Origin of the sequence: Burkholderia sp. LMU1-1-1.1, assembly GCF_040675865.1 — a bacterium.
Classification (GTDB): domain Bacteria; phylum Pseudomonadota; class Gammaproteobacteria; order Burkholderiales; family Burkholderiaceae_D; genus Rugamonas.
Map to the genome: position 1 here is coordinate 56,995 of NZ_JBEGHG010000067.1, position 56,639 is coordinate 113,633.

Annotated in this window: 51 protein-coding genes and 1 tRNA gene (2 of these 52 only partly in view); 24 read left to right on the forward strand and 28 right to left on the reverse strand. The window is 65.1% G+C overall.

All coding sequences use genetic code 11. The annotated features are described in order from the left end of the window. On the reverse strand, positions 1–634 hold the start of the coding sequence (locus MRBLMU1_RS27950) for a putative bifunctional diguanylate cyclase/phosphodiesterase (RefSeq protein ID WP_363508857.1). The gene continues 1,634 nt to the left of window position 1, outside the view; only the first 634 of its 2,268 coding nucleotides appear in the window; the start codon lies at positions 632–634; its stop codon lies off the left edge, out of view. A 289-nt stretch (positions 635–923) separates the two neighbouring features. Between MRBLMU1_RS27950 and aroC the strand changes: the two genes are divergently transcribed. Further along, positions 924–2,021, forward strand: a complete 1,098-nt coding sequence (aroC, locus tag MRBLMU1_RS27955) for a chorismate synthase (protein ID WP_363508860.1) — start codon at positions 924–926, stop codon at positions 2,019–2,021. A gap of 3 nt (positions 2,022–2,024) precedes the next feature. Then, complete coding sequence (locus MRBLMU1_RS27960) at positions 2,025–3,179, forward strand: MFS transporter (protein WP_363508863.1); 1,155 nt, start codon at positions 2,025–2,027, stop codon at positions 3,177–3,179. A gap of 24 nt (positions 3,180–3,203) precedes the next feature. Here MRBLMU1_RS27960 and MRBLMU1_RS27965 read toward each other — a convergent pair whose 3' ends face one another. Together MRBLMU1_RS27965 and MRBLMU1_RS27970 are read right to left on the reverse strand one after the other, a co-directional pair. Next, a complete protein-coding gene (locus MRBLMU1_RS27965) occupies positions 3,204–4,700 on the reverse strand; it encodes an HDOD domain-containing protein (protein ID WP_363508866.1) in 1,497 nt (498 codons plus the stop codon). Then, positions 4,697–6,445, reverse strand: coding sequence for a putative bifunctional diguanylate cyclase/phosphodiesterase (locus MRBLMU1_RS27970; RefSeq protein ID WP_363508869.1), 1,749 nt, complete (start codon positions 6,443–6,445; stop codon positions 4,697–4,699). Before MRBLMU1_RS27970 ends, MRBLMU1_RS27965 begins: the two co-directional genes overlap by 4 nt. A gap of 312 nt (positions 6,446–6,757) precedes the next feature. On the opposite strand from MRBLMU1_RS27970, the gene MRBLMU1_RS27975 reads away from it, so the two are divergent. The 4 genes from MRBLMU1_RS27975 to MRBLMU1_RS27990 all read left to right on the forward strand — a co-directional run bounded on the left by MRBLMU1_RS27975 (position 6,758) and on the right by MRBLMU1_RS27990 (position 10,023). Next, positions 6,758–8,461: an isovaleryl-CoA dehydrogenase gene (locus MRBLMU1_RS27975; RefSeq protein WP_363508872.1), complete on the forward strand. Its 1,704-nt coding sequence runs from the start codon at positions 6,758–6,760 to the stop codon at positions 8,459–8,461. A gap of 48 nt (positions 8,462–8,509) precedes the next feature. Further along, positions 8,510–9,160 (forward strand): uracil phosphoribosyltransferase, encoded by a 651-nt coding sequence (gene upp / locus MRBLMU1_RS27980; protein WP_363508875.1) that lies wholly within the window; start codon positions 8,510–8,512, stop codon positions 9,158–9,160. A 7-nt stretch (positions 9,161–9,167) separates the two neighbouring features. After that, positions 9,168–9,530: an Hpt domain-containing protein gene (locus MRBLMU1_RS27985; protein WP_363508878.1), complete on the forward strand. Its 363-nt coding sequence runs from the start codon at positions 9,168–9,170 to the stop codon at positions 9,528–9,530. Between the two features lie 289 nt (positions 9,531–9,819). Continuing rightward, on the forward strand, positions 9,820–10,023 hold the full coding sequence (locus tag MRBLMU1_RS27990; RefSeq protein WP_008448165.1) for a cold-shock protein: 204 nt from the start codon (positions 9,820–9,822) through the stop codon (positions 10,021–10,023). 86 nt (positions 10,024–10,109) lie between these two features. Here MRBLMU1_RS27990 and MRBLMU1_RS27995 read toward each other — a convergent pair whose 3' ends face one another. Continuing rightward, the gene (locus tag MRBLMU1_RS27995; protein ID WP_363508883.1) at positions 10,110–11,024 is read right to left on the reverse strand and encodes a LysR family transcriptional regulator; all 915 of its coding nucleotides are present in this window, start codon (positions 11,022–11,024) and stop codon (positions 10,110–10,112) included. A gap of 203 nt (positions 11,025–11,227) precedes the next feature. On the opposite strand from MRBLMU1_RS27995, the gene aceB reads away from it, so the two are divergent. Then, positions 11,228–12,826, forward strand: a complete 1,599-nt coding sequence (aceB, locus tag MRBLMU1_RS28000) for a malate synthase A (RefSeq protein WP_363508886.1) — start codon at positions 11,228–11,230, stop codon at positions 12,824–12,826. Between the two features lie 54 nt (positions 12,827–12,880). On the opposite strand, the gene gloB is transcribed toward aceB, so the two are convergent. Further along, positions 12,881–13,687: a hydroxyacylglutathione hydrolase gene (gene gloB / locus MRBLMU1_RS28005; RefSeq protein WP_363508889.1), complete on the reverse strand. Its 807-nt coding sequence runs from the start codon at positions 13,685–13,687 to the stop codon at positions 12,881–12,883. Positions 13,688–13,707: 20 nt separating this feature from the next. Here gloB and MRBLMU1_RS28010 point away from each other — a divergent pair, with 20 nt between their 5' ends. From MRBLMU1_RS28010 to MRBLMU1_RS28045, 8 genes are all read left to right on the forward strand, one after another. After that, the gene (locus tag MRBLMU1_RS28010; RefSeq protein ID WP_363508892.1) at positions 13,708–14,517 is read left to right on the forward strand and encodes a class I SAM-dependent methyltransferase; all 810 of its coding nucleotides are present in this window, start codon (positions 13,708–13,710) and stop codon (positions 14,515–14,517) included. A 4-nt stretch (positions 14,518–14,521) separates the two neighbouring features. Next, a complete protein-coding gene (rnhA, locus tag MRBLMU1_RS28015) occupies positions 14,522–14,962 on the forward strand; it encodes a ribonuclease HI (protein WP_315218166.1) in 441 nt (146 codons plus the stop codon). Positions 14,963–15,026: 64 nt separating this feature from the next. Continuing rightward, entirely contained in the window at positions 15,027–15,737 is a 711-nt protein-coding gene (dnaQ, locus tag MRBLMU1_RS28020; protein ID WP_363508896.1) for a DNA polymerase III subunit epsilon, read from the forward strand. Positions 15,738–15,823: 86 nt separating this feature from the next. Then, positions 15,824–15,898: transfer RNA gene (locus MRBLMU1_RS28025), tRNA-Val, on the forward strand. A 294-nt stretch (positions 15,899–16,192) separates the two neighbouring features. Beyond that, on the forward strand, positions 16,193–16,576 hold the full coding sequence (locus MRBLMU1_RS28030) for a hypothetical protein (RefSeq protein ID WP_363508899.1): 384 nt from the start codon (positions 16,193–16,195) through the stop codon (positions 16,574–16,576). A gap of 92 nt (positions 16,577–16,668) precedes the next feature. After that, positions 16,669–17,958: a TolC family protein gene (locus tag MRBLMU1_RS28035; RefSeq protein ID WP_363508901.1), complete on the forward strand. Its 1,290-nt coding sequence runs from the start codon at positions 16,669–16,671 to the stop codon at positions 17,956–17,958. Positions 17,959–18,140: 182 nt separating this feature from the next. After that, positions 18,141–19,142 carry an efflux RND transporter periplasmic adaptor subunit gene (locus tag MRBLMU1_RS28040; protein ID WP_363508904.1) on the forward strand — a complete coding sequence of 334 codons (1,002 nt, stop codon included), beginning with the start codon at positions 18,141–18,143 and terminating at the stop codon, positions 19,140–19,142. Beyond that, the gene (locus tag MRBLMU1_RS28045) at positions 19,142–22,366 is read left to right on the forward strand and encodes a CusA/CzcA family heavy metal efflux RND transporter (RefSeq protein WP_363509607.1); all 3,225 of its coding nucleotides are present in this window, start codon (positions 19,142–19,144) and stop codon (positions 22,364–22,366) included. Before MRBLMU1_RS28040 ends, MRBLMU1_RS28045 begins: the two co-directional genes overlap by 1 nt. A 17-nt stretch (positions 22,367–22,383) precedes the next feature. On the opposite strand, the gene MRBLMU1_RS28050 is transcribed toward MRBLMU1_RS28045, so the two are convergent. After that, positions 22,384–22,548 carry a hypothetical protein gene (locus MRBLMU1_RS28050; RefSeq protein ID WP_363508906.1) on the reverse strand — a complete coding sequence of 55 codons (165 nt, stop codon included), beginning with the start codon at positions 22,546–22,548 and terminating at the stop codon, positions 22,384–22,386. Between MRBLMU1_RS28050 and MRBLMU1_RS28055 the strand changes: the two genes are divergently transcribed. From MRBLMU1_RS28055 to MRBLMU1_RS28065, 3 genes are all read left to right on the forward strand, one after another. Further along, entirely contained in the window at positions 22,547–22,819 is a 273-nt protein-coding gene (locus tag MRBLMU1_RS28055) for a hypothetical protein (RefSeq protein WP_363509609.1), read from the forward strand. The two genes, MRBLMU1_RS28050 and MRBLMU1_RS28055, sit on opposite strands and share 2 nt — an antisense overlap. Before the next feature lie 122 nt (positions 22,820–22,941). Then, positions 22,942–23,667: a HupE/UreJ family protein gene (locus MRBLMU1_RS28060; RefSeq protein ID WP_414646123.1), complete on the forward strand. Its 726-nt coding sequence runs from the start codon at positions 22,942–22,944 to the stop codon at positions 23,665–23,667. A gap of 27 nt (positions 23,668–23,694) precedes the next feature. Further along, a complete protein-coding gene (locus tag MRBLMU1_RS28065) occupies positions 23,695–24,282 on the forward strand; it encodes a transmembrane anchor protein (protein WP_363508909.1) in 588 nt (195 codons plus the stop codon). A gap of 300 nt (positions 24,283–24,582) precedes the next feature. Here the strand turns inward: MRBLMU1_RS28065 and qhpG are convergent, their stop codons facing one another. The 18 genes from qhpG to MRBLMU1_RS28155 form a co-directional block, all read right to left on the reverse strand. After that, positions 24,583–26,070 carry a flavin-dependent monooxygenase QhpG gene (gene qhpG / locus MRBLMU1_RS28070; RefSeq protein WP_363508911.1) on the reverse strand — a complete coding sequence of 496 codons (1,488 nt, stop codon included), beginning with the start codon at positions 26,068–26,070 and terminating at the stop codon, positions 24,583–24,585. A gap of 2 nt (positions 26,071–26,072) precedes the next feature. Continuing rightward, positions 26,073–27,473, reverse strand: a complete 1,401-nt coding sequence (locus tag MRBLMU1_RS28075; RefSeq protein ID WP_363508914.1) for a radical SAM/SPASM domain-containing protein — start codon at positions 27,471–27,473, stop codon at positions 26,073–26,075. Continuing rightward, the gene (locus tag MRBLMU1_RS28080; RefSeq protein ID WP_363508917.1) at positions 27,463–28,317 is read right to left on the reverse strand and encodes a hypothetical protein; all 855 of its coding nucleotides are present in this window, start codon (positions 28,315–28,317) and stop codon (positions 27,463–27,465) included. The genes MRBLMU1_RS28075 and MRBLMU1_RS28080 overlap by 11 nt, the downstream gene beginning before the upstream one ends. Continuing rightward, complete coding sequence (locus MRBLMU1_RS28085; RefSeq protein ID WP_363508920.1) at positions 28,314–29,723, reverse strand: hypothetical protein; 1,410 nt, start codon at positions 29,721–29,723, stop codon at positions 28,314–28,316. Before MRBLMU1_RS28085 ends, MRBLMU1_RS28080 begins: the two co-directional genes overlap by 4 nt. 9 nt (positions 29,724–29,732) lie before the next feature. Beyond that, positions 29,733–31,316 carry a ferritin-like domain-containing protein gene (locus tag MRBLMU1_RS28090; RefSeq protein ID WP_363508923.1) on the reverse strand — a complete coding sequence of 528 codons (1,584 nt, stop codon included), beginning with the start codon at positions 31,314–31,316 and terminating at the stop codon, positions 29,733–29,735. Between the two features lie 302 nt (positions 31,317–31,618). Beyond that, positions 31,619–33,721, reverse strand: coding sequence for a TonB-dependent receptor (locus tag MRBLMU1_RS28095; RefSeq protein WP_363508926.1), 2,103 nt, complete (start codon positions 33,719–33,721; stop codon positions 31,619–31,621). A 153-nt stretch (positions 33,722–33,874) separates the two neighbouring features. After that, a complete protein-coding gene (locus MRBLMU1_RS28100) occupies positions 33,875–34,711 on the reverse strand; it encodes a DUF4198 domain-containing protein (protein ID WP_363508929.1) in 837 nt (278 codons plus the stop codon). Positions 34,712–34,718: 7 nt separating this feature from the next. Next, positions 34,719–35,057 carry a hypothetical protein gene (locus MRBLMU1_RS28105; protein WP_363508932.1) on the reverse strand — a complete coding sequence of 113 codons (339 nt, stop codon included), beginning with the start codon at positions 35,055–35,057 and terminating at the stop codon, positions 34,719–34,721. Beyond that, positions 35,054–36,028 carry a metal ABC transporter solute-binding protein, Zn/Mn family gene (locus tag MRBLMU1_RS28110; protein WP_363508935.1) on the reverse strand — a complete coding sequence of 325 codons (975 nt, stop codon included), beginning with the start codon at positions 36,026–36,028 and terminating at the stop codon, positions 35,054–35,056. The genes MRBLMU1_RS28105 and MRBLMU1_RS28110 overlap by 4 nt, the downstream gene beginning before the upstream one ends. Before the next feature lie 35 nt (positions 36,029–36,063). Further along, positions 36,064–36,969, reverse strand: coding sequence for a metal ABC transporter permease (locus MRBLMU1_RS28115; protein WP_363508938.1), 906 nt, complete (start codon positions 36,967–36,969; stop codon positions 36,064–36,066). 10 nt (positions 36,970–36,979) lie between these two features. Further along, on the reverse strand, positions 36,980–37,657 hold the full coding sequence (locus tag MRBLMU1_RS28120; protein WP_363508941.1) for a metal ABC transporter ATP-binding protein: 678 nt from the start codon (positions 37,655–37,657) through the stop codon (positions 36,980–36,982). Positions 37,658–37,670: 13 nt separating this feature from the next. Beyond that, positions 37,671–38,600: a metal ABC transporter solute-binding protein, Zn/Mn family gene (locus MRBLMU1_RS28125; RefSeq protein ID WP_363508944.1), complete on the reverse strand. Its 930-nt coding sequence runs from the start codon at positions 38,598–38,600 to the stop codon at positions 37,671–37,673. After that, entirely contained in the window at positions 38,597–39,250 is a 654-nt protein-coding gene (locus MRBLMU1_RS28130) for a DUF6162 family protein (protein ID WP_363508947.1), read from the reverse strand. Before MRBLMU1_RS28130 ends, MRBLMU1_RS28125 begins: the two co-directional genes overlap by 4 nt. After that, positions 39,247–39,732, reverse strand: coding sequence for a DUF6644 family protein (locus MRBLMU1_RS28135; RefSeq protein WP_363508950.1), 486 nt, complete (start codon positions 39,730–39,732; stop codon positions 39,247–39,249). Before MRBLMU1_RS28135 ends, MRBLMU1_RS28130 begins: the two co-directional genes overlap by 4 nt. 35 nt (positions 39,733–39,767) lie before the next feature. Then, positions 39,768–40,256: a DUF6644 family protein gene (locus tag MRBLMU1_RS28140; RefSeq protein WP_363508953.1), complete on the reverse strand. Its 489-nt coding sequence runs from the start codon at positions 40,254–40,256 to the stop codon at positions 39,768–39,770. A gap of 74 nt (positions 40,257–40,330) precedes the next feature. Beyond that, entirely contained in the window at positions 40,331–41,836 is a 1,506-nt protein-coding gene (locus MRBLMU1_RS28145; protein WP_363508956.1) for an alpha/beta hydrolase domain-containing protein, read from the reverse strand. A gap of 75 nt (positions 41,837–41,911) precedes the next feature. Beyond that, a complete protein-coding gene (locus MRBLMU1_RS28150; protein ID WP_363508959.1) occupies positions 41,912–42,670 on the reverse strand; it encodes a hypothetical protein in 759 nt (252 codons plus the stop codon). Positions 42,671–42,752: 82 nt separating this feature from the next. Continuing rightward, complete coding sequence (locus MRBLMU1_RS28155; protein ID WP_363508961.1) at positions 42,753–43,148, reverse strand: DUF6152 family protein; 396 nt, start codon at positions 43,146–43,148, stop codon at positions 42,753–42,755. Between the two features lie 359 nt (positions 43,149–43,507). Here MRBLMU1_RS28155 and MRBLMU1_RS28160 point away from each other — a divergent pair, with 359 nt between their 5' ends. Next, on the forward strand, positions 43,508–44,812 hold the full coding sequence (locus MRBLMU1_RS28160; RefSeq protein WP_363508964.1) for a hypothetical protein: 1,305 nt from the start codon (positions 43,508–43,510) through the stop codon (positions 44,810–44,812). 81 nt (positions 44,813–44,893) lie between these two features. On the opposite strand, the gene MRBLMU1_RS28165 is transcribed toward MRBLMU1_RS28160, so the two are convergent. The 4 genes from MRBLMU1_RS28165 to MRBLMU1_RS28180 all read right to left on the reverse strand — a co-directional run bounded on the left by MRBLMU1_RS28165 (position 44,894) and on the right by MRBLMU1_RS28180 (position 48,678). Then, positions 44,894–45,529, reverse strand: coding sequence for a nitroreductase family protein (locus MRBLMU1_RS28165; protein ID WP_363508967.1), 636 nt, complete (start codon positions 45,527–45,529; stop codon positions 44,894–44,896). Positions 45,530–45,555: 26 nt separating this feature from the next. After that, positions 45,556–46,101: a cytochrome b gene (locus MRBLMU1_RS28170; protein ID WP_363508970.1), complete on the reverse strand. Its 546-nt coding sequence runs from the start codon at positions 46,099–46,101 to the stop codon at positions 45,556–45,558. A 72-nt stretch (positions 46,102–46,173) separates the two neighbouring features. After that, complete coding sequence (locus tag MRBLMU1_RS28175; RefSeq protein WP_363508973.1) at positions 46,174–47,544, reverse strand: aspartate aminotransferase family protein; 1,371 nt, start codon at positions 47,542–47,544, stop codon at positions 46,174–46,176. A gap of 162 nt (positions 47,545–47,706) precedes the next feature. Next, complete coding sequence (locus tag MRBLMU1_RS28180; protein ID WP_363508976.1) at positions 47,707–48,678, reverse strand: helix-turn-helix domain-containing protein; 972 nt, start codon at positions 48,676–48,678, stop codon at positions 47,707–47,709. Positions 48,679–48,992: 314 nt separating this feature from the next. Between MRBLMU1_RS28180 and MRBLMU1_RS28185 the strand changes: the two genes are divergently transcribed. The 5 genes from MRBLMU1_RS28185 to MRBLMU1_RS28205 form a co-directional block, all read left to right on the forward strand. Next, positions 48,993–51,356 carry an efflux RND transporter permease subunit gene (locus MRBLMU1_RS28185; RefSeq protein WP_363508979.1) on the forward strand — a complete coding sequence of 788 codons (2,364 nt, stop codon included), beginning with the start codon at positions 48,993–48,995 and terminating at the stop codon, positions 51,354–51,356. A gap of 10 nt (positions 51,357–51,366) precedes the next feature. Continuing rightward, a complete protein-coding gene (locus MRBLMU1_RS28190) occupies positions 51,367–52,332 on the forward strand; it encodes a WD40/YVTN/BNR-like repeat-containing protein (protein ID WP_363508981.1) in 966 nt (321 codons plus the stop codon). Further along, positions 52,329–53,963 carry a methyl-accepting chemotaxis protein gene (locus tag MRBLMU1_RS28195; protein ID WP_363508984.1) on the forward strand — a complete coding sequence of 545 codons (1,635 nt, stop codon included), beginning with the start codon at positions 52,329–52,331 and terminating at the stop codon, positions 53,961–53,963. Before MRBLMU1_RS28190 ends, MRBLMU1_RS28195 begins: the two co-directional genes overlap by 4 nt. Positions 53,964–54,134: 171 nt before the next feature. After that, positions 54,135–55,481 (forward strand): aspartate aminotransferase family protein, encoded by a 1,347-nt coding sequence (locus tag MRBLMU1_RS28200; RefSeq protein WP_363508987.1) that lies wholly within the window; start codon positions 54,135–54,137, stop codon positions 55,479–55,481. Between the two features lie 14 nt (positions 55,482–55,495). Then, positions 55,496–56,639, forward strand: the 5' portion of a protein-coding gene (locus MRBLMU1_RS28205) for an aldehyde dehydrogenase family protein (protein ID WP_363508990.1). 308 nt of this gene lie beyond the right edge of the window; 1,144 of the gene's 1,452 nt are visible here — the first part of the coding sequence; the start codon lies at positions 55,496–55,498; its stop codon lies off the right edge, out of view.

Sequence of the window (56,639 nt, forward strand, 5' to 3'; positions counted from 1 at the left end):
GCAGCGCGCCGATCTGCGCCAGCACGCCGGCCGCGAAGTTCTTCACGCCGTGCAAGGTCATCAGTTCGGTGCTGCCCTGGACGATCTGGTTGAGGCCGCGCCGGCTGTCGTTGATCTTGCGGATCTGCTCGTACGAGCGGATCGCCGAGGTTACCGTGGTGAACAGTTTGATGCGGGTGAGCTCGGACTTGGTCTTGTAATCGTTGATGTCGAAATCGCGGATGGCGTCGATCTCGGGCGCGTAGCCGGGCTGCCCGGTGCGCAGGATGATGCGCACGTCGGCCAGCTTGAGCGTCTCGCGGATGTAACGCACCAGGTGCAGGCCGGCGTCGTCCTGTTCCATCACGACGTCGAGCAGGATGACGGCGATTTCGCGCTCGTGCTCAAGCATCTCGCGTGCCTGGCTGGCCGAATACGCGTGCACGAATTCGAGCGGCCGGTGCTGCATGTCGAGGTTGCCGAGCGCGAAGGTGGTGGTCGAATGGACGTCCTCGTCATCGTCGATGATCATGACGCGCCATACGTTGCGCGCGCCCGAGGTGTCGGGAGCGGCCGGATGCTCTTCTAAGAATACCAGATCGTCTTGATCATCCTTGGCCGCTGACGGCTCAAGTGGCGTGATCGATGGGGGCATGTGTAGCTTCTCCAGGATTTCTCGGTGTTCTTGTAATCAAGTATATAGCGGATTGTCAAAAAGAACGCGGATTTCCCGAGCTTTGGACGTAACGTTGCATACCTATATGCAACTTGCGGCATAGTTGTCGGTTACTTGTCACAACTGGATAATATTTTGATATTTATCTCAACCGCCATTGTACCAAGCGATACTTGTTTATATGCAAATTATTATCCCGCTCGGCCGCTCGCGGCGGCCGGCTGGTAGAATGAGGAACTTTCCACCTTTTTCCGAAGATTATCTTCCTATGTCCGGCAATACATTTGGCAAATTGTTTTCTGTTACTACTTTTGGGGAGTCGCACGGCCCGGCGATCGGCTGCGTGATCGATGGTTGCCCACCGGGTTTGCCGTTGTCGGAAGCGGACATCCAGCCTGAACTGGACCGCCGCAAGCCGGGCACGTCGCGCCACGTCACCCAGCGCAAGGAGCCCGACACGGTGGAGATCCTGTCCGGCGTCTACCAGGGCGTGACGACCGGCACCCCGATCGCGCTGCTGATCCGCAACGAGGACCAGCGCAGCAAGGATTACGGCAATATCGTCGACAGTTTCCGTCCCGGCCACGCGGACTACACCTACTGGCATAAATACGGCGTGCGCGATCCGCGCGGCGGCGGCCGTTCGTCGGCGCGCCTGACCGCGCCGGTGGTGGGCGCGGCGGCCGTCGCCAAGAAGTGGTTGAAACAGCAATACGGCACCGAGTTCCTCGGTTGCATGAGCCAGCTGGGCGACATCCCGGTGCCGTTCCAGGACTGGTCGCACGTGCACGACAATCCGTTCTTCGCCGCCAGTGGCGACGCCGACCTGATCGCCCGCATGGAGGCGGCGATGGACGAGTTGCGCAAGGCCGGCGACTCGATCGGCGCGCGCATCGACGTCATCGCGCGCAACGTGCCGGTGGGCCTGGGCCAGCCGATCTACGACAAGCTCGACGCCGACATCGCCTACGCGATGATGGGCATTAACGCCGTCAAGGGCGTGGAGATCGGCGCCGGCTTCAAGTCGGTGGTCCAGAAGGGCACCGAGCACGGCGACTCGCTGACGCCGCAAGGCTTCATCGGCAACAACGCCGGCGGCGTACTGGGCGGCATTTCGACGGGCCAGGACATCACGGTGTCGATCGCCATCAAGCCTACCTCGTCCATTCGCTCGCCGCGCGACTCGATCGACAAGGACGGCAACCCGGTCGTGGTCGAAACGTTCGGCCGCCACGATCCTTGCGTCGGCATCCGCGCCACGCCGATCGCTGAGGCCATGCTGGCCCTGGTGCTGATCGACCACGCGTTGATGCACCGCGCCCAATGCGGCGACGTCAAGGTGTCCACCCCCGACATCACGCTGTAGACGGTGCCGGCACAGGCCCTCGGCTTCGCCTTATTCCTGTTCTGCTACTACGCGCACGCGGGCACCTGGAGCACCTACGCGACGTTGTATTTCGCCGACAAGGGCATGACGGTCGCCCAGATCGGCGTGCTGATGTCGATGATCCAGGTGCTGCGCATCGTCGGCCCCAACGTCTGGGGCTACGTCGCCGATCACTACGACCGCCGCGTGCTGGTGCTGCGGCTGGCCGGCTTCGCCGCGCTGGCGGCGTTCTCCGGCTTCCTGTTCGGCGCCACCTTCGCCCATTTCATGCTGGCGATGATCTTTTTGAATCTGTTCACCAGCGGCCAGGCGCCGATCTGCGAGGCGCTGATGCTGTCGGAGATGCGCGGCGATTTGACCTTCTACGGCCGCATACGGATGTGGGGTTCGATCGGCTTCATCGTCGCGGTGACCTTGGCCTCGTATGCGCTGGACCACTACGGCATCGCCACGCTGCCGTGGGTTGCGGCCGCGCTGCTGGTGCTCACCATCGCGGCGGCTTTCCGGCTGCGCGACGTGCCGCGCCGAACGCACAAGGAGGCGCCGCTGCCGCTGATGACGCTGTTGCGCCGGCCCGAGGTGCTGGCCTTCTTCGCGTCGACCGCGTTGATGGTGGCGGCGCATACGTCGCTCTACACGTTTTATTCGCTGTACCTTGAGCGGCACGGCTACAGCAAGACGGTGATCGGCGCCATGTGGTCGCTGGGCGTGACGGCCGAGGTGCTGCTGTTTTACTTCCAGTCGTCGTTGTTGAAGCGCTGGGGCGCGATGCGGATGATGTATCTGGCGCTGGGCGTGGCGGTGGCGCGTTTCGTGATGATCGGCGTCGGTTCGGATTTGCTTTGGCTGTTGATCGTGGCGCAGGTGCTGCACGCGGCGACGTTCGCGCTGCATCACTCGTCGTCGGTGATGACCTTGCAGCGCTGGTTCTCCGGGCCGTTACAGGCGCGCGGGCAGGCGCTGTACATGAGCATTTCGTACGGCGTCGGCGGCTCGCTGGGCGGGCTGTTTCTGGCGCAGTGGTGGCAGAGGGTGGGGCCGGAGTCGGTGTACTACGTGGCGTCAGTGCTGTCGCTGGCGTCCGGCGTGGCGGCCGTGATGTCGTTCAGGTGGCAGCGGCGGCGCGACGCCGTCTGACGCCGCTTTATTTATCGTCCGGGGTCATGCCCGGCTGCTGACGATTTCCTGCGCGTGGCGCCGCTCCACCGCGCGCACCACCAGCATGCGCATGTCGTTGAGCAGCGAGAACTCGGTCTGGCTCAGTTGGATCGGCGGGAAGGAGTCGTCCCAGTCGCCGTACAGGAAACCGGCCGGCTGGCCGTTGGCCGACAGCGGCAAGATCACGAAGCTGCGCGCCTCGGCCAGCGAACTTTTCCACCATAGCGGCAGCTTGGCGGCGAATTTGGCGTCGCGGGCGTTTTCGATGAAGATCACGCGGTCGCTATTGAGGGCGGCGTGGAACACATTCGGTTCGTAGGCGTCGTCGAACGTCAGCGCCGCCAGCAAATCCTTGGTGCCTTCGCCGAAGGAGATCTTGGCCGAATAGTGGCTCTCCTTGCGGTTGCGGACGAACGCCACCGCGCGCGAAAAATCCAGGCCCTTGTAGACGGTTTCGAGCGCGATCTGCACCATCTGGCCCGGGCTGGCCGTGTCGAGCATGTCGCGCATGTCGGCCAGGCCGCTGAGCAGGATCTTGTTGCCGGCCGCGCGCTGGCGCGTCTTGGCCAGCGCCCTGGCGCGCCGTTCGGCGGGGCGCGACAGCGGGGCGATGGTCAGGTCGTTCGCCGCCACCACCTTGGCTTGTTCGATGGCGTGCATCAGATTGGCCGGCTCCACGCCCAGCATCACCGAATAGCTCTCGGTCAGCTGCTTGACGATGGCCTCGCCGGCCGGGTCGTCGTGCCACAGCGATTCGGCGCACATGGCCGACATCGTCGACAACCCGGCGATCCAGTCGGACGCGCTCACTTCCGCGCCGTCCGCGGTCGGCGCCAGTTTGCGCATGCCCTTGACCAGGCTGGCCGGCAGTCCCCAGTGCAGGGCGGCGGCGTGGCCGATCTCCTCCATGCTGAGGCCCAGCATTTCCGGCGCGACGTCGTCGATGGAAACACCATCCTGGTCGGCCAGGCGTTGCAGCTCGTTCCAGCGCTCCGGCATGTAGAAGGCCATCATCATGCGGCCCAGCGTGTGCAGCATCGAGCACACCACGGCCGTCTCGCCATGCTGGCTTTCGGCCGTGTAGGCGATTTGCTGGGCGACGATCCCCGCCAGCACGGCCTTCTCCATTTCGACGTGGGCGATGGTGGTGTCGTTGGACGTGGCGGCCAGTTCCTCGATCAGCTTCAGGCCGAGCGCCAGATGGCCGATCGCCTCGGTGCCCAGCACCAGCACCGCCTTCGAGACGGTGCTGACGTGCTGGCCGAAGGCCGAGTACATGCCGCTGTTGGCCAGCCGCAGCACCTTTTGCGTGAGCACCGGGTCGGACAGCACGGTGCGTGTCATGTTGAATTCCTGCTCGTCCTCGCCGCGCATGGCGCCCAGGATGGCGGTGATGGCCTTGGCGAAGCCGGGCATGTCGCCGCGGCGGCGCGTGCAGTCCCACAGCTGCGCCAGCGTTTGGTCGCCCAACGGCGTGCTGGCTTTGAAGCTGTCCGTCATTGCGGCACCTGACGCAGTTCGGCCGGCACCACCTTGACGTGGATGCTTTCCCTGAGCGCGGCCAGGGCGACGTTGGAGGCCATCGGCTTGCCGGTCAGGTAGCCCTGGATGTACTGGCAGCCGCGTTCTTCGAGGAAGTGCAGCTGATCTTCGGTTTCGACGCCCTCGGCCACCACCGACAAGTCCAGGTGCTTGGCCAGATCGAGCACGGCGTTGCAGATGGCGCCGTCCTTTTGCGATTCGGGCAGGTCGCGGATGAAGGCACGGTCGATCTTGAGCACGGAAATAGGAAAGCGTTTGAGGTAGGCGAGCGACGAGTAGCCGGTGCCGAAATCGTCGATGGCGATGCGGGCCTTGCGCTCCGCCATTTTGGACAGGATCGATTCGGCGTGGGCCGGATCGATCATCAATGTGCCTTCTGTGATTTCTAACACCAATTGCTCACCAAGTAGGCCCGAGAACGCGATGGCGTCGTCGAGCACGTCGAGAAACTTATCATTTCGGAATTGCCGGGGGCTAATATTAACAGAGATGTAGAGGGGGCGTTTCGCCACTTCCTCGAACTGTTTGAGCTGCACGCAGGCCGCCTTGAGCGCCCAGGCGCCCAGCAGGTTGATCAAGCCGTTGGTCTCGGCGATGGGAATGAAGCGGGCCGGCGGCACCATGCCCAGCGTCGGATGCTTCCAGCGCATCAGGGTTTCGAAGCCCTGGATTTCGCGCGTCTTGGCGTCCACGATGGGCTGGTAGTAGAGCAGGAACTCGCCTTCGCGCACCGCCTGGAACATCGCCGCCTCGAGCGAGATGTCGTGGGCCGGCGGGCCCGCTTCGGAGGGGCTGTAGACCACGCAGCGCGCCTTGCCGGTTTCCTTGGCGCGCGACATGGCGGCATCGGCCAGGGCCACCAGGCGCACCTCGTCCTCGGCGTGGGTCGGATAGACGGAGACGCCGACCGAGGCGCCGACATAGATCGTGTGGCTGTCGATCTCGAACGGCGACTGCAAGGTGGCGATCAGGCGGCCGGTGACCAGCTTGATCTGCGCGTCGGTGGCGGTGCCGGGCAGGATGGCGACGAATTCGTCGCCGCCGACGCGGGCCAGGGTGTCGCTGTCGCGCAGGGTTTTGCGCAGGCGCGTGGCGGCCATGCGCAGCAGCGCGTCGCCGACCGGGTGTCCGAGGCCGTCGTTGACCTTCTTGAAGCCATCGAGGCCGATGGTGGCGACGGCGAAGCCCTGGCCGGAGCGGCGGGCGTTGGCGATGACCATGCGCATGCGGTCCGACAGCAGCAGGCGGTTGGGCAGCTCGGTCAGCGCGTCGTGCGTGGCCATGTGGCGCAGGCGCTGCTCGGTGGCGTGCTGGATCGACATGTCGCGCCCGACGACCAGCAGCCCGGCGACCTCGTTTTGCCGGCTGACGTGGCAGGAGATCCGCAGCTCGTGCCAGACTTCGGCATCCGGGGTTTTGACGCGCACCTCGATCAGGCGCGCGGCGCGCGACTCGGCGACTTCGGTCAGGGCCGCCGCCAGCGGCGCCTGGTCGGCTTCGCATATCAGTTTGGTCAGCGTGCCGCCGGTGAGCGCGTCCGGGCGGGCCAGCAGCGCGGTCGCGCGGCGGCTGGCGAAGACGATGTCGCCCAGCGGGTTGAGACGGAAAACGACATCGCCTGCCTCCTCCATGAGGTGGTCCACGAGGTGGTCCGATTCGGCGCGCGGATCGCGCTCGGGCTGTGATGGATGAGTGGCGTGCATCGCGGGGTTCTACACTTTCAAGTTGTTCATGTAACAATTGGGTTGCATTTATCTTGCAAAACCAGAACGAAATGTATCACCGATGAGTTTGGTTTTACATGAAAACAGACAACATTCCGTCGAGTTTTACTCATTTCTATTGAGAAACCTCTAAAAACATGCTGTAAGAGCGGGGGGGATGGCCGCCGGGAGGGCGATGCGTCGCTGCGGGGCGACCGGCGCCGGTGTCGATTCGCGCGCTTGCCTGGCACTTTTGTTTGCGCTAGTCTGGCTTGTCAATTTAACCCGGCACCGCGCGGGAGGAGACCCACCGTGAACGCTTTCGACACCCCTTTCGATACCCATCAGGTGCGCAATACCGTCGCGCCGCTGGAGGATTTCAACCTGTTCACGGCGGACCCCGCGTTGCGGGAAGCGCTGCTGCGCGAGGGGGGCGGCGCGCAGGCCGATGCGCTGGAGGCGCTGGGCCGGCTGTTGGGCCAGCGGGAAACGCTGGACCTGGCGCGACTCGCCAACCAGTATCCGCCGACCTTGCACAACTTCGACCGGGCCGGCAACCGGATCGACGAGGTGGAGTTCCACCCGGCCTGGCATGGCCTGATGACGCTACTAATAGAGAACGGCGCCCACGCGTCCCCGTGGCTGGGCGGCGAGGGCGCGCAGGTGGCGCGGGCGGCGAAGTATCTGATGTTCGGCCAGGTGGAGAACGGATCGCAATGCCCGGTGACGATGACCTATGCCTGCGTTCCCGCGCTGCGCCAGGCGCCGGCGATCGCCGCCAAATGGCTGCCGAAGATCCTGTCGATGGAGTACGACCCGCGCTCGTTGCCGGTCGAGCAAAAGCGCGGCGCCATCATCGGCATGGGCATGACGGAAAAGCAGGGCGGTTCCGATGTGCGCTCCAACACCACCCGCGCCGAGCCGCTGTCGCCGGCGGACGCCAGGGCGAGGTTCGGCGACGAGGGCGTCGACGTGTACCGCATCGTCGGCCATAAATGGTTTTTCTCGGCGCCGCAGAGCGATGCGCACCTGATCCTGGCGCAAACCGACGACGGCGGCAGCGCCGGGCTGTCGTGTTTTTTCCTGCCGCGCTATCTGCCGGACGGCAGCCGCAATCAGATCCGCGTGCAGCGGCTGAAGGACAAGGTGGGCAACCGCTCCAACGCCTCGTCGGAGGTCGAGTTCACCGGCGCCCACGGCTGGTTGATCGGCAAGCCGGGACGCGGCATACCGACGATATTGGAGATGGGCGGCCACACGCGGCTCGATTGCGTGCTCGGTAGCGCCGGCGCGATGCGCGCCGCGTTGACGCACGCGCTGCACCATGCGCGCGGCCGCTCCGCGTTCGGCCGGCCGCTGTCCGAACAGCCGTTGATGCGCAACGTGCTGGCCGACCTGGCGCTGGAATCGGAGGCCGCCACCGCGTTCGCGATGCGGCTGGCGCGCTGCTTCGACCAGGGCGGCGATCCGGCGCAGCAGCTGTTGGCGCGCGTCCTGACGCCGGCCGGCAAATACTGGATCTGCAAGCGCGGTCCCGCCTTCGGCGCCGAGGCGATGGAGGTCATCGGCGGCAGCGGTTATGTGGAGGACGGCCCGCTGGCACGCCTGTACCGCGAGCTGCCCGTCAATTCGATCTGGGAGGGCTCCGGCAACGTGATGTGCCTCGACCTGCTGCGGGCCTTCGGCAAAACCCCGGCCGCGCGCGAGGCGCTGGCGGCGGAGCTGGAGCTGGCGGGCGCGGGAGAGGGCGGCGGCCATGGCGACTATGCGCGCTACGCCCAGGCGCTGCTCGCGGACCTGGACCAGCCGCAGGCCGACGAATTCGGCGCGCGCCTGCTGGCCGAGCGCGTGGTGCTGGCGGTGCAGGCCGGGCTGCTGCTGCGCCACGCGCCGTCATATGTGTCGTCGGCGTTCGTCGCCTCGCGGCTGGCGCGCGAGCCCGGAGGGGCGTTCGGACGGCTGCCGGCGGGCGTGGATTGCGAGGCGATTCTCGGCCGGGCGCTGGTGCTTGCCTAGTATAATGGCGCGATCATGACACGATAACCCGTCTAAAAAGAGCAAACAATGAAACAAGATCCGCGCTTCCCCAATCTGTTCATCACCGACCACCCACTGATCCAACACAAACTGAGTCACATGCGCGAGAAGGATACGTCGACCCGTACCTTCCGCGAACTGCTCAAGGAAATCACGCTGCTGATGGGTTACGAGATCACCCGCGACCTGCCGCTGACCACCCGCACCATCGAAACCCCGCTGATGACGATCGACGCACCCGTCATCGCGGGTAAAAAACTGGCGATCGTGCCGATTCTGCGCGCCGGCATCGGCATGAGCGACGGCCTGCTGAACCTCGTGCCGTCGGCGCGCGTCGGCCACATCGGCGTGTTCCGCGACCCAGACACCCACCAGCCGGTGGAGTATCTGGTGCGTCTGCCGGATCTGGCCGAGCGCACCTTCATCCTGTGCGATCCGATGGTCGCCACCGGTAATTCGGCGGTGCACGCGGTGGACGTGCTGAAGTCGCGCGGCGTGACCGACGAGCAGATCATCTTCCTGGCGCTGGTGGCGGCGCCGGAAGGCATCGAGGTGTTCCAGAAGTCGCATCCGGGCGTGAAGATCTACTGCGCCTCGCTCGATTCGCACCTGAACGAACACGCGTACATCGTGCCTGGCCTGGGCGATGCCGGCGACCGCATCTTCGGGACCAAGTAACAGCGCCATGGCCACTCCAGTCGATCCTGATTTCCGCGCGCGCCTGGCGGCGCTGAACGAAAAATTCGCCGCGACCGTGCCGGTGACGATGGAAAAGATCACGTCGGCGCTGGCCGTCTGCGCCGCTGAAGGCGGGGACGGGCATGCTCCCACCGAAGCGGCGATGCGCCAGCTCCACGAGCTGCTGCACGGCGTGGCCGGATCGGCCGGCACCTTCGGTTTCGGCACGCTGGGGCGGGAGGCGCGGCGTATCGAGCACATGCTGCGCGAGGTGATATCGACCGGTTCCGGCTGGAATGCCGTGGTCCCGGAGGTGGAAAAATACCTGCGCTGGGCCGCGTGTGACCCCCACGCAACGGATTACGATTGAGACGTGCGCTTGATGTAAATCAAACCAGTTATCATTTAGTTGTCTATAGTGACAGTTACACACCACGGAAGAGGGAAAGAAGTACCGGCGGGAAGCCCGAAGTTTTCGGTTTTTCTACCAAAAAAAGCGACGGTTTGCATTTATTTTCGTGAACACGTGCTTTTCTCTCGTAAATGGGTATAATGCGGGATCGTTTAGATTCAAGAGTAGTGCAGTTAGTCTGTCATTTCTTTCTTGCCTCAAACGATATCACGGGCGCAAGCCCAACTTAACTGAAATAGGAATTGTAATGGCAACTGGTATCGTAAAATGGTTCAATGATTCGAAGGGCTTCGGCTTTATCACCCCTGACGAAGGCGGCGAAGATCTGTTCGCTCACTTCTCGGCGATTCAGTCCGCAGGCTTCAAGTCGCTGCAAGAGAACCAACGTGTTTCTTTTGAAGTGACTGCTGGTCCTAAGGGCAAGCAAGCTTCGAACATTCAGCCTCTGTAATACGCTGAATCAAACGAAATAAAGAAATCCTCGGTACCCGAGGATTTTTTTTCGTCCGCGTTTTTGCTGTTGCAGTTTTATAAGTATTATTGCTCTCCTGATTTGCGCCAGTAGTCCCCCTGCGCATAGGTGTGCCGCAGAAAGTCGACGAACGCGCGTATGCGCAACGGCAAATGCCGGCGCTGCGCGAACACCGCGTAGATGTCGTTGCCCGGCGCCGCGTGCTGATCGAGCACCGTCTGCAGCTTGCCCGCCTCGATCTCGCTACCCACTTCCCACATCGAACGCCACGCCAGCCCCTTGCCGGCCAGCGCCCAGTCGTGCAGCACCTGGCCGTCGTTGCAGCCCATGTTGCCGTTCACCTTCAGCACCACGTTCTTGCCGTTGTCGCGGAAGGTCCAGCCGCGCTGGCTGCCCTCGCTGCTGATGGCCAGGCAGTTGTGTTTGGCCAGGTCGGCCAGCGTCTTCGGCTCGCCGTAGCGCTTGAGGTAGGAGGGCGCGGCCACCACCACGCGCTCGTTGTCGGCCAGCTTGACGCTGACCAGGTTGGAATCGGCCAGGCTGGCGATGCGGATCGCCACGTCGATGCCTTCGCCGACGATGTCGACCACGCGGTCGCTCATGTTCAGGGTCGCCGTGACGTCGCGGTGCTCGCTGAGGAAGGAGGGCAACAGCGGCGCGACGTGCTGGCGGCCGAAGCCGGCCGGCGCCGAGATCATCAGGTGCCCGGTGGCGTGCGCGCTGCGTTCGGCCACTGCCGATTCGGCTTCCTCCAGTTCCGCCAGGATGCGCTGGCAATCCTCCAGGAAGGCCGCGCCTTCATCCGTCAGCGCCAGCTTGCGGGTGGTGCGCTGCAAGAGCTTGACCCCAAGGCGGCTCTCCAGCGCGTCCAGGCGCCGCCCGATCATGGCCGGCGCGATGCCCTCGGCCCGGGCGGCGGCCGACAGGCTGCCCCGGGCGACGACTTCGACGAAGGTGGATATCTGTCTGAACTGGCCCATGAAGCGGCTTGCCTCTCACTTGTGATAAAAACGCATAGATGAAGTGATTTTTAGTCTCGTTTGCATAACTTATCAGTGAATATACTGTAAAACAGAACGCCGCGTAACCGAGCAGCCACACTAAAAGATTCAGGCGCGCAGCCGCATCATCAGTGCTTATAATTTGGTATGGAAGTTAATATTTTCTTACGGAGACCTATCCCATGACGCAGTCCACCATCACTTTGCCGGCAGGCATGCAAATCACCGGCGAGATCAAGCCCGGCTACGAAAACATTCTGACCGCCGACGCGCTGTCGCTGGTGGCCAAGCTGACGCGCGAGTTCGAGGCGCGACGCCAACAGCTGCTGGCCGTGCGGGTCGAGCGCGCCAAGCGCCTCGATGCGGGCGAGCGTCCGGACTTCCTGCCGGAAACCGCGCACATCCGCGCCGGCGACTGGAAAATCGCGCCGATCCCGAAAGCGCTGGAATGCCGCCGCGTCGAGATCACCGGTCCCGTAGAGCGCAAAATGGTCATCAACGCCTTCAACTCGGGCGCCGACAGCTATATGACCGACTTCGAGGATTCCAACACGCCGAACTGGGACAACCAGATCACCGGCCAGATCAACATGTTCGACGCCGTGCGCCGCACCATCGCACTCGAGCAGAACGGCAAGTCCTACAAGCTCAACGACAAGATCGCCACCTTGGTCGTGCGTCCGCGCGGCTGGCACCTGGATGAAAAACACGTGCTGGTCGACGGCAAACGCATTTCCGGCGGCATCTTCGACTTCGCGCTGTTCATGTTCCACAACGCCAAGGAGCAACTGGCGCGCGGCGCCGGCCCGTACTTCTACCTGCCGAAAATGGAATCGCACCTGGAAGCGCGCCTGTGGAACGACATCTTCGTGATGACGCAGAACGAGCTGGGCCTGCCGCAGGGCACGATCAAGGCCACCGTGCTGATCGAGACCATCCTGGCCGCCTTCGAGATGGACGAGATCCTGTATGAACTGCGCGAGCACAGCTCCGGCCTGAACGCCGGCCGCTGGGATTACATCTTCTCGTGCATCAAGAAGTTCAAGCTGGACAAGGATTTCTGCCTGGCCGACCGCGCCAAGGTGACGATGACGGCGCCGTTCATGCGCGCCTACGCGCTGCTGCTGCTCAAGACCTGCCACAAGCGCAACGCGCCGGCCATCGGCGGCATGGCCGCGCTGATCCCGATCAAGAACGATCCGGAAAAGAATGACGTGGCCATGGGCGGCGTGCGCAACGACAAGGCGCGCGACGCCACCGACGGCTACGACGGCGGCTGGGTCGCCCACCCGGGCCTGGTCGAACTGGCGATGACCGAGTTCACCAAGGTGCTGGGCGACAAGCCGAATCAGATCGACAAGCAGCGTCCGGACATCGACGTCACCGCCGCACAGCTGCTGGACTTCAAGCCGGAGGCGCCGATCACCGAGGCCGGCCTGCGTTACAACATCAACGTCGGCATCCATTACCTGGGCAGCTGGCTGGCCGGCAACGGCTGCGTGCCGATCCACAACCTGATGGAAGACGCGGCCACGGCCGAAATCAGCCGCTCGCAGGTGTGGCAGTGGATCCGCTCGGACAAGGGCGTGCTGGACGACGGCCGCAAAGTGACGGCCGACATGGTGCGCGCGATGATACCGGAGGAGTTGGCCAAGGTGCAGCGCGACGCGCCGGGCGGCGACGGTCCGACCTATGTGCGGGCCGGCCAGATCTTCGAGCAGATGTCGACCTCGACCGAGTTCGCCGAGTTCCTGACCTTGCCGTTGTATGAAGAGATTTAATTCTAAAATTTAAAACCGGGGCCGGCGGATCAAGTTAATCCGCCGGCCTTCGCATCAAAAATCATTTTTCCACAAGCGCAGCGCGGTGAACGTCGCCAGCGCCGTATCGACACGATCGAGCCGTCCGGCCTTGACCAGTTGTTCCGCGATGGCCGGCTCCCGGTAGCGCAGGAAGGGATTGGTCGCCTTCTCGATGCCGATCGTGCTCGGCACCGTCGGCAGATTGTGCTCGCGCTTGTCGGTCTCCACCTTCACACGCTCCCGCAGCGCCACATTGTCCGGTTCCACCACGCGCGCGAAGCGCAGGTTGGACAGCGTATATTCGTGGGCGCAATACACCTTGGTATCATCCGGTAGCGCGGCGAGTTTGCCCAGCGAGCTGATCATCTGAGCCGGCGTGCCTTCGAACAGGCGTCCGCAGCCGCCGGCGAACAAGGTGTCGCCGCAGAACAGCCAGGTCGGCTCGTCGGCGGACGGCTCGCGCACGTAGGCGATGTGGCCCATCGTGTGGCCGGGCACGTCGAGCACGGACAGGCGCAGCGCCAGGCCCGGCACGTCGAACTGCTTGCCTTCGCCGACCGGCAGGGTGACGGCGGCGATGGTCTCGTTGCGCGGGCCGAAAACGGGAACCTGATAATGCTGTAATAATTCGGGAACGCCGCCGATGTGGTCAGCGTGGTGATGGGTGAGTAGAATGGCGGTGAGCTTGAGTCCGTTTGCTTTGAGCGCCGCCAGTATCGGCTTGGCGTCGCCCGGGTCGACTACGGCGGCATGTACACCATCATGTATCAGCCACAGGTAATTGTCGTGGAATGCTGGAACCGTCAGAACACAGAGAGCTTGGTTAGAAGATATGGTCATTGGATCGCAAAAGGCTAAACATGGATAAAGCGGGATCGGAGCAATCCATTATAGCGCTGGAAGGCTGGCTGCAAACGCCCGCAGGCGTGTACTTGCGTGCGTGGGAACAAACATGTCTCGATAATTTAACAGCCGATATCTTCGGATTCAACGCGGTGCAGATCGGCATGCCTCAAATTGATGCACTCGCGGCCAACCGCATGCCGTACAAATGGCTGGCCGACCGCAAGGTGCGGCCGCCTGCCGCGCCGCCGGTTGCGCCGGCGCACGGCGGGCCGGTGATCGAACCGCCGCCGCCGCGTCCGGTCGCGCTCACGCTCGATTACACCGAGTTGCCGTTCGCGTCGCAAAGCATGGACCTGGTGGTGCTGCCCCACGTGCTGGAATTTTCCACCGACCCGCACCAAGTGTTGCGCGAGGTCGAGCGCGTGCTGATCCCGGAAGGCCAGGTCATCATCTGCGGCTTCAACCCGGCCAGCCTGTGGGGCGCGCGCCATGTGATGCGGCGCGTCGGCGGCACCTCGTTCCTGCCGCGCACCGAGGAGCTGATCACTATGCCGCGCATGAAAGACTGGTTAAAATTATTGAACTTGAGCGCCAGCCAAAGTCATTTCGGCTGCTACGCGCCGGCCTGCCGCACAGAAAAATGGCTGAACCGCTACGCATTCATGGATAATGCCGGGCCGCGCTGGTGGCCGTTCTTTGGCGGCGTCTATATCGTGCAAGCGATCAAGCGGGTCAAGGGCATGCATCTGATCGGTCCGGCTTGGACCAAAAAATCGGCGACGGCCCAGGTGGTCGTCCCTGCAACAAACAAAAGGCGGGAATAGCAGTATGGATAAGGTGGAAATTTTTACCGACGGCGCGTGCAAGGGCAATCCTGGCCTGGGCGGCTGGGGCGCGTTGCTGGTGGCGGACGGCGCCGAGAAGGAAATCTGCGGTGGCGCGCGCGACACCACCAACAACCGCATGGAATTGCAGGCGGTGATCGAAGCGTTGAGCGCGCTCAAGCGCCCGTGCACGGTGGTGCTGCACACCGATAGCCAGTATGTTCAAAAAGGTATCAGCGAATGGATACACGGCTGGAAAGCGCGCGGCTGGAAAACCGCCGCCAAGGAGCCGGTCAAGAACGAGGACTTGTGGAAGGCGCTCGACGCGGCGCAGACCATGCACACGGTCGAATGGCGCTGGGTGCGCGGCCACAACGGCCATCCGGGCAACGAGCGCGCCGACATGCTGGCCAACCGCGGCGTCGAACTGGCCCGGGGCCGCTAGGCCGCTTGGCTGATGACCGGCCTGTTATACTTCTCCGCTTGACCGTAGCAACCACAGAGTACTTATGCGCCAAATCGTTCTCGATACCGAAACCACCGGTATCAACCCCAAGCTGGGCAACCGCATCATCGAGATCGGCTGCGTCGAACTGCACAACCGCATGCTGACCGGGAACAACTTCCACGTCTACATCAATCCGGAGCGCGAATCGGAAGAGGGCGCGCTCAACGTCCACGGCCTGACCACCGAGTTCTTGCGCGACAAGCCGAAATTCCACGAGATCGTCGACCAGCTGCGCGAATACATCCAGGGCGCCGAAGTCATCATCCACAACGCGCCGTTCGACCTGGGGTTCCTGAACCACGAATTCCGCCTGCTCAAGCTGCCGGACTTCTCGACCCACATCGGCGGCGTCATCGACACCTTGGTGCATGCCAAGGAACTCCATCCGGGCAAGCGCAACTCGCTCGACGCGCTGTGCGACCGCTACGGCGTGTCGAACTCGCACCGCAAGCTGCACGGCGCGTTGCTCGATGCCGAGCTGCTGGCCGACGTCTACCTGTCGATGACGCGCGGGCAGAACAGCCTGGGCATGGATGTGGAGGAGGAGGTCGTCGTCGGCGGCGCCTTGCTCGAACCGGTGCCGATGGCCGACATCATCTTCCTGCCGGCGTCGGAGGAGGAAATCGCCGCCCACCAGGCGACCCTGGCGGGCCTGGACAAGGCCGTCAAGGGACAGTGCATCTGGACCGCCAGCCTGGCGCCGGCCGCCTGATCGGGATGGACCGCCGGGTGAATGCATAATTTTCACGCCGGCCCTTCCATTTCCCCGGGGATGTATGCGATAATTCGCCCCGCTTCGGGAGGTTAGCTCAGGGGTAGAGCACTGCATTCACACTGCAGGGGTCGCAAGTTCGAAACTTGCACTTCCCACCAGAATTCTAGTGATATCAATCACTTAGCTTAAACACCGGAAACTCATTCCGGTGTTTGGCATCAATTTGGGACTAGCGCCAAGAGCTGTGCGCCTATTCCCGTCAAGTCCTCCTGTCATCTACCTACTGTCGTGCCTTTCGATCATAGCCGTTTTTGCTGGCCGGATCGGGTCGGTTTCGTGTGCAAATGATGCGGTGAAGTGGGCTTTTAACCGTTGCTGTCGCCGCCTTCCGGATGCCAGCTGGGTCGGGCCTGTAGAGTTGTCGGATTACATGCTGCTATAATCAGTGGACGATGAAAAAGTTGCTCCTCATACTGCTGATGTTGGCGATTCCGTGGCAAGCCATTGCTGCTGCGGAACGCAATCTCACGCATGTACTAGGCAGCGGCAACGCCAAAGGAATGGAATTCGTCATCAAGCATATCGCTGAGCATGCCGATCACGTCCTTCATCATCATGACGATGACGACGATAGCGGCACGCATGTCGACGATTCCAAGAAATCGTTGCAGCACCTGGCGGATTTCGAGCATGGTAGCCACATGAACATCGTGCTGCCCGCTATAAACTGGCCAGGCGTGCCAGCCGTTGTCCGCGTCGCACCAGCGTTCCGGCATGACGTTTTTTCTGATCGAACAACCATCCCTCTTCTTCGCCCCCCGCGCGCGCTCGTCTGAGCGGGCGCCATCTTCATTCTGTGACCATCAAACGTCGCAGGTAGAGTGTTGCCCGCCGTACTGCATCCAGTTCAATCCTGCAGGGGCATTTCATGCAAAAAATATCCGTACGGCCGCGCGCATCGTCGCGCGGACGTCTGCCGCACTTCGCTGTCCGGCGGACTATTCTCTCTGTCCTTTTCGGCTCGGCTGCCGCGTTGAGCCTGGCGGCCGAGACCCCGTCCTTCGCGACGCTGCTTCAGCAATCCCAGTCGAACGCGCCGCAGCTGTTGGCGCAAGCCGCCAATGTGCGTGCCGCCAGCGCGGAGGCGCGCCAGGCCAGCGCCTGGCTTAACCCGACCCTGAGCGCCACGGTCGAGAATCTGGGCGCGCCGCAAACGGGCGGCGTAAGCCAGCGGCAGGACACCTATACCGTCACACAGATGTTCGAGATCGGTGGCAAGCGCTCGGCCCGCATTGAGGCCGAACAGCGAAAATCCGCCGCCACCGGTGTGCGCGAGCGCCAGGCCCGCCTGGCCTTCGCCAGTGAGCTGGCGGTGGCCTACGCCACTGCCGAAGCCATGCAGCAGCGCAAAGCGGTAGCCGACGCCGAGCTGCAGCGCGCCAGCGACGATTTGCGGGCGGCCCAGGCGCTGGTGAAAGCCGGCCGCGAAGCTGAACTGCGCCTGGCGCAGGCCCGCGCCAGTGCCGCTGCCGCGCAAGCTGCCGTTCAGTCCGCATCCGCCGACGCCACCGAAGCGCTCGAACAATTGTCCGCGCTCGTTGGCTCGTCCGAACCGTTTGCCCGCATCGACCATCCTTTCATGGCCACGATCGCCGCGCCACGTCCTCTAACGGGCTGGACAGCGGCTGAGTCGCCCGCGCTGGCCAGTGCCGCCGCCGACCGCGACGCCATCGCCGCCCAGGTCAAGGTCGAAGAAAACCGCTGGATGCCCGATCTCGGCGTGACCGTCGGCATGCGTAAATTCGGCTGGACCAGCGAGAAGGCGGCGACCATTGGGCTGTCGGCCAGCATTCCGTTGTTCGATCGAAACAAGGCAGGTATCGATGCGGCGAAGGAACGTGCGGCCAGCGCCGCCATGCGCCTGGAGGCGACCCGGTTGGAAACCGTCGCATTGCGTCGTTCGGCATTGGTTCAGGCCGGGGCGTCCGAACGGCGCCTGGTGGCGGCTGAAGAAGGCGAAACCGCGGCAACGGAGGCCTATCGTTTGGGCCGTATTGGCTACGACGCCGGAAGGACGCCACTGCTGGAACTGTTGGCGATCCGCCGCACGCTGTCCGAAGCGCAGGCGCTGACCATCGAGGCCCGACTGGCCCGGGTACGCGCGCTTGCCACCCTCTCACTGGCCGAAGGCCGCAACGTATTTGGAGAAACACCATGATGCAACAACGACGCCCGCAACCGGGCTGGCCCGCCGTGGCCGTGCTGGTGGCCCTCGCCGCAGCCTCGGGTTTTGCAGCCTCGCACTGGCTGGTGGCACGCAACGCGCCGGCGGCAGCGCCCGCCGTCCCGGCGGCACCCTCGGCCTCAGCGCCACCGGCAGGCGACAACGCGACGGTCGAGGTGAAGATTCCCGCCGCATATCTGGCCGCCGCCAAGATCGCCGTCGAGCCGGTCGGTAATGGCGGCCTGCAAGCAGAAATCCTGACCGCCGGCACGGTGGTGGCGCCGCCGAACAGCGAGGCGGTGATCGTGGCCCGCGCCGCCGGCAACGTCACGCGGGTGAACCGCCAGTTGGGCGATACCGTGCGCGCTGGTGAGGCGCTGGCCCAGGTGGACTCGCCCGAGGCGGCGGCCATGACGGCTGACCGCAACGTCGCGGCGGCCAAAGCGGATCTGGCGCGCAAGAGCTACGCGCGAGAGTCGAGCCTGTTTGCCCAAGGCGTGACGCCGCGCCAGGAAATGGAGGCGGCGCAATCGGCACTGACGGTCGCCGAAAGCGAGGCGCTACGCGCATCCTCGGTCGCGAAAGCGGCGCAGGTCGCGGCAGACGGAAAGTCGGTGGCCGTGGTCAGTCCCATCAGCGGAAAAATCACCGCGCAAACGGTAACGCTGGGCGGCTTCGTCCAGCCGCAGACCGAGTTGTTCCGCGTCGCCGGCCCAGGGCAAGCGCAGATCGAGGCCTCCCTGCCGGCTGCCGAGATCGGCCGCGTCGCCGCCGGGGACAAGGCCACCATCATCGCCGCCAGCGGCACCCCGGTGGAGGCCATAGTGCGCTCCGTCACGCCGACGGTCAACGGCAGCACCCGCACCGCGACCGTCGTCCTGACGCCGATATCGCCGACGCGCGATTTGATCGTGGGGGAGGGCGTGCAAGCGCGCCTGCACGTCAAGAGCGGGGCGGCCGGCATGGTGGTGCCGGAAGATGCGGTGCAGAACGTCGAGGGGCATGACGTGCTGTTCGTGCGCACCAGAGACGGCTTCCTTGCGCAGCCGGTCCTGGTCGGTACCCGCAGCGGTGGCGTGGCGCAGATTGTCTCGGGCGTCACGGCCGGACGGCAGGTCGCCACGCGCAATGCCTTCCTGATCAAGGCCGACATGATCAAGAGCGCCAAGGACGAATGATGATCGATTCCATACTTACCGGCTCGGTCCGCTCTCGCTGGTTGATCCTGTTCTTGACCCTGGTGGTCGCTTTGGCGGGCGCCTGGCAGCTCAATGTGCTGCCGATCGACGTCACGCCCGACATCACCAACAAGCAGGTGCAGATCAACACCGTGGTGCCGACGCTGAGTCCCGTCGAAATCGAAAAGCGCGTCACCTTCCCGATCGAAACAGCGTTGTCGGGCCTGAACGGCGTGGAAAGCGTGCGCTCGTTCTCGCGCAACGGATTCAGTCAGGTCACCGCCGTTTTCAAAGAGAACGCGGACCTGTACTTCATGCGTCAACAGGTGTCCGAGCGGCTTGCGCGCGCCTTGCCGGATCTGCCGGAGGGCGCCACACCGCAGATGGGGCCGGTATCCACCGGTTTGGGCGAAGTGTTCCACTACAGCGTCGAGTACGCCCATCCCGAAGGCAAAGGCGCGCCACGCAAGGACGGCAAACCGGGCTGGCAGTCCGATGGCAGTTTTCTGACCGAACAAGGTGAGCGCCTGGCGGACAACGTCGCCAGGCAGGCATATTTGCGTACCGTGCAAGACTGGATCATCCGGCCGCAACTGCGCACCACGCCGGGCGTGGCCGATGTCGATTCCCTCGGCGGCTATGTGAAGGAATACGTGGTCGAACCTGATCCGGCGAAATTGGCCGCGCATGGCGTTTCGTTTGCCGATCTGGCGCGCACGCTGGAAGATGCCAATGTGTCGGTCGGCGCCAACTACATCCAGCGTTCGGGCGAGTCCTATTTGGTGCGCGCCGATGGCCGCATCCGTACCCAGGATGAGATGGCCCGTGCCGTGATCGCCACCCGCAACGGCGTGCCGGTCACGGTCGACCAAGTGGCAAACGTCAATGTCGGTGGCGAGTTGCGCAGGGGCGCCGCCAGCCGCGACGGCTACGAGACGGTCGTGGGCAGCGCGCTGATGCTGGTGGGCGCGAACAGCCGCACCGTGGCGCACGCGGTCGGCGAGAAGCTCAAAGTGGTGTCGGGCACGCTCCCGCAAGGGATCGTCATCGTGCCCACGCTGGACCGCTCGCAACTGGTGGTGGCGACCATTTCCACTGTCGCCAAGAATCTGGCGGAAGGGGCATTGCTGGTGATCGCCATCCTGTTCGCGCTGCTGGGCAACTGGCGGGCGGCGCTGATCGCCGCGCTGGTGATTCCGCTGTCGCTGCTGATGAGCGCCATCGGCATGAATTCGCTTGGCATCTCCGGCAACCTGATGAGCCTTGGCGCGCTGGACTTCGGTCTGATCATCGACGGCGCCGTTATCATCGTGGAGAACACCTTGCGGCGACTGGCGCGGCGCCAGCACAAGGAAGGCCGGCTGCTGGCCTTGAAGGAGCGCATGGAGGAAGTGGTGGAGTCGTCGCGCGAGATGCTGCGACCGACCATTTACGGTCAACTGGTCATCTTCCTGGTATTCCTGCCGTGCCTGACGTTCCAGGGCGTGGAAGGCAAGATGTTCTCGCCGATGGTCATCACGCTGATGCTGGCCCTGGGCTCGGCCTTCGTGCTGTCGCTCACCTTCGTGCCGGCGTTGCTCGCGGTGATGATGACGGGCCTGGTATCGGAGAAGGAAGTGCGCGTCGTGATTGCCGCAAAATCCCGTTACGAACCGTGGCTGCGCAGGGCGGTGGCCCGCCCATTGCCCTTCATCGGCGCCGGCCTGGCGGTGGTGGCGCTGGCGGCGGCCGCGTTTTCCTTCGTGGGCCGCGAATTCATGCCGACGCTCGATGAGCAGAACTTGAACCTGTCATCGGTCAGGATCGCATCGACCAGTATCGACCAGTCATTGGCGCTGGACCTGCCGATCGAACTTGCCATCCTGACGCTGCCGGAAGTAAAAACGGTCTATTCCAAGGCGGGAACCGCCAGTCTGGCGGCCGACCCGATGCCGCCTAACGCGTCGGACAACTACATCATTCTCAAGCCGAAGAATGAGTGGCCGGCGGGCGTCACCACCAAGGAACAGGTGATCGAGCGCATCCGCGCGAAGACCGCCTCCATCGTCGGCAACAACTATGATGTCACCCAGCCGATCGAAATGCGCTTTAACGAGCTGATCGGTGGAGTGCGCAGCGATGTGGCCGTCAAGATCTACGGAGAGGACCTGGAGCAGCTGGCCCAAAGCGCCAAACAGGTCGCCGAGGTGCTGCGCAAGACGCCGGGCGCGGCAGACGTGCGCGTGGCCCAGACGGAAGGTTTCCCGACCTTCGATATCGCGTTCGACCGCGCCGCCATCGCGCGCTACGGCCTGACCGTCAAGGAAGTGGCCGATACGGTGTCGACCGCACTGGCAGGACGTCCGGCTGGCCAGATCTTTGAAGGCGACCGCCGTTTCGACATCGTCGTGCGCCTGCCCAACGCGCTGCGCGACAATCTGGACGAACTCGGCGCCTTGCCCGTGATGCTGCCCGCCGTCGGGGAGCGGCAACGCTCCTCGGTACCGCTACGCCAGCTGGTGCAGTTCCGCTTCACGCAGGGCCTGAACGAAGTGAGCCGGGACAATGGCAAACGCCGCATCTATGTCGAGGCCAACGTGGTGGGGCGCGACATGGGCAGCTATGTCGATGAGGCCCAAACCCGGCTGGGCAAGGAGGTCAAGCTGCCGACCGGCTCGTGGATGGAGTGGGGCGGACAGTTCCAAAACCTGCGCGCCGCCACCGAGCGGCTGACCATCATCGTACCGGTGTGCCTGGTGCTCATTTCCGCGGCGCTGTATCTGGCGATCGGCAGTGCGATGCTGACCGCCACCGTCCTGACGGCGGTGCCACTGGCGCTCGCCGGCGGCGTGTTCGCATTGGTGCTGCGAGGCATCCCGTTCTCGATCTCCGCAGCGGTGGGCTTCATTGCCGTGTCGGGCGTGGCGGTGTTGAACGGCCTGGTGCTGATCTCGGCCATCAACAAGCGTCTGGCCGACGGCATCGAGGCCGCCACCGCCGTCATCGACGGTGCGATGGAGCGTTTGCGGCCCGTACTGATGACCGCGCTTGTGGCGTCGTTGGGTTTCGTGCCGATGGCGATCGCCACCGGCACCGGCGCCGAGGTGCAAAAGCCGCTGGCCACCGTCGTCATCGGTGGCTTGATCACCTCCACCATCCTGACGCTGTTCGTGCTGCCTGCCATTACCGGCATGGTGCTGCGTCGCCGTCACAGCGAGCCGGCCGCCATGCCGCTACCAACTTGAGGAATTCGAAGCGACCTTCACAGGCGATGGTTACTTTTGCCGACAAGCGCGTCGTCACAGGCGATGTGGTGGGAAAATAATCGACGGCGGACCTCCCGGTCAAGGAGGTCCGCAACGTGGTTTTCGTCCCCGATCGGCAGTAATAGCGTCTCCGCCTCGTCGGCCTCGTTGTTGCTGAACATGGAAGGCGTGCTGACCTCGGTGCTGGCGTGGTTCGTCTTCAAGGAAAACTTCGGCCGCCGCATCTTCGCCGGCATGCTGCTCATCGTCGCAGCTGGTGTCTTGCTGTCTTGGGATCAAGCTCCGGTTGCTGGATTCCCCTGGGGGGCGATTGCAATCATCGGCATTAAAACCGCGCAACATCGCCAACGCCAGCAAAGCGCCCACGCCGAGCAGCTTGAGCAGTTGCGCGCGCTGTCGTATGGCGCCCGCGCGCACCGCAAGCAATGCTGAATCGGGCGCGCAAAACCAAGGATTGTGCGCCGCACGGGGGCGCAAACGCCACATACGCATGCCGGTTGCATGGTGTAATGAATCAACGCCGCAACTCACCGTTTGATCATCGAAGGAGCACCATGCCGCACTGGGCCTCGTATCGCTTTATCCGACCGCCGCTGCTCCGGCTGTGTGTGCTCGGCCTGCTGATGTTGTTGCTCAGCCAGTCCGCAATGGCGCATGGCGTTACCGACGACGACAAGGCCTATCTTGAACAGATCAGCGGCATCCACATCATCCCGTTCATCTACCTGGGCGCCAAGCACATGGTGACCGGCTACGATCATTTGCTGTTCCTGGTCGGCGTGATCTTCTTTTTATATCGCCTGAAGGACGTGGGCGCCTATGTCACGCTGTTCGCGGTGGGCCACAGCGTGACCCTGTTGTCGGGCGTGCTGAGCTCCACGCACATCAACCCATTCCTGATCGACGCCATCATCGGCTTTTCGGTCGTGTACAAGGGACTCGACAATATCGGCGCGCTCAAGCGCCTCCTCGGCTTCCAGCCCAACACCAAGGCGGCAGTGTTGATCTTCGGGCTGTTCCACGGCTTCGGCCTGGCCACCAAGTTGCAGGAGCTCACCTTGTCGCAGGATGGCTTGGTGCCCAACATCATTTCGTTCAACGTCGGCGTGGAAATCGGCCAGTTGTGCGCGCTGAGCATGATCTTGATCGCCATGGGCTTCTGGCGCCGCAGCGCCTCGTTCCGCAGCCAGGCCTTTAACGCGAACGTGGCGCTGATGGTGTGCGGCTTCGTGCTGATGGGTTACCAGATCGCCGGCTACGTCACCACACCGGCCGCCTGACGGCCGGGATTGAACAAGGAAAACACCATGAACACCACCCACGACAATCCTCCGCTGCCAACCCTGCCGCAACTGGGCAAGGCGACCGGCCTTGCCGCGCTGGCGGCGGCCGCGATCTTGACGGTCGCCGTGCTACCAGCCGAGTACGGCATCGACCCCACCGGCGTCGGCGCGCTGCTTGGCTTGAAAAAGGCGCAGGGCGCAGGCGCTTCCGCCGCTGCGGCGGCGCCCGACGTGCTGCCGACCGCCAGCGGAAAAGGTGCCGAGCCGGTCGAGAAGACCGACTTGCCGCTGCGCAACGACGCTATGTCGATAACCTTGCAGCCGGGCGAAGGCGCCGAGATCAAGGCCAGCATCAAGCGGGGCCAGCATTTTGTGTTTAGCTGGGATGCCGACGGCCCGGTGAAGGCCGACATGCATGGCGAGCCGTACAATGCCAAACCCAACGAGTTCACCACGTACTGGAAGGTGGCGCAGCAGTCGGGCGGCAAGGGCGCATTCACGGCGCCGTTCGACGGCATCCATGGCTGGTTCTGGCGCAACAAGGGTGACAAGCCGGTGACCATCCACGTCAAGGTGAGCGGCTTCCAAGAAAAACTGTACCGTCCTTCGTGACCGTAGGAAGGTAACGTGTTTATCCCGACTTGTTCTAGCCGTTGCGTAATCGCGGCGCCGCTATTATTCGTCCGGGGACTGCAACTCGCGAGCACCCGGTCGCCTTGGCACGAACAACAGGGACGCACGCCCATTCGGCCTAGGGTCGACCACGCGGCCCACCACGACGGCGGCAACGCCGGCGACGGCTTCCCCGCAGACTCAGGTATCCCCGTCGATGGTGGTGGCGAGGGTAGTGTGTTGGTCGCCCAAGTCCTCACGCCGCTTGTCATTCCACGGGATGAGCACCATGGTCCCGCATCAATGGACGCTGTCAATCAAGCCATGCTGCCATAGCCAAGCGGTGATCTTACGGGCCTTGCCATCGGGCATGCTGGAGCCGAACTGGCGCAGCACGGTGTCCAGCGTCTGCGCCTGCTTTAAGCGCTCAAGATGGGGAGCCAGCGATTCGTCCTCCAGGAACGCCAGCGGCCGCTCCAAATGGGGATGGGTCACCGCCATAAGCAGCCGCACCCGGTCCGCGATCACGCACGGCACTTGAACCAGGCTCGCGTTCTCGTTCAGGCGCAGCGCCCGTGCCGGATCGAGCGAGGCCAGCGGACGCAATTGGGGTTCCTGAAAGCGGTCGAGTTGCACGCTGGCGTCATACAAACGGGCTTGCAGCTCCGGCCATGAGGTCGGGGAGGGCGGGATGAAGCGGATGGCCGAGCGCTGCCGCCAGAACGGCCGGTCCGCGCACCAGGCTTGCCGGTAGGACGCGGCCGTCCAGTGGGCGTGGCGTGCGCAGGTTTCGATCAGGCGATGTTCGTAGAATTCGCGGCCCAGGGCGGCGCTTGCCGATGTCCGGTCGCTGAGCAGGGTGTGGACCGCGACCACGGCCTGCAGCGAAAAGCGCATCGCCTTTTCGACGCCGGAGGAAGAAATCGGGTCCAGCGCGAAAGCGGCGTCGCCTATTTTCATGCGGCCGTCCTGCCAGCTGTCGGCCATCAGATACGGCGTGGCCGAGCACATTTGGACGACGTCGCCGCCCGCCAGTGCGGCCAAGGGGGCGAACAGTTCGCTGGCGGCGCAGGCGGCGCGCAGCCGTGCGGCCGGCGCACCCGGGGGCGCCCCGTGCGCGGCGGCCGGATCGAACACCAGCATGATGCGATACCGCCGGCCGGGCAGGGCGGCCCCCCATAACCACCCGTGTTCCAGCGCCTCGGTTCGGGTGGCCTGAAGCAGCTCCGCCGGCAGGCCGGCCGCGGGGATTTCCATCCACATCGCCGCCAGGCGCGGGGCGCAGTCGAGGCGCTGTCCGCGTGCCTGGCCACCGCGCCCGCCCGCATCGATGATATGGCGGGCGGCGATATGCTTGATGTCGGCCTCGCCGCAACGAAGCTGTACGCGCCAGTCGCCGGCGCCGCCGCCGATCTCCCGCACCTGTGCCGGGCGTTCAAGCTGGACCCCGCGACTCTGCGCCAGCGCCAGTAGCGCGGCGTCGAAAGCCGCGCGATCGACCATGGCCGATCCGCCGTCGGCGATCGTTTCCGCGCCGCGCCCGCGCCAGAGCAGGCGGCTCGGGCGTCCCGCCAGATGCGGCACGCCGGACAAGGCGTCGTTCGCGTCCAGCAGGGCGATGATGTTCTGCACGCCCGGCGTCAGCGCTTCGCCGACTTGTTGGCGCGGCCAGACGGCGCTGCGGTCGATCAGTATGACCCGATAGCCGAATTGCCGCAGCCGCAACGCCGCGCCGACCCCGGCCGGTCCGGCGCCGATGATCAAAGCGTCGAAGGCGCCGTCCGCCATGGTTAGTGGGCGTCCGCCGGCGCCGCGCCGTACCACTCCGGCGCGAGATGGCTGAGGCGCTGGTGCGCGCCTATCGTGTAGTGCAGCCAGCCGCGGATGTAGTCGCAGGCGCCGCGTCCGCGCGCCAGCACCTCGTGGTGGCAACCGCCGCCGCACAGGTATCGTGCCCAGCAGCTGCCGCACGGCTGCTGCTGGTGCACATGGCGCTGGCGCAGCCACACGGCTTGGCGTTGCGGGTCCACACCCTGCTCCAGCGTGCCCATCGCGCCCTGTTCGTCGCCGACGAAGCGGTGGCAGGCCGACAGTTCGCCGTCCGCCGACACGCCGAAATAACCGGCGCCCGCGCCGCAGGGGTAGGGCCGGTGCGTGCCGCGCTGCAGTTCGCGCAGCGCGTTCTGCATGTTGCTGAACGGGTAGCGCCGTCCCTGCAGCACGTTCTGCTCGAACGTCAGGCCGCAGGCGATCATCGCCTCCAGCATTTCGGCCAGGTCGTCGGGGCCCATTTCGGCCTGGCCGTTGGCGGCGCGCAGCAGCGGTGAGAAACCAACGCTGTGAAAGCCCATGCCGATGAACAGGTCCAGCGTCTTCGGCAGGTTCATGTTGAATGGCGTGACGGTGACCCGCGCCGATACCTGCATGCGACGCTGGCGCGACAGCAGCGGCTCGATCCGCGCGACGATCCGCTCGAACGACCCCTGGCCGCCTTTGAACGGGCGCAGCCGGTCATGCTGTTCGGCCGCGCCGTCCAGGCTGACCGTGACGGCAAAGCCGTGCAGCTCGAAAAAATCGGCGTCGTCGACGTTGAGCAGCGTACCGTTGGTGGTGATCGAATAGCGGCAGTCGATCCCCCGTCGGGTCGCTTCAGCGCTGGCATACGCGGTGACCTCGCGCAGCAGCGGGCGGTTCGACAGCGGTTCGCCGCCCATGAACGCCAGATTGACCTTGGCGCCCGGGGCCGCGCCCGCCAGCAGCAGATCGACGGATGTGAGCGCCGTCTCCCGTGTCATGTTCTTGGCCTTGCCGCCGAATTCACCCTGCTGCGCGTAACAATAAGTGCAGCCCAGATTACATTTTTGCGCGATCGCCAGCGACAACGCGTGCAACGGCGGCGCGGCCAGCGGGCTGTCGTCGATCATGGGCTCGGCCTGCAGGCCGCAGCTGTCGACCAGCCGTTGCAGCGCGCCGGCGTCGTCGCCGCCCAGGGCGTGGCGGAACGCCGAGGTCAACGTCGGCGGCAGGTGATACAGGCGGCTGCCGTTGACCATCAGCAGTTGCGCGCCCTGGGCGTCCTCGATCAGGTGCGCGTCGCGATGGCGCGGGCGCGACGCCGCTACGATGCGCTCGCTCAGCGATCTGGCCCAGGCGCTGTTGTCCGCCGATGCGGTGGCGGGCTCAGGATTCATCGGCGTCCTTGCCGCGGATGATGAATTTCAGCTCCTCCTGCCAGGCGCGGAACAGGTCGTCGTAGGACAGCAGCCGGCTGTCGCTGCGGTTGTCCGGGATGTACTGGCCGGTGCGCTTCTTGGCGAACCACATGTCGCCGCGCGACAGCCCATCCTCGCCGGCCTCGACGTTCACGTAGTCGGGGCGCGACGCGGCCCAGTAGTAGCACGCGCATTCGCGGTAATCGTTCTGCCAGGGCGCGCACAGGCCTTGCGTCAGTTCCCCCGGGCGCAGCAGCTCCGGGTTGAACGCGGCGCTGCCGGCTTCAAAGAAGGGGCGCAGCTTCAACGCCACCTTCTTGGTCTCCATGCCCGGCTTCCAGATCACTTCCCGCGTGGCCTTGTGAGGTTCCGTGAAATCGCAATCGGCGGTGAATTCGCACTCGATCCACTGGCCCTGCTTTTTCTGCAGGCGCGCGATCGAATTCGACCATTCCATGAACGACACCGCGTTGGGGTTGTTCTGCGTGGGCAGCGTCGCCGGGGGATTGGTGGTGTCGTCGGGGAATACCGGACCGGTGGTGACGACCATCGTGCCGAACTCCAGGTTGTCGAAGCGCAGCAGGCGGCGGTTCAGCAGGTCCTCGTAGGGCGGATCGGCGGCGATCACATAGTTGTTGTTTTCGACCAGTACGATGCCCTCGAAGGCGCGTCGCCAGAGGTTGCGGAAATCGAATTCCAGACCGGGAAAGCAATTGGAGATGGCGCTGCGCGGCAGCACCGACGCCGGATTGCCGGTGCCGCGGTGATGGAGTTGCGCGGTCAGGTTGTTGGCCTTGAGCGTGGTCGGGTTGGCGGCCATCATGGTTCTCCTGGAGCGGTCGGGTTGGCGAACATCGCGTTGCGGGCGGCCTTGACGACGATATCGATCTGGCGCCGGGTCAGCACCAGGCCGCGGCCGTCGGCGCCGCGCATCAGCGCCGGCATTTTGCGCAGCGCCACCGAGGACAGGTCGCCGATTTCCTCGGGCTGGCGCAGGGCTTGGGCGAACCAGGGCGCGCCGCCGCCGGCGAGGGCGCTGAACACCCGCTCGTGCAGCGCGCGCAGGGCCAGATTGTCGACCAGCGTGGCGGCGGCGATCGGCTCGTAGTAGCGATTGAAGTCGTTGGTGTTTTGCCGCACCATGGTGCTGGCCACGTTCAACCTGCCGTTGACCGGGTTGCCGTTCATCACGGCGGTGTTCATCAGGCGCACGCTCTCGAGCGCCCGCAGCACCAGCGCGGTGGCGTCGTCGAGCGAGACCTCGTCCTCGCGCACCTCGGTGCCGTCCAGCAGTTGTTCGATTTCGTCGGACACGACGCGGATCGGCAGCGTGTCCGGCGCGAACGCCGGCGGACCGGCGCCGATGACCGCGCGCGCGGCCAGTTGGCTGCCGTCGGCCAGCGTCAGCACCACCTTGGCCGAGCCGTCGCACTCGTCGTCCAGATAGCCCCAGCTGACCTGGTTTTGATCGCTGTTCTGGTAGCCGGCGTAGATACTGGCCGGCGCGGTCAGTTCGGGGCCGAGGTCTTCCCAATAGCCGAGCCATGGCTTGCTCGGGTCGTACAGCACCTGCGCGTCGGAATGAATGATCGGGTCCTTCTTGAGCTGGGGTTGTCCGTTCTGATCCACCTCGTAACGTTCGGTGCGGCTGCCGTAGACCAGGCCGGCGGCCGGCGTGTAGCGCAGGCGGATTTCCGGAAAGTCCGCCGTCGGCGCGATGAACTGCACGTGGCCCAGCGGCAGCTTGCGGCCGGGCAGGAAATTGGCGCACTCGCCCAGCATCTGCCGGCGCGCGTGGCCCTTCAAACCCAGCAGTTTGGCGTGGATCTGGTCGTCGAGCGCCCCGGTGCGGCGGAACAGCTTGATGTTGGACAGTTCGATGTCCCAATGCAGCTGCTCGAGCGACAGTCCCTCCCGGGCCAGCAGCGTGGTGGTCAACGGCTGCAAATCGTCGGGCGCGTCGCTGGTGCGGGCGTACACCTCGAGGAACGGTGCGACCGGGCGGATCTTGTGGTGCGCGTCCTTGAAGCGGATCGATTCGGGCACGAAGGCGCGCACGATCTGGCCGCTGACCGGATCGACCTCCAGGGTCGGGCACGGCACGATGCGGCGATAGTCGAGCGGATTGTCGGGGTCGGTTTGCAGCTCGAAGGCGTCCAGCGGCCGGTCGCCGCCGCCGAGGCGGCCGATGGCCACCGGCGGCAATATTCTCAATTCCAAGATGGGCATGGCGGACTCCTAGATCAGGGCGGTGTCGATGCTGCCGGACAGGATGCGCTGCGCCAGCGCCACCATGTTTTTGTCGGCCTCGCGCATCGAGTTCAGGTAAACCTGGCGCTCCGGCGCCAGCGGCAGCAGTGCCTGGATCAGGTTTTCGGCGGCCGTCAGCAGGTCCAGGTGGCCGCGCCACTTGTCGGCCTCGCCGAACGGGCTGTTGAGCGTGTACGGCATCTGGAACGGTGGTCCGGCGTAGCCCGCGTCCGGGTCGTCGGCCGACACAGGCGACTGCATCAGGATTTCCGATAGGGCGCGCAGGTTGTACATCTCGCCGAAGGTGGCGTTGATGATGGCGCCGCGCGGCGTGATCCCGGCTGTGTTGTCCAGACCGCCATACAAGGTGAAGCTGTGGGTCAGGTAGGTCAGCAGCATGCGGTAGCGCAGGTTGTGCAGGGTCGCCCACAGCGCCGACGTCGGGTCGGTGATGCGGGTGGTGGGCACGCCGTTCGATGGCGACGGCTCCGGATCGAGCGAGACATACGGGTTGACGGCGACCGCGCGCGCCGGCGCCCAGCCGTGCCTGGCGTCGGCGTGCAGCAGCGCCGAGTGGGCCTCGGGTTGCAGCCCGGCCCAGCGCGCGGCATCGAAGGCGGCCGGACGGGCCGCGTGCCACAGCTCGGACGAGACCGGCTTTTTCTCGATCAGCGCGCGCATGTGGCTGTAGATCTTCAGGAAGCGTACGAAATGCGAGGCGGTCGTGCCGGTGGTGGCTTCGCCCTGTTCGGCAACGGCCTCGAGCGCGGCCACCATATCGTCGCGGCAGGTTTGCGGCACGACCAGCACATCCGGCGTTTGACGCGGCGCGCCGTCCCTGCCGCCGCCGGCACCGACCCGGTTGCTGACGCTGCCGCCGCGATGGCCGCCCTTGTAGCCGCGTCCCCATTCGGCGAAATCGGCCTGGGCCTGGCAGGTCGAGGCGTCGAAGGTCGAGTCGGGCAGGTTGCCGGGATCGCTCACCAGCGGGATCAGGCGGTGGAACAGTTCGGCGACCCGATGCGGCGTGCTGGTCTGGGCCATGACGCGGCGCCGGATTTCGTCGCCGAGCTCGCCGCCGTCCCAGTCCTCGGGCGACTCGGCGTACACGTATTTGGCCAGCGAATCGAGTGTGAGCGGTTCGAGCATGAAGGGGAAGGGATAGAACGGCACGTCCCACGGCGTGTCCTCCCGCTCCAGGTGCAGCGGCGCGCCGATCAGGCGCAGCGAGTTTTGCACGCACATCAGGTGGCCCATTTCCTCTTTGGCGATGCCGAGGATCACCTCTTGCCAGTTGCGCACGTGGTCGCGGTAGACTTCCGGCACCTGTGGTCCGCCCAGCGAATAAGCGGCGTACAGGTACTGGACCATGAGGCAATGCTCGATCTCGGCGTCGATGGAGAGCAGGTAGGCGACGTAGTCGCGTGGGGAAAATTCCAGGTTGTACAGTGGCGCTTCGGGGGGCGCCTCCAGCCCCGGGGCGGCGGAGGCCTGCAATCCGCGCGCCGTGCCGGTGGACGGCAGCGGTTGGCCGGCCGCGCCCAAATGGCGCCTGATCTGAGATGCTCGCATTGCCACTCCCTTGACGTAAAGTGAAGGAACGACTACTTGATCTGATCAGTATTGCAACGATTTATGGCGAAGTAAACAATAAAAAAATGTTTACAAAAAGTGATTATTGGATAGTTTTTGATGGAGAAAGGGCACGTAGAATGGCCGTCAAAAATTTCAATTAATGCAACTTTCATTGCTGCAGTCGGCAGCCTTTTCACGACGGGCGCCTGTTACCCGCGCGTCCGGAGACATGACGATGCGCTAGCCGAACCAGCGCAGCACGAGCTGCTGCCGTTTCCACGCCCCCATCGCCGCGACGATCAGTAACGCCACTGCACGGTCAATTCACCGTGGCGACGTTCGCCCAACAGGTACTGGGCGGCGCTGTATGAGGTGGCGGCGTACAGCTTGTTGCCCAGATTGCGCAGGTTCAGTTGTACCAGCACATTGGGGCTGGCATTCCAGCCCAACGACGCGTCAAAGGTGGTGTAGGCCGGCAGCGCCTGGGTGTTGGCGTTGTCGATGAAACGCTCGCCGACATGGCGTGCGCCCAGCGCGCCGCGCCAGCCACGGGCGCGGTAGTTCAGCCACAAGTTGGCCGAGACCTTTGGTACGTCGGATGGACGGTTGCCGGCGCGCGACAGGTTACCGCTTTCGATCAACTGGTCGAACTGGGCGTCGGTGTAGGCCGCGTTGGCTTCCAGACGCCATGCCTGCGCCAGCGCCACGCTGGCGCCCAGTTCGGCGCCGCGCGACGATTGCGAGCCGCCCTGGATCGACAGCGCCGGGTTGGCCGGGTCGCGGGTGATGATGTCATCCTTGGTGATGTGGTACAGGGCCGCCGTCCACTCGGCCTTGCCGCCGGCCAGCGCCTGCTTGACGCCCGCTTCCAGCTGGCGCGAACCGGTCAACCGGTAGCGGCTGTTGGCCAGGTTCAGTGACAGCAGGCTGCTCACCGGGTCGCTGCCGCTGCTGAATTGGCCGTACAGCGAGGTATCGGCGGCCAGCTTCCACGTCAGGCCCGTGCGCAGCGCGTTCGAGCCCAGCTTCGAATCGAAACCGGCGGCGCCGAGCAGGCTTACGCGCTCGACCTTGTACTGGTCACGGCGCACGCCGGCGAGCAGCAGCAGGCTGTCACTGATGCTGTAGGCGTCTTCGGCGTACAGCGCGTTGGTGGTCGTGTGGGTGCGAAAGTTTGGCTTCACTATGTCAGGGCTGTCGAACAGGCCTGGGTTGAAGCCGATCGGCGCCACCACCGAGAAGCCGCCATAAGGCGAGTTATTGTTGTGCTGGAAGTTGATGGCGGCCGCTTGCCAGCCCGCCACCACGCGGCTGGCACCACCGTTCCAGCGTGCTTCCAGACGGTTGCCGGTCTGTTCCTGATGGTGCCGGATGGCGATGTAATCGCTGCGCTCGACGACTTTGGCGGCGCTGTCGTAGTAATAGTATTCGGCGTTGCGCCAGGTGCGGCGCGCCTTCATGTAGGCCAGCTCGTTGCTGATGGTCAGCGCCGGCGTCACGCGCCAGCTCAGGCGCGCTACGGCTTTGTCATCGGTGAAAGAAATATCGGCATCGCCGACGTCGTAGTTCTGGCGGCGCAGCTCACCCGCAATGCGGCCGTCAACCAGCGGCGTACCAAAATAGCGTTGCGGTTTTTGCTCCAAGTGGTCGAGCGAAAGGTCCAGGTCCAGGTGCGGTGCCAGCGCATAGTTCACGCTGGTCAGGATCTTGCCGTGGCGCGAGTTGCCGCGGTCGATGAAGCCGTCGCTGCGGTCGGCGTAGGCGTCAATGCGGAGCGCGCCTTTTTCGCCCAGTGCGCCGGTGGCGCCAACGCCGCCGCGCACCGACTTGCCGTGGCCAATGCCGGCCATCGCTTCAAAGGTGGTGGCGCGTTGGGGCGCCTTGCGCACGGCGTTAATGGTGGCGCCGGTGGTGCCGCTGCCATAGACCACCGAGCCGGGTCCGCGCAGCACTTCAATGTATTCATAGCCCCAAGGGTCGGCAGGGTAGGTGGCGGTGCCCGATCCGACCTGCGGACGCTGGCCGTTTTCCAGCAAGGCGATGGAGCCGGTGCCACTGAAGCCGCGCGCGGAGTAGGCGACGCCATTCCCCGGCGAGCTGATGTCGGTTAGGCCGGTGGTTCGGGTGACGGCATCCTTGACCAGCAGATCGCCGCGTGCCTGCATGGTGTCGGCACTGAGCGAATCTACGCTGGCAGGCAATTCCTGGGCCGTCAGGTTCAGGCGGCTGGCGGTCGCGGCCTGGCGGGTCAATCCCAGCCCTTCATGCGAGGCATCCCCCAGGACGGTCACGGTTGGCATCACTTCGGCTTGTTGCGCCCACGCGCTGGCGCCGCACAAGAGGGCGACGGCGGCGGCGATGGGACGCAGGAAGGTGGCATCGTTAGGGCTGGTTTGGATCATTGAAGTACCTCTGTTGTGATGCAGGCGGCACGCCTGCGTGCGCAAGGCAAACGAACAGCCGCAAGGCGGTAGCGTGGATTGCGGGGACGAAAAAAGGAAAAAAGCGAACCTGTTTCCGGCCTGGCGGTGGTGTTTCAGGATCGCGCCACAGGGTCACTCCATGTCCTTGACCTGTACCCACAACACTGCGTCTTGCGACATCGTCTTGCCTTTATGGACTTTTTCGGCACCGATATCGAGCGCGGCGATGCCCCACCATCCCGCTTTGGGCAAGCCGACGGCAACGACGCCGTTGACATCGGCCAACGCGCTCAGGCGTTCGTACGCGGGATGGGGCGCCCTTATTTGCGGCTTGCCCCCGAAGCCGCGCTTGTGAAGGTCGACGGCATAATTCATGTACTCGACCTCAACCTTGGCAAAGGGAACCGGCACGCCGCCAGATAGCACGATGGCCCGAAAGATGCCGCCGGTCCAGTTCGCATACGGTCTCGACAACGGCTGTATTTCAACCGGCAGATTCTGTGTGTTGGCCCATCCGCTGGGGACCCCGCCCACGTTCACGATCACCTTCGTGAACTGCTGGATATACATGTCTTCCCCGGCTTCCAGGTAAGGTTCAGGCTCCAATAGGAAGACATGGTCGCCAAGCGAGCGCACCACCTCCCGTGGAATGGATGCCTGATAGGCCGCGGCGCGCCGACCACCGCCCTCCCATTCAATGGGGCGAAGATACTTGCGGAGGTCGGTTACCACGGGCTCCGCTCCGGCCCGGTAACTGGTCATGCTGAAGGAACGCGGCTCGCCCATGGGCATGGTCGGACCGCCTTGGAACGGATGTGTGAACACCAGCGCGAACTCCAGATTGTCGCCGCGCTCGAGCGCCGATTCCGCGACATAGAGTGTCTGAAAATGCGCCTGGGCGGGCAGGGATGGCAGGAAACCACCCAGGGCGAACAGCAAGGTGCTCGAAAAAAACGGTTTGATTTTCATGGTAACCTCATTTGGAAAAATTGGAGCTATACACCGTGACCTCATGGTGGTCGCCGCCGACGAAAGTGACGTGGTACGCCTCGGGAGGCGGCTTGAACTCGAACACGCCCGCTTGGTCGAGTTTGCCCTCCAGCAGCACCTTGTTTTGGGCATCGAGCACCTTGACGGGCCTTCCGGCGGCCGAGCTTCCGTCCGAAAATCCGGCCTCGCAATGCACCTTGTCTGGTTCGATGTAACAGTCGAGCACGGGCGCGTGGGCCCAGGCCGCCGCGCAAGGCGCAAGCAGGGCGGCGGCAGACACCCATCGCACGATAACTATCCATTCCATATGGCTTTTCTCTTTCATTTAAAAGGGGCTTCGATGGGGGGCGAATCGCCGGCGGGCCGCGCCGCATCGTCGGCCGTGGTTTCCAACGCCGTCAACAAGGTATCGATGTTCCACCTCAGCAGCGCTTCGTACTCGCCGTCCTCGCCGGCAAGAAGGCCAGGGTTGCCAGCGTCAAGTATCAGCAACCGTGCGCCGCCCCGCTCGATCGCCTTGACGATGCGCTCGTCCGGTCTCCACTTGTGCACCACCAGGCGAATGTCGCGCCGGCGCAAGTAATCGCTCAGGGCGGAGCGGTCGCTGTCGCGCCAGTCGACGTCCTGTCTGGCATCCCAGCCTTCGACGAACACGCCGAACTCGCCCAGCAAGTAGGCGAACTCGTTGGCCAACGACAGCACTTTCGGGTCCCGCAGCGCCGCCATGCGCACCCCGTACCCGGCTTTCAAGCGGCGCAAACGCTGTTCGAGCGCCGCGAGGTTCCGGGCTATCCGGTTCGCATCGGCTGGCGACAGCCGCATCAAGTCGGCGGCAATCAGCGCCGCCATGCGCGCGCCGTTGTCGGCGCCGAGCCAAGCGTAGGGCGACGGGCCGGCCTCCTGGCCGGATTGTTCGCCCCACGGGACGTCATTCCTTGGTGTCTCGACCACGGCCAAGCCCGGCTTCGCCGCGTCCCAGGAGCGCGTCGCGTCGATCTCGATGATGCCAAGGTTGTGGCTGCGCGCCACCGGGTACAGCGGATCGGCGCGCCACAGGCCGCGCAGCGTGACGACCGCGTCGGCCTTTGTGAACAATTCGCCTTGGAGGTGCGTCAGCGCGTTGGACTGCGCTTCCATCGGGACGGCCGTCCCGGCAGGCAAGCGCGAGACGTCGATTCGGGTGCCCTCGCACAGGGTCGCAGTCAGTGCGTGCAGCGCCGGAAGCGCCGTGAGGACGCGCCGTCCCCCGTCGCCCGCGTCCGCCGCAGCCAGGCCGCTCCCTATCAAGGCGAGCATCGCCAACCAGCTTCGACACGATTTCCATGGCCGCCTCATAGGGCGGCTCCCCGGAAGCGCGGGGCGGTCGCCCGGACCACGGTGGTCGCAATGAAAATTGCGGCGGCGACGAGCACGATCGCCCCGCCGGTGGGGACGGGGATATTAAACTGCATGGGCACCAGGACGCCGAACACGCAGGACAGCGTCGCGATCACCACCGAAAGGGCGACCAGTTGACCCAGCGTGCGGCTGACGTTGCGGGCCGCCGCTGCGGGAATCAGAAGCAGGGCCTCGACCAGCACCGCGCCGATGATCTTAAGGCAGGCCACGGTGACGAGCGTGACCATCACGACGAACACGTACTCGACCATGCGGACCCGTACCCCGCGCGCGTGTGCCAGGCTGGGGTGGATGCTGGCCAGCAGCATGGCGTTGTACATCGGCAGTCCGACGCAGGCACATATCAACGTGACGATCAGCAGCACGTTCATGTCGGTATGATCGACCGTCAGGATGGAGCCGAATAGCACGCTTTCCATGACGTGGGTGTTGATCCTGGCGGACACGAACAACAATAGCGAGGCGCCCAGCGCTAGCGAAATCGACAGGAATACGCCGATCAACGTGTCGGTGGACAGATTTGTCCGGTACTGGGTGTACTTCAGGGTCAGTGAAAACAACAGGCAGAACGCGAACATCGATACATAGGGCGACGAGTAGGACTCGCCGATGAGCACCCCGATGGCCACGCCGGTCATCGCCGCGTTCCCGACCGCCTGGCTGAAGAACGCCATGCGCTTGATCATGACCATGGTCCCCAGCACGCCCAGCAGGGGGCCGATGACGAGCGCGCACAGCAGCCCATTGATCACGAATTCGTATTGTAAAGGCTGCGGCAACACGTTGCTGGCGGCAAGCGCCTGCAGATGGTTGCGGATGAATTCATATATTGGCGTCACCGGTCTGTCCTCAGTTGAAATTCGCCCAGTCGGGCACATCGGCGGGGGCGCCGTGGAAAACCACCCGACCATTCAGAACGGTCACGCTTGTGGCGAGACGCTTCACCTGCTCGAGGTTATGGTTGATCCACAGGACGGTGACGCCGCGCGCGTTGACTTCGGCCACCACCTCCTCGACCATGCGCATGCCCTGTTCATCGATGCCGGTGGCGGGCTCGTCAAGCACCAACAACCACGGCGCCGGGTTCAAGGCTTGCGCCAGCAGCACACGCTGCCGCTCGCCGCCGGACAGGCCGCCGAACGGTTGATTGCCTTTCGCCTCGACGCCGGTTCGTTTCAGCGCCCGCGCGCTCGCGGCACGGGCGGAGCGGGAGCTCCCCAGGAAGGCCGGCCGGCGCTGGTTGAACAGCGCCATCACGTCGTCCACCGTCATGGGCAAGTTGCGGTCGAATTCCGACGACTGCGGAACGTATCCGATGGGGCCGGACACCTTGCCGTCCAGCATGATGTCTCCCGCATGCGGCATCTGCCCCAGCAGGGCGCGCGCCAGCGAGGTCTTGCCTCCGCCGTTGGGGCCGACGAGGAAGTGCAGCGCCCCGGCCTCCACGCGGAACGTCACGTCATGGAGTATGCGCACCCCGCCCAGCTGCAGCGAGACATGATCGAACACAAGAGCCGGTCCACGCATCGGTCGTCTTCCTTTAAGGGCGCGTCGATTCGATGGCCGTCGCTAAGGTGTTGAGGTTCTCGCGCATCTCCACCTCGAATCTGTCCGCCGTGTAGGGACCGTCGGTGATGTGGGAAAGTGCGTACACCTTCACCCCGGTGGCCTGCTCGATCGCCTTGCCGAGGCCAAGGGCGAAGTACTTTTCCGTGAAGAGCACGCGGATGTTGGCCTTCTTGATGACATCGATGGTGTTGGCCAGCTGGCGTGCGGTCGGCGTCACGCCATGGCGCGGTTCGATGACCGCCGCGACCGACAGGCCGAACTCCTGCATCAGGTAATCGTAGCCGGCGTGCATCGTGGCACATCGAAACGAGGACAGGTCGAGATTGGCGAAGCGGACCATGAACTCCGCGCGCAACGCGCGCAGGCGCGCCGTGTAGGCGGCGGCGTTGGCCCGGTACGCGGCGGCATTGTCCGGGTCGATAGCGCCCAGGCGGTGCGTGATCTCGAAGACCTGCTGGATGGCCGCCGTGGTGGACACGAACGTGTGGGGGTTGACGACCTTGGCGCCGCCCTGATCGCCGCCGATCGGAATGAGCGCGACCGATGCATTGGCATAGATGAGCGGCAGCGCCCCTTTTCGGCCGGCCGCCTTGACGATTTCAAAAGCCCACTCGTCGTGGCCGATACCGTTCACCACCAGCGCATCGAGCGTCATGGCGCGCTTGATGTCCGCGGTTTGCGGTTGGTAGTTGTGCGGATTCGCATCTCCGGCAATCAGCGGGACCACGTCGGCGCGTTCCCGCACGATGTTCGCGACAAAGCTGTAGTAGGGGTGCAATGTGACGCCCACTTTCAACCGCTTCGGCGCGGCCGCCTGTCCGGCCGCGCCACTTCCCAACAACATCAGGAAGATCGCCAGCCGGCGCCGGCCCGGTGAAATACCGTTCATCCCCTCGATCATGGTGTTCCCTTCAGCCGCTCGACTTCACTGGCGCCGTTGTAGGCGATGACTTGCCGCCAGCCCTGGCCCACCAGCGCTTCGGCTTTGACGATGTCCGGACAGGGCGCGTGGGCGTCGCGGTGGATCCAGATCGTCGCCTGGTTGGTCCACATCGCGCCGGCGTGCGCATGCCCAATCACCAGCAGGTAAGCGCCTTGCGCCCGCGCGCGGCCGGCGGAACCGTAGTACACGGTCGCGCCCTGGCCTTTGGTACCTTCGAAAACCGCATTTTGCGAGGCGGTCGCGGGTGTCCCGTGGTGGGCGCCGGGCAGTATCAGCTGCCAGCGCACTTCGCCATTGGTTTTCCAGAACACGTCGTGATAGAAGGGGGGAAGCCGCATCCGCTCGGCTTCCTCCAGCGTGATCCAGCCGCCGGTATCGTTGTTGAACCAGGTGATCTCTTCGGCCGCCGACAGCAGGGCGCCGTGGATCGCTTGGTCGGCCGGGCCGAGGCCGTCGAACGATCCGACCTGCCAGCCGAGGAGGGGCGGGCGGCCGGGGTTGGCGGGACGGGTCAGCACATAGCCGGCCAGGCTGCCGAGTAGTACCAGCACCGTGCAGAATATCGCCAGTGTTTCGGGCTGGCCGGAGATGCGGCGCACGACTGTCATGTGGTGAACCCGATGTATCGGCCGAGCACAATCACGGCGGTCCAGAGCAGCATCGAGCCCAGTCCCGCGAGGCGCGCCGACCGTGGTGGCGGGAAGTCGGCGTCCCATTCCGCTATCCGCCGATAAACGCCGAGGTGGAAAATGCCCATGTTGGCCCCCGCGAGCACCAGCACGGCCATCTTCCACCAGAACAGGCTGTTCTCGGCGTAGGTGACGGCGTTCGAGGCGAACATCAGCAGCCCCGTCGCGACGGCCACGACGAAGGCCGCCCAGGTGAACGGCAGCAGCTCCCGAATAAGGCGCGCGGCGCCGCGTCGGTGCGACAGGCGGCCGATGAGCCGCAGGTCGACGATGACGATGGTGCCCAGCACCAGCGTGAACGCAATCACATGCAAGGATTCGAGCGCCGGAAATGCCACGGTGGCCTCCCGGATGAAGCGCGATACCGGGGAATCGTGTATGGCTTGGAAAATGGAGGTCATGGGCATTGGAGGTGGCAGGGGACAATGGGGGCGGGTCAGATCGCGTAGGCGATCCAGCGCCCGCAAACGATCACGCAAATCCACAGGAGCAGCGACAGCCACGCGCACGGCTTGACGAAACGTGTCCATCGCGCGCCGCCGCCCGCCGCGTCCGGGGACAGCAGCGGACGCCGCGTGAGCCAGGTCAACGAGAATGCCGTGGCGACCAGGGCCATCTTGAGCCAGAACGTCGTGTTCGTCAGTACGCGGTCGGGCTCGCCGATACCCATGACCAGTCCCGTGAGCAGCAACACGACGAGCGCGCGCCACATCCAGGGGAAATAGTGGCGCACGACTTCGGCCAAAGGCTCGTCCGTGGCCAGCATGCCGGCAAGGCGCAGGTCGGATACCAGCGCCGAACCGACGATCACGGCAATGGCCAGGATGTGAATGCACTGTACGGTCGGCACGATCCAGAACACGTCCCGGATCAGGGCGCTGAGCGACGACTCATACAGCCAGGTGATAAACGTCTCTGAGGACATGGGTCATCTTCCTTGTGGGGGATAGGCATCGCGGGCCGCGGGCGGCCGGCGCGCTGGCGAAGGCAGCCGGGTTGTCATTCAAAGTCCCTTTTCTTCGCGATCGGGAGCAAGGTCGCGGCGTCCGCCGGCAGCAGATAGCCTTCCTTGACCGATCGCGCCTTGGCCTGCTCGAATTGCTCGGCGTAGTTCCCGCTGGTGCCGTACAGCTTGCGCAGCTGCGCGCGGGAGTAGGGAATCTTGGTGTCGTAGACCAGGCCGCAGTTGGTTTCCTGGTCGGTCATGTAGCGGCTGGAGGGCACGCTGATCCAGGGAGGGCGCACGCCGCCGAGCATGTTGCCGGTCGCCGGGTCGCGCACCACCGACCTGCCCTTGCGTTCCACCCGGGGCGCCCGTGGCATCGCCGTGCCTTCCCGCACCCAGCGGTCCATGCCGTCGAGCAGGGCCGAGACGACCATCTGGACGGGTTCGTCGTACAAGGTCCGGCAGCGCGCATCGCCTGCCTTGCCGACATCGGCGGCAAAGCGTTCCGTATGCTCGGTGCCGAGGTCCGCCAACCGAAGATGCGGCATGCCGGTCACTTCGTAGTAGCGAAGTTGCGGACTGTCCGTGTCCGGCGGCAATTCGATGCCTTCGATCGCGTCGTGCATCAATTCGGACTGGCTGTAGACCGTCACGAACGGGGCATCGCCGGGCATCTTGCGCGGCACGCGAACGACGTCGCCCCCGACTTCGCCATAGGCCATGCGGCCGGTCATGTAGGCATCGATCAGGGGGCGTCCATCCGGCATGCGCCATTGCTGGTGGCGGCCTTGATCGAGGTAATCCATCCACACCTGCGCCGTGACCGCCCAACTGTTGACATAGACCCGGCGCACATCGAGATTGGCCAGCGGGCCGGTCGGGGAATTGGATTTCAACACCATCGCGAGCTGCGCCGCAATCGCTTGCGCCTGCGGAGGGAAGGGATCCGGCGCGCCGCCACGTTTGAAGCGCTCCGGATCGTAATAAGCGCCCAGCGGCGCGTAGCGGGCGTAGTCGTAACGGCGCATGAAGTCGAAGTTGACGATGCGGCCATACTGCTTGACATCGTCGGCGACCTCCATCAATTTATCGGAGAGGAATTTGGGGTCGCGCCGCGGCTTGTTGATGTTCAGCGTATAGCCCACGTAGGCATATCCCTGGCGAAGCAGATACTCACGGGTGAGTATCCAGCCGGCGCCACGCTCGCCAAACCAGCTGAACGGCTCGATCACGACGGTGCCGTTGAAGCGCGCCGGGTCCACCGGTTTGCGGATCAGGATGCGCGTGGTGTAGGGCGCCCGGAGCAACTGCTCGCCTGCGGCGGTGATGGCGGGGGCGATGCCGGACAGGTAGTATTCTTCTTCCTGGTATCCATGCCGGGCCAGGTCGCTGTATTCCGTGCCGGGCCGGTCGGCCGAGGACAAGGGCGGTTTGCCGGAGTTCGGGACGGCGACGAGCGTGGGCATGCCCGGCACTTCGCCCATGGCGGATTGCGGGAGTGTCAACGACAGGGCGGCCGTCGTCACGGCGCGCCCAAGCTTGCTTGAGATCGCATTCATTTCAGTGGCTATGCTTTTCGGAGTGGGTGGTGGATGGCCGCGCCGGCCGCGGCGAGGCGGCGCGACGCCCAGCATTTATTTGCGACCGAGGCCTATCTTGCCGTCGCTGCGGAACTCGAGGGTGTTGTTCTCGCAGACGTATTCCTGGATCTTGTAGTCGGACCGCTTGTAGTCGAGGGTGAAGCGGTACGCCGCGTTGAGGACTTCCGGGTCTTCGATCACGATTTGATTCTCCAGATGATCGGCGTCCTTGAGCCGGAATCGCTCCGTGATCTTCATGTCTTTTCCGTGCGGGATGTCGTACAGCTTCGCCTCGGGGCGGATGCCGAGGGTCTCCACGACGAGCGTGTCACCTTCCCACCGGCCGCGCGAATGTCCCTGGAACATCGGGTCCAACTTGTCTTTCGGCGGCATCGGCTCGGTCAGCAGAATGCGGCGCACCTGCTGCAGATACTCTCCGAGCACGACCACCTTCTTGCTGTCATGGATGATTTCAATCGGAAAGAGCGCCGTCATCATGGTCGGCATGCCTTCCGGCAGGCACTTGCTGCTCGTGGTGGCGATCGGGGCCCCCGATTCGTCGGCGTCGGCCAGCTTTTTCTTCAGCGCGGTGTATTGGCTCAGAAAGGGCTCCTTGAGCGCGGGCTTGCCACCAGGCAGCACCGGCCGATCCGGGTCCTCGCCAAACCAGTCGTCGGGGGTTCTTTCCCACGTTCCACTGATGTCGGGCTTCTTCGCTTCGGCGGGCTGCTTCACTTCGGCGGGCTTGCCGCATCCGGATACGATGAACGCGCCGGCGGCAGCGGCGAGGACGACGAGGGCCAGCTTGGCCATGCTGGTGCTTCGTGGCGTTTTCACAGGGAGGTCTCCAGTGGATTGGTGTGGTCGGTGTCGAAACAGGCTGCGCCGCGCATCGTCATCCCCCGCCCGACAGGACCACGCCGCCGATCTTTATCTCGACCAGCAAGCCGCCGGGATCGCCGTTCTTCAGCGGATTGAAGGTCACCTCCGCCTTGTCGCCAACCTTGATCAGATCGGACTTCCAACCGGACCTGGACAGGGCGTTGGTGCTGCCGGTCTCGATCTTGTAGCGCTGGGCTGGCTTGCCTTCCGCATCCACATACACCGTCACATGCGGATTGGCCCAGTCGAAGCGCCCGACGACGCCCTTGATCGACACCTGCTTGGTTTTGTTGAAGAGGGCGAACGAGTGGTGTGCGGACGCGGTCGACGAAACGACCGCGAGTGTGACAGTAGACAGCAGAAAGATCCTTCTGCTCGGGCACGGCGGGTAGGTGGGTTGGTTTATCACTGTCATCTCCATTTTTTTATGGATTTAGTTTGTCATATGCATCGCGCCTCCGCTAGGGGGCAAGGGCGGTTTTAGCGCCGCCGAGGACTCGAGTTGCCGATTCGGGCTATTGGCTTGCCGGCGCTCATGAACCCGTGCCCATCGCCGCCCGCCGTGCTGTGGCGGTTTCGGCGCCGCGGCGGACGGGTTGCCGATTCGGGTTAGCGCCTCATCATGGGGCTCGGGATAATCGCATGGATCGTGTCCCTGCCGTGTGCGGCGTCCATGACGCCGCTGTCCTCGACAGGTTCAGCGCGCGCATGAACGACGGCATGCGAAGTCGTTCACGATCCTCACAAACATCAATAACAGGGGACTCCATGCGTTCGATTCAAAGCATCTCAGTACTTTCCGCCGCCTTATGCGTGGCCGCGCCGTCGGCGCGGGCCTACGAACTTTACGCCGAAGGCGGAACCAAATTCGACGCTGAACTGACGGCGGGATACGGCGTGTTCAACACAAAACTTAACTACATCGGACGTGCCGGCGCGACGCGATGGCAAGAGGGCTTCGCCAAATACGGCGTGAGCGGCGCCAGCGACCAGATCGCGGGCGGTTCGCTGTCCGGCGCGCTCAGCTGGATTAGCACGGCGACATGGGGAGGCGGCGATCCGGGAGGACTCAGCACGGGCCGGGAACGTCGCACCGATCTGGAAAATGCGTATCTGGGGTGGAAATCGGCGGACATGTTTCCCGAACTGGGGAAGGATGGCATCGATGTTTCAGCGGGCAGCCAAGTGGTCCAGGCCGGGTCGGGCTTCCTGATTCAAAACGATGGCGTCAACCCGGGGCTGGGCGTGGAAGGCGAACGCTACGATCGCGGCGGCGCCTACTACCTTGGACAGCGCTTGGCGTTCGCAAGGACGGCGGTCCTGAGGCTGGGCGGAACCGAGGGATTGCACGGAAGCGCGATGTGGCTCAAGTCGCATACGCGCTTGCAGGCCAACATGGAGTTGGCCGCCGCCACGCTCGACTACACGGCGCCGGAGGGAACGGTTGGGCTGACGTTCATCAAAGGGTTGGACATCGACCAGCGTTACGCAAGCTTGCCGGACCGGGGGGAGCGCAAGGGCATGAAGGTCTATAGCCTTCGGGCGGAAGGCGGCGCGGGCATTGCGAACGCCGACTTCGCCGTCGAGTACGCTTACCAGGATAAAAAGTCGCGCAACGACCACGCCTGGTATGCCGAGGCCGCCTACACCTTCCCCGAGGCGCAGTGGAAACCGACGGTGAGTTACCGCCAGACTTACTACTCGAAGAAATTCGACAGTCTGTTCCAGGGCGGCTTTAGAGGCCGCTATCAAGGCGAGGTCGCCTCGAACTATGCGTTCTCGTACAATTTCAACACGCGCATCCACGATGTCGGGTTGGTGGCGCATCCGAACGAGAAGGTGACGGCGACCTTGATGGTCTTCGACTACAAGACGCTGACCGACCGCGCGACTTTGAACCTTGACGCGCGCGAAATGGCGCTGTATCTGGACTGGGCCGCCACCGACCACCTGACGCTCTCGTCGATCATCGGGGTGTACAAGCCGAGCAAGTACGACGCCAACGGCGGCAACCAAAGCGGCAGTGCCGGGGCCAACAAATACTTCAAGTTGATGGCGGTGGCCAACTTCTGACGGGATTGCGATCCACCCGATCGAGGCGCGCCCGCGGCCGGCGCGCCTCGTCGAAGGGTGCCCGCGGCAGCCGCGCAGGGATCAGACGATCTGCAACACATCCTGCGTGGCGCGCCGTTCCTTGCGCGGCCAGTTGCCTGCGGCGGCACGGCCCACGGCCACCAGCATCACCGGCAATTCCGACGATTGCAGGCCGAATTCGGCGCTGAGCGCCTCCGCGTCGAAGCCACCCAGCGGCGCGCTGGCCCAGCCCATGGCCTGCGCGGCGATCATCAGCGTCATCGCGGCAAGCGAACCCGAGCGAATGGCCTCGTCGCGCTGTCTGGCGGGATCGCCGTCCATGCTGCCCCGGGTGTCGCTGACCCATTCGTCCAGGCCGGCGTCGTCCAGGTGGCCCGCGTCGCGGAAAGCCTGCATGCTGGCGCGGATATGCTCGTGGCCATCCAGCGTGCCGACGACGATGAAGGTGACGGCGGCGTCGGACACTTGCGGCTGACCGTAGGCGAGCTCGCGCAGCGCCGACTTGCGCGCCGCCGACTTGACGGCGACGAAGCGCCAATTTTGCAGGTTGTAGGAACTCGGCGCCTGGCAGGCGTGGTGGATGAGTGCCGCCACCGTGCCGGCGTCGATCTCGGCGCTGGCATCGAAGTGGGCAACGGAAGTGCGTGCGCCGATCAAGGCGAGCGTCGCGTGGCCGTGGGGGGAAGTTGTGTTCATGGGTAGAGGCGATGTGAGGGGATGGATTACAGCATGCGCGGCAGGACGTCGTTCTCGGGATTGCGGTCGAAGTAGCGGTGTTTGAGCGCCCCGGCGATGTGCATGACGATCACGGCGAGAAGCGTGTAGGCCAGGATGGCGTGCAGCCAGTCGGCCGCTTCGAACACCGGCTTGCTGTCCGGTATCAGCTCCGGCACGGCGATGCCGAAAAAGCTGATGCCGTCGCTGAACTCGAAGGTGCTCGACAGGGTGTAGCCGGTGATGGGCAGCATGACGATCAGGAAATATAAGGCGCCGTGGGCGAGGTGCGCCATCTTGCGGTCGAACGCGGGAAGGGTGGCCGGCAAAGCGGGCGCGCGGAGGCGCAAGCGGTTGGTGAGGCGAATGAACGCCAGCAGGAACACCAGCAAGCCGAACGACTTGTGCCACCAATACAGTTGGCCCACCAACGGTTCGCGCGCCTCGTCGTAGGGCGTCATGAACCACCCGCCAAAGATCTGGCCGAAGATGAGGAGCGCCATCAGCCAATGCATCGCGCGCATGCTTGCCGGGTACTTTACATTTTTTTGCATTTCAACTCTCCAGTAGTGAATCCCCCGGATGACCTTCACCGGGGGCAACAGCGATAGTGCCGCGTTGACGGATTAGAGCGTGGCCAGGCCTTCGCCGAAGATGTCCAGCGCCTTGAACAGCAAGGAGCGCGGTATCGTCAGCGACGGCATGACCCGCATCACGTTGGTGTAGCGGCCGCACGGCACCATCAGCACGCCGTGGCTCAACACATAGCCCATCAGCTTGCCCAGTTTTTCGCCGTTCAGCGGTTCCTTGGTGAGCTTGTCTTCCACCAGCTCGATGCCGATCATCAGGCCGAGGCCGCGCACTTCGCCCACGAACGGGCTGTTGAAGCCACGGACACGCTCCTGCACTTCCAGGCCGAGCGCGTGGGCGCGGTTCAGCAGGTCCAGTTGTGGATCTTGCAGCAGGCTGATGTTGGTCAGCGACACGGCGGCGGCGACCGAGTTGGCCGCGAACGTGTTGGGCACCGAGCCGTCGGGGATCTTGGCGGCCAGGTCCGAGCGCATCACCAGGCCGGCCATCGGGACGTCGCCGCCCATGCCCTTGCCGAAGGTCAGCATGTCCGGCTTCACGCCGGAATGTTCCACCGCCCACATCTTGCCGGTGCGGCCGGCGCCCGATTGCACTTCATCGACGATCAGCAGCGTGCCGCTGCGGTCGCATGCCTGGCGCAGCAAGCGCATGAATTCCGGCGACGGCGGCACATAGCCGCCTTCGCCCTGCACCGGTTCGACGATCACGGCGGCCACGTCGTCGGCCGCCGTGTAAGGCGTGTTCAGCAGATAGTCGACATACTCGCCGGCGATTTGCTCGGCGCTCTTGTGCGTGGTATCGAAGGGGAAGCGGTAGGCGTAGGGATAGGGCGCATGGATCACCCCTCCCATGAACGGCGCGAAGCCCTTGCGGTAGTTGGTCCCGGTGGTCAGCGCGTTCGAGGCGTTCCACACGCCGTGGTAGCCGCCGTGGAAAGCGATGATCTGGTGCCGGCCGGTGACGCGCTTGGCGAACTTGACGGCGGCCTCCAGCGCGTCGCTGCCGCTTTGCGTGAAGAAGGTGATGCAGTCGCCGCGCAGTCCATCGGGCATGATCGCGGAGATCTTGGCGGCCAGTTCGGTACGCTTGGTGCTATTTACCTCCATGGCGTGCATCATCACCTCGGACTGCTTGCGCATGGCCTCCACCACCTTCGGGTGGCAACGGCCCACGCTGCTCACGCCCACACCGGCCGACAGGTCGATGAAGGTATTGCCGTCCGGGTCCATGATCGTCACGCCGAAGGCTCGGTCCATGACCACCGGCATGCGGCCGCCGCCACGCGCCATCGATTCCGTGCGGGCCGACAAGGCGAGCGCCGCGCTCGCTTTTGGGCCGGGGAATCCGGCGCTCACCATTTTCGGAGCATCCGGGAAATTCAGGGCTTCCAGTTCAATTTCAGTCATCTACGCACCTCGTTCGGGGTTATTGTCAGGCGGATTTCTCCGAGCGCAGCGAAGCCTGGTCGGGCGGGCCCGATCGCAGTTCGCTTTGCGCATGACAAATAGTGATCCAAACGGCACCCGATGCGGTAACCCGAATCCGCACTTGCTTCGACACCGCGCGGGTCAGTGGTGGCGGCCGAATTTGCCCGACAGCGCGGCACGCAGCGTTTGCGACGGCAGTTCATGGAACAGGGCGAAGTAGTCTTCGGCAAAATGGCTCATGTGAAAAAAACCCCAGCGCGCCGCGATCTCGGCGATGCAGGCCTGGTCCTGGGCGGTGCGCATCAGGTCGCGGCGCGTCCCGTTCAGGCGCACCGAGCGCAGGTAGTTCACCGGCGTTGTTCCGGCCACCGAGCGGAAACTGTTCTGCACCGTGCGGCGGCTCACCTGCAGCCGCTTGCTCGCTTCCATGATGCTGGGGGAATTGTTGGCGTCGACGAGTGTCAGCCTATGTAATTTGTCAACGATGTAGCTGTGCGTCGTGCTCGGCTGGCGCTGCGCGGAATCGCATTCCCGGTCCAGCAACAGATTGACCAGTTCGTCGAGCAGCACCGCCGTCAGCCGGTCTTCGGCGTGCGCCGCGGTTGGCGGCGGCACTTGCGCGAAGGCTTGCGCGAACAGCGCCAGAAGCTGGTCGCGGCAGGCCAAAAACCGCGCCGGCGGCACCTTGATCACCGGCTGCTTCAGCAATTTCCAGATCTTGTCCGCGCCCGTCGTGCGATCCAAGTGCTCCTCAAACAATTGACGCTCGAAGGTCAGTGCCAGCATGTCCATATGCATCGGCGCATGAAACATGAATTCCTCCCCGCCGCGCAGGAAGAGCACACTGGGGGCGCTGATCTCCCGCCCCTGTAGATACGCGGCGCCGGACAAGGCGATCGGCAGCGCAAAGCAGATCCTGCCCGGCGGCGTTTCTCCATGCTGCACCACACGCTGGTTGATGCGCTCGCGAAACACGTGACTCCGGCTGTTTTGCAGCTGATGCAGCGAACTGTCCAGCCGCCCGGCACTCAGCTGCGTGTACGTCTGGTTCCACGTTCCGATCGCTGCGGCGTGCAGATGCACATTGTCAAACTCTTTGGCGCTATGCAGCATGTCGTCCTCCCCCTGATGTCACACGGTATGCCGTATTTTTATACGCGATTGACGCGATTGACGCGATTGACGCGATTCTATGCCGATTTTGGCACCGCGCCGGACATTCGACGTCCGCGTTGTTGCAAACATGTTTTTTCGGCGTGTTGTGCGGGTTTGGGATAACCGCTGCCGAAATCAAGCGCCTAAGCTCTGAGGACTCGATTGTCGAGCAGCGATCCGACCACACTCCATGGAATAGACATGATTACTATAAATATAAGTTATCGCAACCAGGCCGCGTCGGCGCGGCGCCGGACTGGTTGGACTGAACAATGAAACGCTATGTGAGTCTCCTTCATCTTGAACGGCTGTTGTTCCGTCTGCGCATGCCGATCCTGGCCGGCCTGGCGGTGCTGACGGCGGTGATGGCGTTCTTCGCGCTGCAGCTGCGCATGGACGCCGGTTTCGAGAAGCAGATGCCGGTCGGCCACGAGTACATCCAGACCTTCAACCAATACCGCAACGAGGTGCTGGGCGCCAACCGCATCAACATCGTGCTGCGCGCCCGCAAGGGCGGCATCTGGACCCAGCCGGGCCTGGCCCGGCTGCACGAGTTGACGCAGGCGGTGATGTTCCTGCCGAACGTGGACCGGCTCGGCGTGCAATCGCTGTGGACCCCGAACACGTTTGTCAACGAGATCACCGAGGAGGGCTTCCGCGCCGATCCGGTGATCCCCGGCACCGTCACGTCCGAGCGGCTGGACGCGGCCGCGCTGGCGCAAATCCGCCGAAGCACGGCCGCCGGCGGCTTCGTCGGCACGCTGGTGTCGCAAGGGCAGGACAGCGCCATGGTCATCGCCGAGATCAACGAGTTCGATGCCAGGGGCGACAAGATCGACTACGTCGCCTACAACCACTTGCTGGAAAAGGAGATACGCGCCAAGTTCGAGGACCAGGACTTCGAAGTGCAGATCATCGGCTTCGCCAAGCAGATCGGCGATGTCGCCGACGGCGCGGCCGGCGTGGTCAACTTCTGCATCATCGCGCTGCTGCTGACGGCGCTGGCGGTGTACTGGTATTGCCGCTCGCTGCCGTTGACCCTGCTGCCGGTGCTGTGCTCGCTCGTGTCGCTGGTGTGGCAGTTCGGCACCCTGCGCCTGCTCGGCTACGGCCTCGATCCGCTGGCCGTGCTGGTGCCGTTCCTGGTGTTCGCCATCGGCGTGTCGCACGGGGTGCAGCAGATCAACTACATCGTGCGCGGCATCGCCGCCGGCATGGATTGCGAACAGGCGTCCAAGGCCAGCTTCCGCGGCCTGCTGGTGCCCGGCGTGCTGGCCCTGGCCACCGCCTTCGTCTCGTTCGCCACGCTGGTGATGATACCGATCCCGATGGTCAAGGAACTGGCCATCACCGCCGCGATCGGCGTGGCCTATAAAATCGCCACCAACCTGGTGATGCTGCCGCTGGCCGCGTCGCTGCTGAGCGTGGGCAAAGACTACGCGGGCCAGGCGATGGCCTCGCAGCTGGCGCGGGCGCGCTGGCTGGCGCCGCTGGGCCGCGCGGCCCGGCCCGGCACGGCGGCGGCCATCGTCGTGGCGACCCTGGCCCTGCTGGCCGGCTCCGCCTGGTACAGCAGCGACCGCCTGGTGGGCACCTTGCAGCCGGGCGCGCCCGAGCTGCGCGCCGACTCGCGCTACAACCTCGACGCCAAGTCGATCTCGGCCAATTACTCCACCGGACTGGACTGGCTGACGGTGGTGCTGGCGCTGCCGGCGGGCTCGTGCGAGAACGTCGGCTTCGGCCGCTACCAGGACGATTTCGACGCCGCCATGCGCTATGTGCCGGGCGTGATGTCGGTGAGCTCTTTCGCGGCCCAGGTCAAGGCCTACAACGAGGGCTACAACGAAGGCAATCCGCGCATGGCCGTGGTGCCGCTGGACCCCGGCAACTACGCGGCGCTGGGCGTGGAGGTGGGCCGCGTGCGCGGCTTCGTCAGCAAGGAGTGCGGCATGCTGGCCACCAACCTGTACCTGACGGACCACAAGGCGGAGACCATCAACCGCGTGATCGCGGCCGTGCGCCACTACCGCGACGTCCATCCGCTGGCCGGCGTCACGGTGCGCCTGGCGGCGGGCAACGCCGGCGTGCTGGCCGCCGTCAACGACGAGGTCGAGAAATCCGAGTTGCCGATGATGTTGTACGTCTACGGCGCCATCGTCGTGCTGGTGCTCGCCGTCTACCGCGACCTGCGCGCCGTGGTCGCCTGCTGCGTGCCGCTGACGGTGGCCACCTTCATCGGCTACGCGTTCATGAAGTATCTGCAGATCGGCCTGACCGTCGCGACCTTGCCGGTGATGGTGCTGGCCGTGGGCATCGGCGTCGACTACGCGTTCTACATCTACAGCCGGCTGCAGCTGCACCTGGCCGGCGGCGAACCGATCGGCGTGGCGCTGGACAAGTCCATCCAGGAAATCGGCGTCGCCACCATCTTCACGGCCATCACGCTGGCGATCGGCGTGGCCACGTGGTCGTTCTCGGCGCTCAAGTTCCAGGCCGACATGGGCAAGCTGCTGGCGTTCATGTTCCTGGTCAACCTGGTCATGGCAATGACGGCCTTGCCCGCCTTCGCGGTGTTGCTGGAACGCCTGTTCCCGCGCCGCCGGCCGATCCGGCTCGGCGCCGCCCTGAAGCATTGAGGAGAACGATATGACATCGAACAACACATGGCGGCACGCCGCCTGCGCGATACTGGCCGCCTGGCTGGCGGCGACCGGGGCCACGGCGGCCCCGGCCAATGAAACCCCGGCGCTCAAGCCGGCGCGGCACGACCCCTACGCCGCCAACGCCGGCATGCTGGACGCGGACCGCGCCGGCAAGCGCGTGGTCGCCGTCGGCGAGCGCGGCGTCATCCTGCTGTCGGACGACGACGGCGTCACGTCGCGCCAGGCCACGGAGGTGCCGGCCGACCTGACCCTGACGGCGGTCGCCTTCGCCGACGAGCGCAACGGCTGGGCGGTCGGGCACGGCGGCGTGATCCTGCACACCGCCGACGCCGGCGATCATTGGGAGCTCCAGCGCAGCGACAGCGCCACCGACCAGCCGCTGCTGACGGTCCACTTCCGCGACGCCCGGCACGGCTGGGCCGGCGGGTTGTGGTCGCTGCTGCTGGCCACCAGCGACGGCGGCAAGACCTGGACCAACGTCACCCTGGCGCCGCCCGAGGGCAGCAAGAAGGCCGACCTGAACCTGCTGAAGATCTTCGCCTCCGGCCGGCAGCTCTACATCGCCGCCGAGCGCGGCATGGTGCTGCATTCGGCCGACGACGGCGCCACCTGGCAATACCTGGCCACCGGCAGCAAGGCGTCGCTGTGGAGCGGCGCCGCCAGCGGCGCCGGCACCCTGGTGGTCGGCGGCCTGGGCGGACGCATGCTGCGCAGCACCGACGGCGGCGCCCACTGGGCGGCGGTCGAAGCGGGCAGCGCCTCGGTGACGCAGCTGCGCGCCGACGGCCAGGGCCTGTGGGCCGGCACGCTGGACGGGCGCCTGTTGCGCAGCACCGACGACGGCCGCAGCTGGAGCGCCGTTGCCGCCGGCGCCACGCCGCTGACGGCGATCGTCGCGCGCGCCGGCGGCGGCTATCTGCGTTACGGCAAATCGGGATTGATCAAATGAGCCGCCGTTCGCCCTGGCGCGACATGTCGATGCGCGCGCGCCTGCTGATGCTGTCGGGCGTGTTGTCGGCGGCGATCCTGCTGCTCGGCGGCATGGGCATCTATTCGGCACAGCGCGCCGTCCACGACATGGAGCGGATGCACGCCGGCGACGCGCGCGCCATCGAATTGCTGGCGGATATCCGCAGCAACATGCTGGAAGGGGTGGTGGCGTCGGGCCAGATGGCCGGTGCGCCGGCCGACCAGAAGGCGCAACTGCTGCGCGCCGGCGACGAGTATATGCGCATCGCCGCCGACAGCTGGCGGCAGTACCGGCAGATTCCGGCCAACGCCCGCATCGCCGCGCTCAGCGGCCAATTCGAAAAGGCGTTCAAGCCCGCCTTCGACGCCACCACGCTCTATTACCGCGCCCGCTACAACGGCGACCTCAAGGCGGTGGCGGCCGTCGACGCCACCATCGAACCGATCTGGAACGCCTATGTCGACGCCACCGCGGCGCTGGTGGCGGCCAACAAGGCAATGGCGCGCGAGCGCTTCGACGCCAGTGTGGCGGCGTTGGTCTGGATGCGGCTGGTGGCCGGCGTGGCCATCTGCGGCGGCATCTTGCTGTCGGTGCTCATGCACCGGGGGGTCGTGCGCTCGCTGCTGGTGCCGCTCGAGGCGGCCGTGCGCAACTGCGAACAGATCGCCGCCGGCGACCTGCGCGGGGGCCTGCCGCCGGTCCGGGGCGACAACGAGATCGGCCGCCTGGTCGGCGGCTTCGGCACCATGCAGCGCGACCTGTCGGCGGCGGTGCGGGTGGTCAAGGACGGCACCGGCGAGATCGCCGCCGCCACCCGCGAGATCGCCCAGGGCACCGAGGACCTGTCGCGCCGCACCGAGCGCCAGGCGGCGTCGCTGGAGGTGACGGCGGCCAGCGTCGAGACCTTGGCGCGCACCGTCGGCCAGAACGCCGGCAGCGCCGCCACCGCGCTGCGCATGACCGGCGCGGCCAGCGCCATCGCCCGCCAGGGCAAGGACGCGGTGGCCGGTGTGATCGGCGCGATGGCGCAGATCGAGGCAAGCGCGCGCCAGGTGGCCGAGATCGTCACGGTCATCGAGTCGATCGCCTTCCAGACCAACATCCTGGCCTTGAACGCGGCGGTCGAATCGGCCCGCGCCGGCGAGCACGGGCGCGGGTTCGGCGTGGTCGCCGGCGAGGTCAGGGGGCTGGCGCAGCGCTCGGCGTCCGCCGCGCGCGACATCGGCGCCTTGATCCGCCGCTCCGGCGCCGAGGTCGCGGCCGGGGCGGTCCAGGCCCGGGGCGCCGGCGAGACGATGGAAAAGATGCTGGCCGAGGTGACCCAGGTGGCCGACATCGCCGCCCGCATCGCCGAGGCGTCGCGCGCGCAGTCGCGCGACATCGCGCAGCTGAGCGAAGCGGTCGGCGAAATCGATGGCGCGACGCAGCAAAACGCCGCGCTGGTCGAGCAGGTCAGCGCGGCGGCGGCGTCGTTGGCGCGCCAGACCGACGCGCTGTCGGCGGCGATGGCGGTGTTCAAGCCGCAGGCGGCAGCGCCGGCACGCCCCGCACCGCCGTCGGTGGCGCCGCCGCCGGCGCGAAGGCCCATCGGACCGCTCCCGGCGGGCTGAGCGCGACGCGCCGCCGCGCGGCGGCGCAACACGTTACCGGCCCCGCGCCGGTATTTTTTCGCCCGTCATTCCGAGGTGCGGTTTTGGGCTAACGCCACACCGGGCCAAGGCGCAAACTTCAAATCATGGCGTGGCGATGACACGGCGCGCCGCTACCTAAAGGAGTTTTGCATGAGCTACAACGAATCCCGTTTCTGGCACCCGATGATGCACCCGGCCGACATGAAGTCGCGCACGCCGCTGCGCATCGTGCGCGGCGACGGTTGCCACGTGTACGACGACCATGGCCAGAAGTTTGTCGACGCCGTCGCCGGCCTGTGGAACGTCAACGTCGGCCACAACCGCGCCGAGGTCAAGCACGCGGTCATCGAACAGATCAACCAGCTCGAATACTTCCAGATCTTCGACGGCGTGTCCAATCCGCGCGCCGAGGAACTGTCGGCGCAGCTGGTCGGCATGCTGGCGCAGGAGGACATGCAGCGCGTGTTCTACGGCTCGAACGGCTCGGACGCGACCGAAACGGCGCTCAAGCTGGCGCGCCAGTACTGGAAGATCCTGGGCCAAAAGGACCGCACCAAGTTCATCTCGCTCAAGCAGGGCTACCACGGCAGCCATTTCGCCAGCGCCGGCGTCAACGGCAACGCCGCCTTCCGCCGCAACTACGAGCCCAACCTGGCGGGCTGCTTCCATGTCGAAAACCCTTGGCCTTACCGCAACCCGTTCACCGACGATCCGGAGGAGCTCGGCCGCATGTGCGCCATGCTGCTCGAGCGCGAGATCGAGTTCCAGGGCCCGGACACGGTGGCCGCCTTCATCGCCGAGCCGGTGCAGGGCGCCGGCGGCGTGATCGTGCCGCCGGCCAACTACTGGCCGCTGGTGCGCGCCGTCTGCGACAAATATGGCGTGCTGCTCATCGCCGACGAGATCGTCACCGGCTTCGGCCGCACCGGCAACATGTTCGGCGCGCGCGGCTGGGGCGTCAAGCCCGACATCATGTGCTTCGCCAAGGGTATCTCGTCGGGCTACATCCCGCTCAGCGCCACCGCGATCAATTCCCGCGTCGTCGAGGCGTTCGAGGGCAACCGCGACTTCGGCGGCGCCGTCATGCACGGCTACACCTATTCCGGCCACCCGGTCGGCTGCGCCGCCGCCATCGCCAGCCTGAAGATCGTCGTCGACGAAAACCTGCCGGCCAACGCCGCGCGGCAGGGCGCCCACCTGCTCGAGGCGCTGCAACCGATGGTCGGCCGCTACGAGGCGATCGGCGAAATCCGCGGCAAGGGCCTGATGCTGGCCATCGACCTGGTCAACGACCGCAAGACGCGCGAACCGATCAGTCCGGGCAACGGCTACGCCTACGCCGTGGCCGAGGCCACGCGCCGCCACGGCGTCATCGTGCGCCCGGTCGGCACCAAGATCATCCTGTCGCCGCCGCTGGTGATCCAGCGCGCGGAGATCGACCACATTGTCGCCGCGCTCGACGCCGGCTTCAAGGCCGTTCCGTTCACCCGTACCTGATTGCGAGCCCATTCATGACACTTACACTGCAACACTTCATCGACGGCCAGGCCGTCGACGCCTCCGACGCGGCCACCATTTCGCTGGTCAGCCCGGTCACCGAACAGCAGTTCGCCACGTCGGCGCGCGGCACCCGCGCCGACGTCGACCGCGCCGTCGCCGCCGCCCGCGCCCAGCTCGACGGCGGCGCCTGGAGCCGCATGAACGGCGCCGCGCGCGGCTTGCTGCTGTTCCGCCTGGCCGACCTGGTGCAGCGCGACCTGGAGCTGCTGGCCGACATGGACGCGCGCTGCATCGGCCGCTCGCCGATGGAGCCGCGCATGATGGACATCCCCAACGCCGTCGGCACCCTGCGCGCCGCCGGCGGCTGGGCCGACAAGCTGGAGGGCCGCACCATCCCCACCGGCGGCTACATGGGCATGGCGACGCTGTCGTACACCCGGCTCGAGCCGGTCGGCGTGGTCGGCGCCATCGTGCCGTGGAACGCGCCGTGCATGATCACCACCTGGAAGCTGGCCTCGCTGCTGGCGGCCGGCTGCACCGTGGTGATCAAGCCGTCCGAGGAAACGCCGCTGTCGGCGCTGCACCTGGCCGCGCTGTGCAAGGAAGCGGGCTTCCCGGACGGCGTGGTCAACGTCGTCACCGGCCTGGGCGAGGTGGTCGGCCGGGCGCTGTGCGAGCATCCGGACGTCGACAAGGTCACCTTCACCGGCAGCCCCGAGGTCGGGCGCGAGATTTCGCGCGTGGCCGGCGCGACGTTCAAGCGGGTGGCGCTGGAGCTGGGCGGCAAGAGCGCGCAGATCGTCTTCGACGACGCCTCGCTGGAGGCGGCCGTGCGCGGCTGCGCCATGGGCCTGTTCGTCAACCAGGGCCAGGTGTGCGCGGCCGGCACCCGCATCCTGGTGCAGCGTTCGATCGCGGCCCGCTTCACCGACGCGCTGGTGGCCGCCGCGCAAGCGGTGCGGGTGGGAGATCCGGAGCAAGCCGGCGTGACCATGGGGCCGGTCGCCAAGCGCGAGCAGTTCGAGCGCGTCAACCGCTACATCGCGCAGGGCGTGGCGGAGGGCGCGACGCTGCTGGCCGGCGGCGTGGCCGAGCACAGCCGTGGCTGGTTCGTGCGGCCCACCATCTTCGGCGACGCCAGCAACACCATGAGCA

Bases quoted from the DNA above. Each gene is read 5' to 3' on its own strand.
- aroC (WP_363508860.1), top strand. From the start codon at position 924: ATGTCCGGCAATACATTTGGCAAATTGTTTTCTGTTACTACTTTTGGG.
- MRBLMU1_RS27965 (WP_363508866.1), bottom strand. From the start codon at position 4,700: ATGACGGACAGCTTCAAAGCCAGCACGCCGTTGGGCGACCAAACGCTG.
- MRBLMU1_RS27970 (WP_363508869.1), bottom strand. From the start codon at position 6,445: ATGCACGCCACTCATCCATCACAGCCCGAGCGCGATCCGCGCGCCGAA.
- upp (WP_363508875.1), top strand. From the start codon at position 8,510: ATGAAACAAGATCCGCGCTTCCCCAATCTGTTCATCACCGACCACCCA.
- MRBLMU1_RS27985 (WP_363508878.1), top strand. From the start codon at position 9,168: ATGGCCACTCCAGTCGATCCTGATTTCCGCGCGCGCCTGGCGGCGCTG.
- MRBLMU1_RS27990 (WP_008448165.1), top strand. From the start codon at position 9,820: ATGGCAACTGGTATCGTAAAATGGTTCAATGATTCGAAGGGCTTCGGC.
- MRBLMU1_RS27995 (WP_363508883.1), bottom strand. From the start codon at position 11,024: ATGGGCCAGTTCAGACAGATATCCACCTTCGTCGAAGTCGTCGCCCGG.
- aceB (WP_363508886.1), top strand. From the start codon at position 11,228: ATGACGCAGTCCACCATCACTTTGCCGGCAGGCATGCAAATCACCGGC.
- gloB (WP_363508889.1), bottom strand. From the start codon at position 13,687: ATGACCATATCTTCTAACCAAGCTCTCTGTGTTCTGACGGTTCCAGCA.
- MRBLMU1_RS28010 (WP_363508892.1), top strand. From the start codon at position 13,708: ATGGATAAAGCGGGATCGGAGCAATCCATTATAGCGCTGGAAGGCTGG.
- rnhA (WP_315218166.1), top strand. From the start codon at position 14,522: ATGGATAAGGTGGAAATTTTTACCGACGGCGCGTGCAAGGGCAATCCT.
- dnaQ (WP_363508896.1), top strand. From the start codon at position 15,027: ATGCGCCAAATCGTTCTCGATACCGAAACCACCGGTATCAACCCCAAG.
- MRBLMU1_RS28030 (WP_363508899.1), top strand. From the start codon at position 16,193: ATGAAAAAGTTGCTCCTCATACTGCTGATGTTGGCGATTCCGTGGCAA.
- MRBLMU1_RS28035 (WP_363508901.1), top strand. From the start codon at position 16,669: ATGCAAAAAATATCCGTACGGCCGCGCGCATCGTCGCGCGGACGTCTG.
- MRBLMU1_RS28045 (WP_363509607.1), top strand. From the start codon at position 19,142: ATGATCGATTCCATACTTACCGGCTCGGTCCGCTCTCGCTGGTTGATC.
- MRBLMU1_RS28055 (WP_363509609.1), top strand. From the start codon at position 22,547: ATGGAAGGCGTGCTGACCTCGGTGCTGGCGTGGTTCGTCTTCAAGGAA.
- MRBLMU1_RS28050 (WP_363508906.1), bottom strand. From the start codon at position 22,548: ATGTTCAGCAACAACGAGGCCGACGAGGCGGAGACGCTATTACTGCCG.
- MRBLMU1_RS28060 (WP_414646123.1), top strand. From the start codon at position 22,942: ATGCCGCACTGGGCCTCGTATCGCTTTATCCGACCGCCGCTGCTCCGG.
- MRBLMU1_RS28065 (WP_363508909.1), top strand. From the start codon at position 23,695: ATGAACACCACCCACGACAATCCTCCGCTGCCAACCCTGCCGCAACTG.
- qhpG (WP_363508911.1), bottom strand. From the start codon at position 26,070: ATGGCGGACGGCGCCTTCGACGCTTTGATCATCGGCGCCGGACCGGCC.
- MRBLMU1_RS28075 (WP_363508914.1), bottom strand. From the start codon at position 27,473: ATGAATCCTGAGCCCGCCACCGCATCGGCGGACAACAGCGCCTGGGCC.
- MRBLMU1_RS28080 (WP_363508917.1), bottom strand. From the start codon at position 28,317: ATGATGGCCGCCAACCCGACCACGCTCAAGGCCAACAACCTGACCGCG.
- MRBLMU1_RS28085 (WP_363508920.1), bottom strand. From the start codon at position 29,723: ATGCCCATCTTGGAATTGAGAATATTGCCGCCGGTGGCCATCGGCCGC.
- MRBLMU1_RS28090 (WP_363508923.1), bottom strand. From the start codon at position 31,316: ATGCGAGCATCTCAGATCAGGCGCCATTTGGGCGCGGCCGGCCAACCG.
- MRBLMU1_RS28095 (WP_363508926.1), bottom strand. From the start codon at position 33,721: ATGATCCAAACCAGCCCTAACGATGCCACCTTCCTGCGTCCCATCGCC.
- MRBLMU1_RS28100 (WP_363508929.1), bottom strand. From the start codon at position 34,711: ATGAAAATCAAACCGTTTTTTTCGAGCACCTTGCTGTTCGCCCTGGGT.
- MRBLMU1_RS28105 (WP_363508932.1), bottom strand. From the start codon at position 35,057: ATGAAAGAGAAAAGCCATATGGAATGGATAGTTATCGTGCGATGGGTG.
- MRBLMU1_RS28110 (WP_363508935.1), bottom strand. From the start codon at position 36,028: ATGCTCGCCTTGATAGGGAGCGGCCTGGCTGCGGCGGACGCGGGCGAC.
- MRBLMU1_RS28120 (WP_363508941.1), bottom strand. From the start codon at position 37,657: ATGCGTGGACCGGCTCTTGTGTTCGATCATGTCTCGCTGCAGCTGGGC.
- MRBLMU1_RS28125 (WP_363508944.1), bottom strand. From the start codon at position 38,600: ATGATCGAGGGGATGAACGGTATTTCACCGGGCCGGCGCCGGCTGGCG.
- MRBLMU1_RS28130 (WP_363508947.1), bottom strand. From the start codon at position 39,250: ATGACAGTCGTGCGCCGCATCTCCGGCCAGCCCGAAACACTGGCGATA.
- MRBLMU1_RS28135 (WP_363508950.1), bottom strand. From the start codon at position 39,732: ATGACCTCCATTTTCCAAGCCATACACGATTCCCCGGTATCGCGCTTC.
- MRBLMU1_RS28140 (WP_363508953.1), bottom strand. From the start codon at position 40,256: ATGTCCTCAGAGACGTTTATCACCTGGCTGTATGAGTCGTCGCTCAGC.
- MRBLMU1_RS28145 (WP_363508956.1), bottom strand. From the start codon at position 41,836: ATGAATGCGATCTCAAGCAAGCTTGGGCGCGCCGTGACGACGGCCGCC.
- MRBLMU1_RS28150 (WP_363508959.1), bottom strand. From the start codon at position 42,670: ATGGCCAAGCTGGCCCTCGTCGTCCTCGCCGCTGCCGCCGGCGCGTTC.
- MRBLMU1_RS28160 (WP_363508964.1), top strand. From the start codon at position 43,508: ATGCGTTCGATTCAAAGCATCTCAGTACTTTCCGCCGCCTTATGCGTG.
- MRBLMU1_RS28165 (WP_363508967.1), bottom strand. From the start codon at position 45,529: ATGAACACAACTTCCCCCCACGGCCACGCGACGCTCGCCTTGATCGGC.
- MRBLMU1_RS28170 (WP_363508970.1), bottom strand. From the start codon at position 46,101: ATGCAAAAAAATGTAAAGTACCCGGCAAGCATGCGCGCGATGCATTGG.
- MRBLMU1_RS28175 (WP_363508973.1), bottom strand. From the start codon at position 47,544: ATGACTGAAATTGAACTGGAAGCCCTGAATTTCCCGGATGCTCCGAAA.
- MRBLMU1_RS28180 (WP_363508976.1), bottom strand. From the start codon at position 48,678: ATGCTGCATAGCGCCAAAGAGTTTGACAATGTGCATCTGCACGCCGCA.
- MRBLMU1_RS28185 (WP_363508979.1), top strand. From the start codon at position 48,993: ATGAAACGCTATGTGAGTCTCCTTCATCTTGAACGGCTGTTGTTCCGT.
- MRBLMU1_RS28190 (WP_363508981.1), top strand. From the start codon at position 51,367: ATGACATCGAACAACACATGGCGGCACGCCGCCTGCGCGATACTGGCC.
- MRBLMU1_RS28195 (WP_363508984.1), top strand. From the start codon at position 52,329: ATGAGCCGCCGTTCGCCCTGGCGCGACATGTCGATGCGCGCGCGCCTG.
- MRBLMU1_RS28200 (WP_363508987.1), top strand. From the start codon at position 54,135: ATGAGCTACAACGAATCCCGTTTCTGGCACCCGATGATGCACCCGGCC.